General features: G+C 69.4%; 44 protein-coding genes and 1 pseudogene. 21 read left to right on the top strand and 24 right to left on the bottom strand.

Translation table 11 applies throughout. The features are described from left to right. Positions 1-353 precede the first annotated feature (353 nt). Positions 354-1,295 carry a 3-methyl-2-oxobutanoate hydroxymethyltransferase gene (gene panB / locus QHF83_RS32605; protein WP_282421912.1) on the top strand — a complete coding sequence of 314 codons (942 nt, stop codon included), beginning with the start codon at positions 354-356 and terminating at the stop codon, positions 1,293-1,295. Between the two features lie 51 nt (positions 1,296-1,346). Here panB and QHF83_RS32600 read toward each other — a convergent pair whose 3' ends face one another. Genes QHF83_RS32600 through QHF83_RS32590 form a run of 3 tightly spaced genes read right to left on the bottom strand, consistent with a single transcriptional unit; the run spans position 1,347 to position 5,365 of the window. Next, positions 1,347-2,357: a hypothetical protein gene (locus QHF83_RS32600; protein ID WP_282421911.1), complete on the bottom strand. Its 1,011-nt coding sequence runs from the start codon at positions 2,355-2,357 to the stop codon at positions 1,347-1,349. Positions 2,358-2,399: 42 nt separating this feature from the next. After that, positions 2,400-4,433: a VWA domain-containing protein gene (locus tag QHF83_RS32595; protein WP_282421910.1), complete on the bottom strand. Its 2,034-nt coding sequence runs from the start codon at positions 4,431-4,433 to the stop codon at positions 2,400-2,402. Next, complete coding sequence (locus QHF83_RS32590) at positions 4,430-5,365, bottom strand: DUF58 domain-containing protein (protein ID WP_282421909.1); 936 nt, start codon at positions 5,363-5,365, stop codon at positions 4,430-4,432. The genes QHF83_RS32595 and QHF83_RS32590 overlap by 4 nt, the downstream gene beginning before the upstream one ends. A 66-nt stretch (positions 5,366-5,431) precedes the next feature. Between QHF83_RS32590 and QHF83_RS32585 the strand changes: the two genes are divergently transcribed. Then, a complete protein-coding gene (locus QHF83_RS32585) occupies positions 5,432-5,833 on the top strand; it encodes a hypothetical protein (protein WP_282421908.1) in 402 nt (133 codons plus the stop codon). A gap of 1 nt (position 5,834) precedes the next feature. Here QHF83_RS32585 and QHF83_RS32580 read toward each other — a convergent pair whose 3' ends face one another. Beyond that, the gene (locus QHF83_RS32580; protein ID WP_282421907.1) at positions 5,835-6,647 is read right to left on the bottom strand and encodes a hypothetical protein; all 813 of its coding nucleotides are present in this window, start codon (positions 6,645-6,647) and stop codon (positions 5,835-5,837) included. 553 nt (positions 6,648-7,200) lie between these two features. On the opposite strand from QHF83_RS32580, the gene QHF83_RS32575 reads away from it, so the two are divergent. From QHF83_RS32575 to QHF83_RS32550, 6 genes are all read left to right on the top strand, one after another. Continuing rightward, positions 7,201-7,560 carry a hypothetical protein gene (locus QHF83_RS32575; RefSeq protein ID WP_282421906.1) on the top strand — a complete coding sequence of 120 codons (360 nt, stop codon included), beginning with the start codon at positions 7,201-7,203 and terminating at the stop codon, positions 7,558-7,560. A 167-nt stretch (positions 7,561-7,727) separates the two neighbouring features. Then, entirely contained in the window at positions 7,728-9,380 is a 1,653-nt protein-coding gene (locus tag QHF83_RS32570; RefSeq protein WP_282421905.1) for an NAD(P)/FAD-dependent oxidoreductase, read from the top strand. A 55-nt stretch (positions 9,381-9,435) separates the two neighbouring features. After that, on the top strand, positions 9,436-10,038 hold the full coding sequence (locus QHF83_RS32565; RefSeq protein WP_282421904.1) for a hypothetical protein: 603 nt from the start codon (positions 9,436-9,438) through the stop codon (positions 10,036-10,038). Positions 10,039-10,046: 8 nt separating this feature from the next. After that, a complete protein-coding gene (locus QHF83_RS32560) occupies positions 10,047-10,880 on the top strand; it encodes an NAD-dependent epimerase/dehydratase family protein (protein ID WP_282421903.1) in 834 nt (277 codons plus the stop codon). Positions 10,881-10,947: 67 nt separating this feature from the next. Beyond that, positions 10,948-11,634 carry a carbonic anhydrase gene (locus QHF83_RS32555; RefSeq protein ID WP_282421902.1) on the top strand — a complete coding sequence of 229 codons (687 nt, stop codon included), beginning with the start codon at positions 10,948-10,950 and terminating at the stop codon, positions 11,632-11,634. Between the two features lie 165 nt (positions 11,635-11,799). Then, a complete protein-coding gene (locus QHF83_RS32550; RefSeq protein ID WP_282421901.1) occupies positions 11,800-13,098 on the top strand; it encodes a DUF418 domain-containing protein in 1,299 nt (432 codons plus the stop codon). A 3-nt stretch (positions 13,099-13,101) separates the two neighbouring features. On the opposite strand, the gene QHF83_RS32545 is transcribed toward QHF83_RS32550, so the two are convergent. The 3 genes from QHF83_RS32545 to lon form a co-directional block, all read right to left on the bottom strand. Further along, the gene (locus tag QHF83_RS32545) at positions 13,102-14,352 is read right to left on the bottom strand and encodes an MFS transporter (RefSeq protein WP_282421900.1); all 1,251 of its coding nucleotides are present in this window, start codon (positions 14,350-14,352) and stop codon (positions 13,102-13,104) included. Between the two features lie 202 nt (positions 14,353-14,554). Beyond that, entirely contained in the window at positions 14,555-15,448 is an 894-nt protein-coding gene (locus QHF83_RS32540; protein ID WP_282421899.1) for a hypothetical protein, read from the bottom strand. Between the two features lie 142 nt (positions 15,449-15,590). Further along, entirely contained in the window at positions 15,591-17,984 is a 2,394-nt protein-coding gene (lon, locus tag QHF83_RS32535; RefSeq protein WP_282421898.1) for an endopeptidase La, read from the bottom strand. 316 nt (positions 17,985-18,300) lie between these two features. Here lon and QHF83_RS32530 point away from each other — a divergent pair, with 316 nt between their 5' ends. The 5 genes from QHF83_RS32530 (at position 18,301) to QHF83_RS32510 (ending at position 29,190) form a co-directional block, all read left to right on the top strand. Further along, positions 18,301-22,143 (top strand): serine/threonine-protein kinase, encoded by a 3,843-nt coding sequence (locus QHF83_RS32530; RefSeq protein ID WP_282421897.1) that lies wholly within the window; start codon positions 18,301-18,303, stop codon positions 22,141-22,143. Positions 22,144-22,372: 229 nt separating this feature from the next. Then, on the top strand, positions 22,373-23,212 hold the full coding sequence (locus tag QHF83_RS32525; RefSeq protein ID WP_282421896.1) for a hypothetical protein: 840 nt from the start codon (positions 22,373-22,375) through the stop codon (positions 23,210-23,212). A gap of 185 nt (positions 23,213-23,397) precedes the next feature. After that, positions 23,398-24,234: a hypothetical protein gene (locus tag QHF83_RS32520; RefSeq protein WP_282421895.1), complete on the top strand. Its 837-nt coding sequence runs from the start codon at positions 23,398-23,400 to the stop codon at positions 24,232-24,234. A 138-nt stretch (positions 24,235-24,372) separates the two neighbouring features. Further along, a complete protein-coding gene (locus QHF83_RS32515) occupies positions 24,373-25,203 on the top strand; it encodes a hypothetical protein (protein ID WP_282421894.1) in 831 nt (276 codons plus the stop codon). A 150-nt stretch (positions 25,204-25,353) separates the two neighbouring features. After that, positions 25,354-29,190, top strand: a complete 3,837-nt coding sequence (locus tag QHF83_RS32510) for a serine/threonine-protein kinase (protein ID WP_282421893.1) — start codon at positions 25,354-25,356, stop codon at positions 29,188-29,190. A gap of 1 nt (position 29,191) precedes the next feature. Here QHF83_RS32510 and QHF83_RS32505 read toward each other — a convergent pair whose 3' ends face one another. Together QHF83_RS32505 and QHF83_RS32500 are read right to left on the bottom strand one after the other, a co-directional pair. After that, positions 29,192-29,668: a hypothetical protein gene (locus tag QHF83_RS32505; RefSeq protein WP_282421892.1), complete on the bottom strand. Its 477-nt coding sequence runs from the start codon at positions 29,666-29,668 to the stop codon at positions 29,192-29,194. 494 nt (positions 29,669-30,162) lie between these two features. Continuing rightward, positions 30,163-31,173 carry a hypothetical protein gene (locus tag QHF83_RS32500; protein ID WP_282421891.1) on the bottom strand — a complete coding sequence of 337 codons (1,011 nt, stop codon included), beginning with the start codon at positions 31,171-31,173 and terminating at the stop codon, positions 30,163-30,165. A gap of 118 nt (positions 31,174-31,291) precedes the next feature. On the opposite strand from QHF83_RS32500, the gene QHF83_RS32495 reads away from it, so the two are divergent. After that, positions 31,292-31,393, top strand: coding sequence for an RICIN domain-containing protein (locus tag QHF83_RS32495; protein WP_282421890.1), 102 nt, complete (start codon positions 31,292-31,294; stop codon positions 31,391-31,393). 705 nt (positions 31,394-32,098) lie between these two features. On the opposite strand, the gene QHF83_RS32490 is transcribed toward QHF83_RS32495, so the two are convergent. After that, a complete protein-coding gene (locus QHF83_RS32490) occupies positions 32,099-32,659 on the bottom strand; it encodes a hypothetical protein (protein ID WP_282421889.1) in 561 nt (186 codons plus the stop codon). A gap of 228 nt (positions 32,660-32,887) precedes the next feature. Between QHF83_RS32490 and QHF83_RS32485 the strand changes: the two genes are divergently transcribed. Further along, positions 32,888-33,421 carry a hypothetical protein gene (locus tag QHF83_RS32485; RefSeq protein ID WP_282421888.1) on the top strand — a complete coding sequence of 178 codons (534 nt, stop codon included), beginning with the start codon at positions 32,888-32,890 and terminating at the stop codon, positions 33,419-33,421. 389 nt (positions 33,422-33,810) lie between these two features. Then, positions 33,811-35,022 carry a hypothetical protein gene (locus QHF83_RS32480; protein ID WP_282421887.1) on the top strand — a complete coding sequence of 404 codons (1,212 nt, stop codon included), beginning with the start codon at positions 33,811-33,813 and terminating at the stop codon, positions 35,020-35,022. Between the two features lie 3 nt (positions 35,023-35,025). On the opposite strand, the gene QHF83_RS32475 is transcribed toward QHF83_RS32480, so the two are convergent. Beyond that, positions 35,026-35,838: a hypothetical protein gene (locus QHF83_RS32475; RefSeq protein WP_282421886.1), complete on the bottom strand. Its 813-nt coding sequence runs from the start codon at positions 35,836-35,838 to the stop codon at positions 35,026-35,028. Between the two features lie 252 nt (positions 35,839-36,090). On the opposite strand from QHF83_RS32475, the gene QHF83_RS32470 reads away from it, so the two are divergent. Beyond that, a complete protein-coding gene (locus QHF83_RS32470) occupies positions 36,091-37,122 on the top strand; it encodes a sigma-70 family RNA polymerase sigma factor (protein ID WP_282421885.1) in 1,032 nt (343 codons plus the stop codon). Positions 37,123-37,128: 6 nt separating this feature from the next. On the opposite strand, the gene QHF83_RS32465 is transcribed toward QHF83_RS32470, so the two are convergent. Both QHF83_RS32465 and QHF83_RS32460 read right to left on the bottom strand, forming a co-directional pair. Then, positions 37,129-37,713 (bottom strand): TetR/AcrR family transcriptional regulator, encoded by a 585-nt coding sequence (locus QHF83_RS32465; protein WP_282421884.1) that lies wholly within the window; start codon positions 37,711-37,713, stop codon positions 37,129-37,131. Positions 37,714-37,806: 93 nt separating this feature from the next. Continuing rightward, a complete protein-coding gene (locus tag QHF83_RS32460; RefSeq protein ID WP_282421883.1) occupies positions 37,807-38,202 on the bottom strand; it encodes a hypothetical protein in 396 nt (131 codons plus the stop codon). Positions 38,203-38,277: 75 nt separating this feature from the next. Between QHF83_RS32460 and QHF83_RS32455 the strand changes: the two genes are divergently transcribed. Next, positions 38,278-38,907 carry a hypothetical protein gene (locus QHF83_RS32455; RefSeq protein WP_282421882.1) on the top strand — a complete coding sequence of 210 codons (630 nt, stop codon included), beginning with the start codon at positions 38,278-38,280 and terminating at the stop codon, positions 38,905-38,907. A 12-nt stretch (positions 38,908-38,919) separates the two neighbouring features. Here the strand turns inward: QHF83_RS32455 and QHF83_RS32450 are convergent, their stop codons facing one another. The 5 genes from QHF83_RS32450 to QHF83_RS32430 all read right to left on the bottom strand — a co-directional run bounded on the left by QHF83_RS32450 (position 38,920) and on the right by QHF83_RS32430 (position 45,932). Further along, positions 38,920-39,354 (bottom strand): STAS/SEC14 domain-containing protein, encoded by a 435-nt coding sequence (locus tag QHF83_RS32450; RefSeq protein WP_282421881.1) that lies wholly within the window; start codon positions 39,352-39,354, stop codon positions 38,920-38,922. A gap of 260 nt (positions 39,355-39,614) precedes the next feature. Beyond that, positions 39,615-40,064: a hypothetical protein gene (locus QHF83_RS32445; RefSeq protein ID WP_282421880.1), complete on the bottom strand. Its 450-nt coding sequence runs from the start codon at positions 40,062-40,064 to the stop codon at positions 39,615-39,617. A gap of 113 nt (positions 40,065-40,177) precedes the next feature. Then, the gene (locus QHF83_RS32440) at positions 40,178-41,176 is read right to left on the bottom strand and encodes a hypothetical protein (RefSeq protein ID WP_282421879.1); all 999 of its coding nucleotides are present in this window, start codon (positions 41,174-41,176) and stop codon (positions 40,178-40,180) included. 10 nt (positions 41,177-41,186) lie between these two features. After that, entirely contained in the window at positions 41,187-44,000 is a 2,814-nt protein-coding gene (locus QHF83_RS32435) for a hypothetical protein (protein ID WP_282421878.1), read from the bottom strand. Between the two features lie 78 nt (positions 44,001-44,078). Continuing rightward, entirely contained in the window at positions 44,079-45,932 is a 1,854-nt protein-coding gene (locus QHF83_RS32430; protein WP_282421877.1) for a DNA mismatch repair protein, read from the bottom strand. A gap of 256 nt (positions 45,933-46,188) precedes the next feature. Between QHF83_RS32430 and QHF83_RS32425 the strand changes: the two genes are divergently transcribed. Further along, the gene (locus tag QHF83_RS32425; protein WP_282421876.1) at positions 46,189-46,662 is read left to right on the top strand and encodes a M23 family metallopeptidase; all 474 of its coding nucleotides are present in this window, start codon (positions 46,189-46,191) and stop codon (positions 46,660-46,662) included. Between the two features lie 4 nt (positions 46,663-46,666). On the opposite strand, the gene QHF83_RS32420 is transcribed toward QHF83_RS32425, so the two are convergent. From QHF83_RS32420 to QHF83_RS32400, 5 genes are all read right to left on the bottom strand, one after another. Beyond that, positions 46,667-47,260, bottom strand: coding sequence for a hypothetical protein (locus QHF83_RS32420; protein ID WP_282421875.1), 594 nt, complete (start codon positions 47,258-47,260; stop codon positions 46,667-46,669). A 10-nt stretch (positions 47,261-47,270) separates the two neighbouring features. Then, on the bottom strand, positions 47,271-48,368 hold the full coding sequence (locus QHF83_RS32415; protein ID WP_282421874.1) for a DSD1 family PLP-dependent enzyme: 1,098 nt from the start codon (positions 48,366-48,368) through the stop codon (positions 47,271-47,273). A gap of 35 nt (positions 48,369-48,403) precedes the next feature. Then, entirely contained in the window at positions 48,404-52,237 is a 3,834-nt protein-coding gene (locus QHF83_RS32410; protein WP_282421873.1) for a serine/threonine-protein kinase, read from the bottom strand. A 163-nt stretch (positions 52,238-52,400) separates the two neighbouring features. Beyond that, on the bottom strand, positions 52,401-53,909 hold the full coding sequence (locus tag QHF83_RS32405) for a hypothetical protein (protein ID WP_282421872.1): 1,509 nt from the start codon (positions 53,907-53,909) through the stop codon (positions 52,401-52,403). A 178-nt stretch (positions 53,910-54,087) separates the two neighbouring features. Further along, complete coding sequence (locus QHF83_RS32400; protein ID WP_282421871.1) at positions 54,088-54,975, bottom strand: methyltransferase; 888 nt, start codon at positions 54,973-54,975, stop codon at positions 54,088-54,090. Positions 54,976-55,253: 278 nt separating this feature from the next. On the opposite strand from QHF83_RS32400, the gene QHF83_RS32395 reads away from it, so the two are divergent. After that, positions 55,254-55,940 carry a DUF4336 domain-containing protein gene (locus QHF83_RS32395; RefSeq protein WP_282421870.1) on the top strand — a complete coding sequence of 229 codons (687 nt, stop codon included), beginning with the start codon at positions 55,254-55,256 and terminating at the stop codon, positions 55,938-55,940. Between the two features lie 19 nt (positions 55,941-55,959). Then, positions 55,960-56,646 carry a DUF4336 domain-containing protein gene (locus QHF83_RS32390; RefSeq protein ID WP_282421869.1) on the top strand — a complete coding sequence of 229 codons (687 nt, stop codon included), beginning with the start codon at positions 55,960-55,962 and terminating at the stop codon, positions 56,644-56,646. 3 nt (positions 56,647-56,649) lie between these two features. Here QHF83_RS32390 and QHF83_RS32385 read toward each other — a convergent pair. Further along, positions 56,650-57,671, bottom strand: a pseudogene (locus QHF83_RS32385) (hypothetical protein); the annotation flags it as partial.

Below are 57,671 nucleotides of genomic sequence, written 5' to 3'. Positions count from 1 at the left end.
GCCGCCGGACTGGTGCTCCGAGCCGATCACCGACCCCGACGTGAACCCCTGGGACAACGGCTTCGGGGGCGGGGACACCCGAACCCGGGCTCGCAGAGCAACGCGAGCTGCGCCGTCGGCGGCGAGGCGAGCATGCCCACGGCGCTCGGGCTCCTGGCGGCGCGATGTTGCTTTCGGTCGCGCGCCGCCGTCGTCGCCGGTGAGCTCCCGCCGCGCAGGTTTTTCCGGGCCGCCCCAGCCTACAGCCAGCGCGATTTTTTCGCGGATCGCGCGTCTTGCCGTTTCGTTCGGGGCGCCCTAGCCTCGTCTGTAGGCGTGGACCGCATCCATGCGGCCGCGACCCGGAGGAAATCATGTACGGTCCCAAAGGTCAGAGCAGCGGCGGTGGACGTCCGGCTGCGGCCCCCAAGAAGATCACCGTGCCGGACATTCGCGCGCGGAAGGCGGGCGGGCCGCCGATCGCGATGGTGACGGCCTACGACTTCACGATGGCGCGACTGCTCGACGAGGGCGGCGCGGACATGCTGCTCGTCGGCGACTCGCTCGGCATGGTCGTGCAAGGGCACCCGACGACGCTGCCCGTGACGGTCGAGGAGATCTGCTACCACGGCCGCGCCGTCGCGCGCGGGGCGCGGCGCGCGCACGTGGTCGGGGACCTACCGTTCATGAGCTTCCAGCTCTCGCCCGTGCAGGCGCTCGAGAGCGCGGGCCGCTTGATGAAGGACGGCGCATTCGAAAGCGTGAAGATCGAGGGCGGCGAGGAAGTCGCCGAGCACGTGAGCCGCATCGTCAGGGCGGGCATTCCGGTGTGCGCGCACATCGGGCTCACGCCGCAGTCGGTGCACGCGATGGGCGGCTTCAAGGTGCAGGGCAAGGGCGAGGATGCGGCGGCGCGGCTCGTCCGGGACGCGCAGGCGCTCGACGAGGCCGGCGCGTACGCGATCGTGCTCGAGGCGATCCCGCCGGACCTCGCGGAGGAGATCACGGCGGCCGTGTCGGTCCCGACGATCGGCATCGGCGCGGGCGCGGGGTGTGATGGGCAGGTGCTCGTCTGTTACGACATGCTCGGCATGTACCCGGATCTGCGCCCGCGCTTCGCGAAGCGCTTCGCCGAGGTGGGCGAGCAAATCATGGCGGCGACGCGGGCGTACGTGGAGGAGGTGCAAGCACGCACGTTCCCGGGCGCCGAGCACAGCTTCAAGCCGAACGGCCCGCGCCGCCTCCCGCCGCCGGCCGAGCCCGCGGCCGCGGCCGCGGTGCTGGAAGAGATCCCTCCGCACTGGCAGACGCATTGAGGTTTGGCGGGGGCAGGCCCGGGATCGGAGCCCGCCCCCGCGCTTTCGGCGTCAATTGCAGTTGATGCCGCAGACGAGCTCGACTTCGCCGACGCAGATGCCGTCCCAGTTCTGCTCGCAGCAATAAGGGTCGGTCTTGCAGACGGCTGCCGCGCACGGGTTGCACGTCGGATCCAGCTCCGGGCCTGACTGGCAGATCGAGTGCGCGCAGTTGCAGCTCACGCCGCACTTCATCGTGGCCGCGGCCACGCAGGCCTGGTCCCAGCCCGTCGTGCAGCACTCCGGCTGATCCATGCACACCGACGTGATGCATGGATCCGCGCCGCAGAGCATGTCCGCGAGGTGCGCGCATGCCCCGGTCCACGGCGCGCTCGACCCCATGCCGCAGCAGTTCGCGTCCTGCATGCACACCTCGTCCACGCACGGCGCGCGGCAGACGTCCGGATCGAGCGCCGCGCCCGTGCCGCAGACCGAGTGCGGGCACTCCGCGCAGGGGCCGCAATCCTCGGCGCACGAGGCGCAGTCCTCGCCGCCGTTGCACACGCCGTCGCCGCAGAAGCAGGCGCCGCAGTCGTTCGGGCACGAATCGCACGACTCGCCGTTGCATTCGCCGTTGCCGCAGCAGCCGGCGTTGCAGAGCTGATCGGCGAGCGCCACGCAGTTGCCGCCCCAGAAGTCCTGGCAACACCCGGCGCCGTTCTGCGACGCGCAGACCTGCTCGACGCAGGGATTGCAGCCCGCGTCGAGCGCATTTCCGACGGTGCAGACGGCATGCTGGCAGGTATCGCCGCCGCCGGACGACGATGAAGAGGACGACGACGAAGAGGACGCGGATGACGAGGACGACGAGGACGACGCCGCGCTGGAGCTCGACGCGCTCGACGAGGAGGACGTGCTCCCGGACGACGACGATGCGTTCATGCCGCCCATGCCGCCGCTGCCCCCGGCGCCGCCTTCACCTCCCGCGCCGGGGCTCTGCGGCGCGCCGAAGAGGTCCCTGCCGTCGGCGGTACACCCGGCCGCGGCGAGCGCGGCGATCGCGAGCAAGCAAGTGAATCGCATGTCCTCACGCCTCCGAAGCGAGAACGGCGATGCTACCCCGGTTCAGGCCGTCGTGGACGCCGAACCCTCGCGCTTTTGCCCCACCGCGCGCAGGAACAGCTCCAGCACGACGAGCCCGAGCAGCCCGAGCGCCACGTAGGGCGACGCGTCGATCGACGGCGCGACGCCGCCGAGCTCCTCGGCGCGCGCCGCGTCGATCACGCGCCGCGGGCGCAGATCGATCTCCCGCTCAGGGACCGTCGCGACGCGGATCGCGCGCTCGCCGTCGAGGCGCACCTCGTACCGACCCCGGAGCGACGCCACGGCACGGCGGCGTCCGTCCTGCTCCACGACCGGGATCGACTGTCGCGCCTCGCCCGCGCGGAGCGGCAATCGCTCGATCGACACGTCCTTGAACCCGTCGAACGTGAACGCGTCGCCGACGTCGATCTGCCGCGCCCCGCCGCGCGCCCGCGCCGTGCCCACGAAGCGGTCGAGCAGCGCGAGGAACGCCGGCCTCAGCACGAAGTCGCTCTCGTCCACGGTGAGCGGCAGCGAGAGCGCGAACACGGCGCCGCGGCCGAGCGAGCGGCGCAAGAGCAGAGGCGCGCCGTCGTCCCAGCGCGCGAGCATGTCCGCGTTCGTCGCGGCGGCAGGATCGAAGGACGCGCGCCCGTCGGGCGAGAGCTTGCCGAGGCCCTCCGCGCTCGGACCGAAGAACACCGCGCTCCCGGGATCGGCGCCCTGCGACGGGCTCGGCCCCCAGCGCACCACGCCCGGCACGAGCGGGTCGAACCCCGCCCCGAGCGGCGCCGTCGCCGCGCGTGGCCCGAACGTCAAGAGCAGCACGCCCCCGCGCTCGACCCACGCCGAAAGCGAGCGCCGGCCCTCCGGCGTGAAGCCCGGCACGTCGTCCACGATGAGCCCCGCGAACGCGGCCAGCTCGTCCGCATGATCCGGCACCGCGGGCAGCGGCCGCACCTCCGCGTCGAGGTGCATCGCCGTGAGGGCCTGCTCGATTGGCGGCGGCCCGCCCGTGGCCACGTGCGTCGAGGCCACGTCCACCACGACCGCGATCGGCAGCGCCCCGCCGGCCGGCACGACCGGCGCCTCGTCGTCCTCCAGGATCGCGTCGCCCGGCGTCAGCCCGACCGTCAGGTCCTCCGGCGCGCCGTCCGGCACGTCGAGCGCGACCTCCTCGGCGCGGACGGACGGCCCGAGCGGCGCCGACGCGAGCACCTTCCCCTCGGCCTTGAGCTCCACCGCCCGACCCGCCGAGGCCGAGATCACCCCCGCGCCCTCGCCCACCGGCCGCGCCTCGGGGCTGCACACGACCCGCGCCCGCACCTTGCCCGAGCGCAGGTCCGCGCGTGTCACCGCGCAGTCGCGGCCCGTGGCTTCGAGCTCCGGCAGCGGCACCCACAACGTCGTGTCCGACCCGCCGCCGAGGGGCGCGGCGTTCGGCGCTCCATCGGCGAGGTCGCTCAGAAGGACCACCCGCCGATCAGCGTGCGGCACGCTGCGCAGAAGCTCCCGCGCCAGCGCCAGCGCGCCATCCAGATCCGTCGCGCGATCGGACGGCTCGATCGCGTCGAGCGCGCCCGTCACGGCCGCCATGTTCGTCGTGGACGCGAGCGCCACGCGCGCCGGCGCGCCTCCGAGGACCACGGCCACCGCGTCGCCGCTGCGCAGGCCCGTGGCGAGCTCCCGCGCCGACGCGAGGGCCCGCTCGAACTTCGTCCGCTTGCCCGGCGCGGCCGTCCCGGCTTCCAGCGGCGCGCGCATGCTCAGCGAATCGTCGATCACGATCGCGAGCGCCACCGAGGCCCCGTCTTTTCGCTCCAGGCCGAGCCGCGCGCACCGCACGAACGGCGTCGCGCCGAGCACCGCGAGCATGAGCACGCTGAGCGCTCGCACCGCGAAGAGCGAGCGATCCTCCAGCATGCTCCGCCGCCGGGCCAGAGGCTTCGTCGGCGGCACGAGCTTCGCGGGCGGGAAGGGTTGCTCCTCGGCTTGCCTTCGCCGGAGCAGGTGCGCCGCGACCGGCGCGGCGACGAGCAGCGCCACGAGCAACGCGGCGATCGTGGCGAAGCTCATGCGCGCGCCTCGGCCACGGCGCGCACCACGGCGCGCACCACGTCGGCGGGGGGTTGGTCCGTCACCGACTCCACCCAGCGCCCGCCCCTCCCGGAGAGCTCCGTCGACCAGCGCTCGGCGATCCCGGCGAGCCGCTCGCGGTAGATCGCGCGCACCTCCTCGGCGTCGGTCTCCACGACCACGTCGCCCTCGCTCGCGCGGAGCCGCACGTGCCCGGAGAAGCCGAGATCCGCCTCGTTCGGATCGAGCACCCGGAGCGCCACGAGCGAGCGCCCGCCGGCCGCGAGCGCCGAGAACGCCGACAGCGCCCGCTCTGGCAGATCCACGAAATCGCTCACCAGCACGATCACCGCGCCTCGCCGCGCGCGCCGCGCCACCGGGGCGAGGGCCCGCTCCATCGCCGCCTCGTCCGTGCTCGCGTCGCCCGCGGCCGCGGCCCCTTCGAGCGCCCCGGCCACCCGATCGAACGCCTCGCGCCCGCTCGACGCCGGCAGCGGCAGCGTCCCGCGCCCGCCGAGCCACGCGAGGCCCACGGGATCCCCCGTCGACAGCGCCACGCGCGCCAGCGCCGCGGCCACGAGCGCCCCGTAGGCGAGCTTCGCGCCCGGGGCCCGGCTGCTGCGGTAGGCCATCGAGGCCGTCGCGTCCACGCAGAGCCAGAGAGCGCGATCCGTCTCCGTCTCGAACTCGCGCACCATCATCCGGTCGTGCCGCAGCAAGGCCCGCCGGTCGAAGAACCGGAGATCGTCGCCGGGCACGTAAGGCCTGTGCCCGCCGAACTCCACGCCGGGCCCTTTGCGCACGCTCCGGTGCCCGCCTGCGTAGACGCCCTCGGCCAGCGTCCGGGCCCGCAAGCGCAGCGGCGCGAGGCTACCCCAGTCGATGGGGATCCCGTCCTTTCCGGAGCGCGACGAGGGACGAAGCTCGGCCATGGGGACGGTTGAATTAGCCCAACGCGACGGGCCCGCCACGACAAAACTTGTGGCAAGGAGAGGACCGTGCGCGTGTTCTTCTGCGGCCCTTTCCGCGTGTTCCTCCTCGCCGCGTTCCTCCCGGCGTGCCGCGGCGGCGACGCCCCCGAGGCCACGCCCGCGCCCGCTCCCCCCGATACCGCACGATCTTCCGCGCCCTCGGCCGCGCCCCCGCGCCGCCCGACGATCCGCCATTACCTCGCCCGCACGGCCGAGCGATGCGAGGTTCATTCGGTCGATCGGGACGTCGTCTCCCCGGCCACGCAGACCCCTTGCCCGCAGGATTTGCAGGTCGGCGAGCGCATCCGCGTGATGGGGAAATCGTGTTTGCGGGAGGGGAGCACCGAGCGGACGCAGCCGGTGGTTTGTCCGGGGGCGCTGCTTTCGGCGGCGCGGGAGCCTCCGGGGCCGGATGGCGGGGCGCCCTGAATCAGCACCCCCCACGCAGCGCCAGGCGCAGCGGCTTCGCCACGGAGTCCGCGCCGAACAGGCGTGTTTCGATGATCGGCGAGTCGCACTCCACCAGCATGACCTGATGCACCACCGCGCCCTCGTCCGTGCGCACCACGGTGCTCTTCAGCCGCGTCGCGCGCCAGGGGACCCAGGCCTCGGCGCCGTCGTCGCAGCACACGGGGGCATAACGCAGCATGAACGGGCGCTGCAAGTCCTTGTGCGACGCCGAGAACACGCGTCCTCGGGAAAGATTGCAGCGCGGCTGCAGCGCTGCAATGGCACGCTCCCGCCTCTCTCTCTGCTCGGGCAGGCTGACCCATTTCCGCGCGAGCGCCTCGTCGAGAGCCTCTTCGGTCTTCTCGAGATCTTCCTTCGAGAACGCGGCCGTATCCTCGGCGAGCTCGACCGCGCTGGCGCGACTCTCCAGGAACGTTCTTTCCGCCATGCCCTTTGGCTGGATTTTTCGCGACGCAGCGTCCTCGGGCGAGGCGAGCTCGACGAGCTCGGTCGGACGAGACAAGCGCGCCTGATATTGCTCGGCCTGGTCCTTTCGCTCGAAGAGCCCAGCCACGACCGCGAGCCCCTTGCGCTTGGGATCGGCGAGCGGCAGATCGTCCAGCGTCGCGACGAACGGGTATCCCGTCGCGAGCTCCCCGGTCCCTCCGCTGCGGAGTGCCGCTTCGGCCGCACGGGCGTCGACGGCGACGCCGAGGAAGAGCGCATAACGCGGCGTGGTTTTCTTGCATTCCTCGTCGAGATAAACATCGAGATGGCAGAAGCCAGCCGGCAAGACATCCTCGGCGGGGATGGGGCGCAGCGCCAGCGTGACTGCTGGAGGCGGAGCGGTCGCGGCGGACGCCGGCGCGGCGCTGGTCGTAGAAGCGGGGCTCGGCAGGGTTGCTGCCCTGGGGACGACCTGCTGTCCGGCATTGGATGACGAGCACGCAGATAGGGACAAGGATGCGCACAGCACGACGGTGAATGGCAGGGCAGGTCGAGCCATGAGGAAAGGCGCTACCACGAGAGATCGGGGAGCGCAATTCTCGCGCCTTGCCACGGCTCACGAGAGCAGCTACCCACCTCGCATGCGCGCCGCTTCCGCTCTGCTGCTGCTCGCGGGTGTCTTCTCCTGCGCAATCACCCCCCCGGCCAGCGCTCCCCCGCGCTCCCGCGGGTCGGGGATCGAGCCCGCGACACGAGCATCGCCCGAGGTCCCGGCCGATGAGGTCCGCTTTCGTCTCCCGCTCCCGCCGCCGGAAACGGGCCGCCTCGCCTTCTTCGATGTCCGCCCCGACCCGCTGCACAGCTTTCCTGCCGTCGCGATCGAGAGCGCCGGACGTCCTGTGCAGACGGTCGTGCTCGACGGCCCTGACGACGAGCAAATGGGTTGGGAGGCCGTCGCGCGGGCCGGCGAGGCTTCCCGCGAGGTCATCGGCGTCCTGGACAGTCAAATCGAGTCGCCGGGCTGGGACCTGGTCATCGTTGCTTCGACCGATTCCGGCCGCACCTGGGCGCGCCGTGCGACCCTCCGCAAGGTCTACTACATGGCAACGGTGGAGTCGCTGATTGCGCGATCGCCGGATCATTTCGATCTCGTCCTCCGGCTCGACGACGACTATGGCGCAGGCGTCGCGCCCGGCCGATATGTCGCTTCGACCGAGGACCGGGGATCTTCGTGGTCTCCGTTCGTCATTGCGCGTTGATCCCCGACTTCCAGCCATGCCGCCCCTGAAGGCGAAGGCCAGGAAAGAACGCCCCGGTCACCCCGCGTCGCCACGTCCCCGCGCGATGTGTAGCTACGAATTTCTCGCGCCCCCGCAACGCCGCCTCCCCCTCCGACATCAGAACCAAGATCGAGGAGGATCTTCCGATGGAGCGCTGGGACACGATCGTCGTTGGGTCGGGCTCGGGGGGGCTCACGGCTGCGCTTGCGCTCGCGCGCGCGGGACAGCGGGTCCTCGTCCTCGAACAGCATTACTTGCCGGGCGGCTGGACGCACAGCTTCGCGCTCGAAGGGTATCGCTTCAGCCCCGGCGTCCATTACATCGGCGAGCTCGGCCCCGGCCAGTCCGCCCGCGCGCTCTACGAAGGCCTCGGCCTCGGCTCGGACCTCACGTTTCACGAGCTCGCGCCGGACGGCTTCGACCATTTCCTCCTCGGCGGCGAGCGATTCGACGTCCCGCGCGGCTTCGATCGCTACTTCGAGCGCCTCGTCTCCCGCTTCCCCCACGAGCGCAAGGGGCTCGCGCGATACTTTGATATCATCGGCCGCATTGTCGAAGGTACCCTCCGCTGCGAGGAGCTCCTCGTCTCCCCGCTCGGCGCCCTCGCGCTCCCGTTCCGCTCGAAAGACCTCTTCACGTGGGGCCTGCGCACCCAGCGCGCCCTCCTCGACGCCACCATCCGCGACCCGCTCCTCCGCGGCATCCTCGCCGCGCAATCGGGCAACCATGGTCTGCCCCCGTCGCGCGTCTCGCTCCCCCTCCACGCCCGCATGATCAACCATTACTACGACGGCGGGTATTACCCTCGTGGCGGCGCCAAGCGCATTCCGATGGCCATGATCAAGGCCCTCCGCAAGCGCGGCGGCGAGATCCGCCTTCGCGCCCGGGTCCGCCGCATCCTCGTCGAATCCGGCCGCGCGGCCGGCGTCGAGCTCGACTCGGGCGAGCGTATCGCCTCCCGCGCCGTCGTCTCCAATGCCGACCCCGCGATCACCTTCGGCAAGCTCCTCGAACCGCCGCACGGCGAGCGCGAGCGCCGCAAGACCGGCCGCATGGAATACTCCGTCGGCATCCTCAGCGTCTTCTGCGCCACCGACCTCGACCTGCCCGCGATGGGCCTCGATTCGGGCAATTACTGGTGTTATCGCACCCTCGACGTGAACGGCGTCTACGAGCGCGCCCTCCACGCGCTCCCCCACGGAATCGTCGAGGGCCTCTTCCTCACCGTCACCACCCTGAAGGACCCTGGCCACGCGCCGAAGGGCCACCATACCCTGGAGCTCTTCACGTTCGTCCCGTACGAACCCTTCGAACGCTGGGCCGGCACCGCCGCGGCGCGCCCCGAGGAATATCGCGACCTCAAGGAGCGCCTCGGCGACGCCCTGATCGCCGCGGCCGAGCGCGTGATCCCCGGGCTCGGGAAAAACCTCACCTTCCGCTCCGTGGGCACGCCCCTCACGAACGATTTTTATTGCGAGACCTACCGCGGCTCGAGTTATGGCACGGCGAAGAGCCCCCTCCAGCTCGGCCCCTTTTCCTTCCCCATTCGCTCCAGCGTCCCCGGCCTTTACAGCGTCGGCGCGAGCACGCTCAGCCATGGCGTCGCGGGCGCGGCCACCTCCGGCCTCTTCGCGGCCCGCGACATCCTCGGCGTCCGCCACATCGCAGACCTCCTCGCCCCGCCCGACGGCTCGCTCCAGATCATCCCGGCCGCCGAGCTCGCGCCCGTCTCCAGGACCCGCGCGCACGCGCCCGCCGCGACGCACGACGACGACACCGACGACGCCCTCGCTTCCTGAACGACGAAAAACCTCCTTTCCCGCGCCCACCCTTTCCGCTATCGAATGGGCGCCGATGCCCGATTCCCGCCCTACCTGGTCGCTCTTCCTCGACGTCCTCCGCGGCCCCCGCGCCGCCATGGCCGGCGTCGCGGCGCGCGCGGACGCGCGGGAAGGGCGGGCGGCGATGCTCGTGCTCGGCGCCATGCACGGGGCCTTTTCCCTTCTCCTCTTCCTTTCGGGCCATGCGCCGCGGTTTGGCCTGCCCGGACTCGGACGGGATCGGCATTACCTCGTCCAGGCCATCCTCGCCGTGCCGCTTTACCTCGTCCTCTGGCGCGTCGGCGGCGGCATCACGCATGCCATCGCGCGCCGCGCCTCCGCGCCGGGCGGGGAGGGGAGCCGGCTCAGCGCGTCGCTCGCCGTGTTCGGCGTGGCCTATGCCGTGCCGATGACGCTCCTCTTCATCGTCCCCGATATCGCCGTGTACTTCGCGTTCGGCTTTTCGGCCATCGGAAAGGCCATGCGATATTACGCGCCGCTCGCCGCGGCCGGCTGCCTCGCGCTCGGCACGATGGGTTTGTCACGGGCGCACCATCTCCGCACGCGCGCGGCCCTCCTCGCCGCGCTCGTCGGATTCGTGGCGCAGGCCCTTCTCGGCGCATTTTTCCTGCGGTAGGAGCGATCGTGGACGCCTCGGAAACACTCGTCATCCTCGGCTGTGGTTTTACGGGAACGTACGCCGCGAGGCAGGCCCTCGCCGCGGGCATCCGTGTCGTGGGCACGACCCGCTCCCCCGAGCGTGCCGCCGCCTTGTCCGAGCTCGGCGTCGACGTCCGCCTCGTGCCCCGCCTCGACGAAGTTCTCGTCTTGCCGCTCCTCCGCGAGGACACGCGCGTCCTCGTCACCTACCCGCCCGACGACGCGACCGACACCGCCCTCTTGCCCCTGCTCTCCCGCGCCGCGTCCGCGGTCTACCTCTCCTCGACCGGCGTCTATGGCAGCGCCGCGGGCCGGATCGACGAGGAGACCCCGGTGGATCCCCGTGAACCTCGCGCCGCCGCTCGCCTCCGGGCCGAGACCCTCGTGCGCGCGGCCGGCGGGATCGTCCTCCGCGCGGCGGCCATTTATGGCCCGGGTCGGGGCCTCCACGTCCGGCTCGCGCGAGGCGAACACAAGATCGCCGAAGGCGGCCACGCCGTCATCAGCCGCATCCACGTGGAGGACCTCGCGCGCCTCGCCCTCGCCGCGCTCGCGCGCGCCCCGAAAGGCGAGGTCTTCGTGGTCGCCGACGACGCGCCCGTCCCTCAGTCCGAGGTCATCGACTGGCTCTGCGCGCGGCTCGGCGTCCCGCGACCCATCGAGGTCTCGAGGGATCACCTTCCCCCGACCCTCCGGAACGACCGCCGCGTCGACGCCGGGAAGATTCGACGAGAGCTAAGGGTTTCCCTCGATTACCCGACGTACCGCGAGGGGTTCGTCGCCTGCCTTGCCGCGGAGGCCGACCCATCGACCTCGTAAGAAATTAGTTTGCGTTGCCAACTATTTCGTTGGCTCACCAATTACGTCTGGTCTATCTTCCGCGGTCATGGAAAAGTTGATCCGCGGCCTCATCGACTTTCGCAAGAACAAGCTCCCCGGCCTGGCTCCGCTCTTCAAGCAGCTCGCGGAGCGGGGGCAGAAGCCCGACGTCCTCTTCTTTGCTTGCGCCGACAGCCGTGTGGTCCCGAACCTGATGGTCTCCACCGACCCGGGGGACCTCTTCGTGGTTCGGAGCGTCGGCAACCTGGTCGCGCCGGCCACTGAGTCCGGCATCTCCGTGGGCGACGTCTCCGAGGCTTCGGCCATCGAGTTCAGCCTGGCCAAGCTCAAGATCAGGCACATCGTCGTCTGTGGCCATTCTCGCTGCGGCGCCATCGAGGCCATCCTCAACGGCCGCGAGAACTACAGCGCCTTGCCGAACCTCCGGGCCTGGCTCGCGCACGGTGAATCTGCCTTTGCGCGCCTCGTGCGCTCGCCCTTCATCAAGGACGACCTGCCGGCCGTCGACCGCCTCTCCCAGGCCAACGTCCTCCAGCAGCTCGAGCACATCGCGAGCTATGCGAACGTCCGCAAGCTCGTGGACGAGGGCGCGATCACGCTGCACGGCTGGTGGTTCGACGTCGCGACGGGCGACGTGCACGTCTACGACAGAGAGCGCGGCGGCTACATCCTGCTCGACGAGACCGAGGCCGAGCGCGTGCTGGCCGGCCAATCCGCGTTTCAGCATAGCTGACGGCCAGTCCGAGGGCCTCACGCCGGGATCAACCCGGAGAAGGAGGCCCGAGTGCGCTTTTTCGTTCACATCGCGCCCGGAGTGACTCTACATCGGTGGAGGTCCCCACCATGGCAGAGGAACAAAGCAAGGCGGAGTGACTCTACATCGGTGGAGGTCCCCACCATGGCAGAGGAACAAAGCGAGACGGAGGGCGCCCCCCCGCTCACACCCGTCGCCCCGGAGGAACGCAACCCGCTCCTCGACGTCCTTCGCGGGTTCGCCCTGCTCGGCATCATCGTGATGAACATGCCGGGCTTCAGCGTGCCCGACGGCATCAGCGCGCTCGACGAACACTACTTCCCGCGCTTGTACGACCGGGTGGCCGAGACCGTCACGTCGATCGTGTTCGCGGGCAAGGCCAACTCGATTTTCTCGTTCCTGTTCGGCCTCGGGCTGACTGTCCAGATGCAGCGCGCCGAGGCGAGCGGCGCGCGCCTCACGCCTCTCTACCTGCGACGTGTCGCCGTGCTTTTCCTCGTGGGCGCCGCGCACGCGATCTTCCTCTGGAACGGGGACGTGCTGCACACGTATGCGGTCCTCGGGCTCTTCTTGCTCGCCTTGCGCCGCGCCTCCGATCGGCTCGTCTTCGGGCTCATCGCGATCGCGTTCCTCGCGCCGACCGTGCGCAGCATGATCGGGCTCCTTCTGCAAGAAGCGCCCCCGCATCCGCTATCCTTCTGGGTCGCCATGGCGCATGAGCACATGCGGATCTACTCGACGGGGACGTATCTCGAACAAATCGGGGCGCGGCTCGCGATTTTCGCGGATGCGTACGCCATGATCCGGCTCGGCCACGGTATGATCTGGTGGTATCTCTCGGTGTTCGTCACGATGCTCCTCGGGCTCTACGCGGGCAAAAAGCGGCTGCTCGAGGACGTCGCGAGCAACCTCCCGCGGATTCGCAAGGTCCTCTGGATCTCGCTGAGCCTCGGAATCGCCGCGTCGGTGGGTTTTTCTCTGCTCTTCGCGTTCCGACCCATGCCCCCGCCGGAAGGCTGGACCTGGTACGGCTTCGCCGCCGACCTGCTCTTCCGGGTGAACCGGCCCCTGCTCTGCATCGCTTACATCGCAGCGATCGCGCTCCTGCTCCAGACCGACCGCGGCAAGCGCGTGCTCCTCGTGCTCGCGAGCCCGGGGCGCATGCCGCTCACGAATTACCTGACGCAGAGCCTTATCGCGACCACGCTCTTTTATAGTTACGGATTCGGCTGGTACGGCAAAGTCGGCCCGCTCCTCGGGACCGGGATCGCGGTGGCGATCTTCGCCGTGCAGGTCGTCTGGAGCCGATTCTGGCTCGCGCGTTTCCGCTATGGCCCGCTCGAATGGCTGTGGCGCGCCGCGACGTACGGCAAGCTGCCGCCGATGCGGCTCGCGCAGGTCCCCGCGCCCGAGCTCGTCGACGTCCGAGCCCCGGCTTCGTGACGATCAACCCGCAGCGCCGCCCGGCAGCTCCGTCGGGTCAGGGTCGCCTGCGTCTTTTGGGTCCCGCCGCCGCCGCGCCGCCGGATCGTCGTACATGAAGATCACGGTGAACAGCACGAACGCGGCCCACATCGCCACGTGGTGGTAGAGCATCGCGACCCCGCCGAGGCGCTGGAAAATCTGGCTCGCGACGAGCGGGCCCGAGAGGATGCCCGCCGCGTAGAACATGTTGTAAATCGAGTTTGCCCGGCTGTAATCGCGCGGCTCGACGATGACGCCCGTGAGCGCGAGCGCGACCGGCGACATCGACGCGAACGACCCGCCCGTCCCGAAGACGATGGCGAGCATGAGCCAATAGTTGTCGGCGTAGATGAAGCCCGCCACGCAGCAGAGCCCGATGAACGAGAGCACGCGGACCGCGCGCAGGTGCCCCACGCGGTCCGCGACCCGGCCCGCCACGTTCGAGAAGATCATCATGCCGAGGCAAAACAGCCCCGGCAGCACGATCGTGCGGTTCTCGGGAATCCCCTTCGACTCGATGAGGTAAAGCGGCAGGAAAATCACCACGGCCGCCTGAAAGTAGCCGTACGAGAACGAGGCGAAGCACGAGGTCTTGATGCGCCACAGGATCGTGGCGGCCGAGAGCTCCGAGCCCTTTTCGCCCTCCGTCTCCTCATCCGCGCTCGCGCCCTCGACCGGCGGCGCCGGCGGCATCTTCAGGGCCACGTAAAGGCCGGCGCCGAGCGCGAACAGGGCGGCCACGCCGAACGAGACGGTCGCAGGAACGAACCGATCCATGCCCGTCGCCATGAGCGGACCGGCCACGTATCCGCTCGCGAGCCATATCGCATAAAGGGTCGTGAGGTACGCCTTGTGCTCCTTCCGGGCTTGCGCGAGCAGCACCGTCTCGGAGCTGACCCATATGCCGATCGTGAACAGGCCGTCGACGAAGCGCACGGCCGCGACCTGGGCGAAGGTCTTCGCGAACGGGAAGGCGGCGAGGCAGCCCGCGTACCCGAGGAGCGACGCGGCTAGGACTCGTTCGGCCGAAAACCGGCGAATGATCGCCCCGACCGGGAGCGCGAAGGCCACGAGCCCCCCGCCGAAGAAGAGGGCCAGAAAGCCGATCGAATCCTTCGAGTACCCCAGCCGGTTCAGGTGCACCGCCGTGAGCCCGATCGAGATGCCGCACGCAATCCCGAACGGTAACGTGGTCGCATAGAGACGGCGGAGCTGGGGGGTGACAGGACTCACGCACGGCCTCTACCATGGCGACCGCGCGTGGGCTATGTGCCTCTGCTGCGAACGATTTTTCTCATCGGCCGCCGCGTCGCAGCATGAAAGCCCGCCTGCCGGAGCTCGATCCAGCGAGCCGCGCTTTTTGTGTTGACACGAAGAGCCCGCGCGCGAGCCGCGAGCGGGCGAGCCCGGCGGGCGTCAATCGGTGGTATCGAAATCAATACCCGTCGCAGGCGCCGGGCACGAGCTCGGTCTTGTGGATGACCTCGCCGTTGAAACGACAGATCTTGCTGATCTGCGGGTCCGGATTGAGCAGGCATTTCTGGAGCGCATCCTGGCAGGAGACGTCGGGCATGAACCCCCCGCCGCCTTGATCCTCGGAGCAGAATCGGAACGTATAAGACCCGACGCCGTCGTTGCCCGCGCACGGATCCGCTCCCTCCGGCTCGTCGTCGCATTCGAGCACGCTCTCGGCCACGTGGCTCGTCTGCGTGTAGCCCTGCTCGACGGCACACGTCGAGTCGGCCTGGAGGTCGTCGTGCAGCGTGAAATGCGTGGCCTGATAGCAGCCGTGGAACGAGGTCAGCGCGCGCCCCGTCAGATCCTCGACCGCCGCGACGAGCGCCTGCGTATCGCTGCCGCCCTCGGCGTGCGGCCATGCATAGGCATATGCGCCGAGCGAGCCGTCCGGGCCGTCATGGGTCTCGACCGCCACGCCCGCGGGCACGTCGGCCGTTTGAGCGTGATAGCCGTTCAGGATCACCTTTTCGAGCGTGACGCCTTCGGCCGCGGTGACGGTCCAGTGCACCGGCTCGTACGACGAGAGGACCAGGATCGAGCTCGATTGCCGCTCGACGTGCACCGACGCGGCGCCGGGCGGGTGCACGTCGCCGCCGTGATTGCCGTGCGACTCGTAGATGCCGATGAGGTGCAGCTCCGCGCCGCAGACGGGGGGCGGGCTCACGACGCCGCCGGGATCACCCGGACCACCCGGGCCAGGCTGGCCGTCCTCGCCGCCCCCGATCACGACCGCTCCTTTGCAACCCAAAAGACCGAGCGTGCCCGTGAGAAACAGACCCGCGAGCGTGCGCCCGAAATACGATAAGGTCATTGCCATTCCTCCGCGCGAAAGCCGATGCGGCGGGGGAACGTAGCACATATGGAATGGCTGGAGAAGTATCGACGCGCCGCCTGCCTGCATTTTGGCAGATATCCGCCTACACCTGCTGCGGCGCGTCGATCCTCGTCGATCCTCAATGAACCGCGCGAACTTCGCCGGACGTCTCCGCGTCGCTGCCGAGCGGGACGGTCTCTTCGTCGGCCGGCCGATCTTCCAGCGCTGCGTGGATCACCTGGCTCATGTCCTCGGCGAACACGAACGTCAGCGAGCTACGCACCTCCTCCGGCACCTCCTCGACGTCGCGCGCGTTCTTTTGCGGCAGGATCACCCGCTTGATGCCGGCCCGATGCGCGGCCATCACCTTCGCTTTGATCCCGCCGACGGGGAGCACGCGCCCGCGCAGCGTGCATTCGCCGGTCATCGCCGTATCGCTGCGCACCCGCCGCGACGAGAGCAGCGACGTCAGCGCTGTGAACATCGTCACGCCCGCGCTCGGCCCGTCCTTGGGCACGGCGCCCGCGGGCACGTGGATGTGCAGGTCCTCCTCTTCGAGCTTCGACGCATCCACGCCGAGCTCCGCCGCGTGGCTCTTCACGTACGAGAGCGCCGCCTTCGCCGATTCCTTCATCACGTCGCCGAGCTGCCCCGTGATTTCCACGCGACCTCGGCCCGGCATCCGGCTCGTCTCGATGAACAGAATGTCGCCGCCCACCGGCGTCCATGCCATGCCCGTCGCCACGCCCGCCGACGCCGTCCGCTCCGCCACCTCCGCGAAAAACTTCACCTTGCCGAGGTATTTTCCGAGATCGCTCTCCTCCACGTGCAGGTTCGGTTTTTCGTCCTTCGCCCGCGCCACCTCCAGAGAAAGCGCGCGGCAAAGCTTCTTGATTTCCCGTTCGAGCTGACGAACGCCCGCCTCCCGCGTGTAATCGCGCACGATGGCCCGGAGCGCGTCGTCCGTGATCGTCAACGTGCCCTCGGGGATCCCGTGCGCCGCGAGCTGCTTCGGGATCAGATGCCGGCGCGCGATCTGCGCCTTCTCGTCCGGCGTGTATCCGGGGACCTCGATGATCTCCAATCGGTCGCGGAGCGGCGCCGACAGCGTGCCGAGGTCGTTCGCCGTGCAGACGAAGAGCGCCTCGGACAGGTCGAACGGCAGCTCCAGGTAATGGTCCTGGAACGTCTTGTTTTGCTCCGGATCCAAGACCTCGAGCAGCGCCGCCTCGGGATTGCCCGCCCAGCCCACCGCGAGTTTGTCGATCTCGTCGAGCAGGACGACCGGGTTCTTCACCTTCGCCTTCTTCATCCCGTGGATGATCCGGCCCGGGAGCGCCGCCACGTACGTGCGCCGGTGCCCGCGGATCTCCGCCTCGTCGCGCACGCCGCCGAGCGCGATTCGCACGAACGGCCGGCCCGTCGCGTCCGCGATCGATTGCCCGATCGAGGTCTTGCCGACCCCGGGCGGACCCGCGAGGCAGAGAATGCTGCCCTTCGCCGTGCCCATCAATTTCAGCACCGCGATGTGCTCCAGGATCCGGCGCTTCACGTCGCCGAGACCGTAATGGTCCTCGTCGAGCTTCTTGCCGACCGCGTCGATATCGTCTTTCGCATCGGCGCGCTCGGTCCACGGCAGCTCCGCGATCCAGTCGAGGTACGTCCGGATCACGTTGTATTCGGCCTGCTGCGGCGAGAGCGCTTCGAGCCGCTTGAGCTCGCGATCGGCGACGGCGCGCGCTTCCTCGGGCAGATTCGCTTTCTCCAGCCGCTCGCGCAGCTTGCCCGTCTCGTCGTCCGAGCCCTCCTCGCCGAGCTCTTTCTTGATGGCCCGGAGCTGCTCGCGCAGGATCGCCTCGCGCTGGTGATTGCCGATCTCGCGCCGCACGTCCTGCTCGATCTTGCGCTTCACCTCGGAGAGCGATTTCTGCTCGATGACGAAGCCCGCGACGATACGCAGCCGCTCGACCACGTCGAGCGCTTCGAGCACCCGCATGTCCTTGTCCGACGTGAGCCCGAGCAGCGCCGAGACCCGATCCGCGAACAGGCCCGGATCCTCCTCGGCGAGCGACGGCTCGATCGAATTCTCGATTCCGCGGCCGAGCTCGCGCACCTGATCGAAGAGCGCGCGGGCGAAGAGCTTGGCCTCCTCGCTCGATTCGCTCGTCTCCGCGGCGACCTCGCCTTCCGCGAGCCAGAACGGATCCCGACGCACGATTCGACCGAGGTGCATGCGGCCCACGCCCTCGATGACGAGCTTCATGTCCCCGCTCGGCAGCCTGCCCGTCTCCACCACCCGGGCGAACGTCCCGAGGCGATAGAGATCCGACTCGGCCGGATCCCCGAGGTTGCGGTCTTTCTGGGTGAGGACGCCGATCACGTCCCCCTTGCTCAGCGTGCGGACGAGCGCTACCGAACGCTCGCGGCCGATGGGCAGAGCGATCACCGCGCCGGGAAAGAGCACCCCGTTGCGGAGCGGAAGCACCGGAAATGGAGAAGAGGGCGCGCGGGCCCCGTCGCGGAGGGTCGTCATCGTGGGACTCCTTGGGACTTCAGGAAAGAGCGCCTCGCCACGGTCGGCGTCGCCGGTCCGGTGGCGCGAGGCGTGAACGAACCATAAATCCGTTCACTGCTCCGTCAACGGGGGGACGTGCGGACGTGCGAAAGGGTGACGGGACGGTACGGGAGGCTCGTGGGGGCCCTTCCGCCCAGGGCCGCCACGCGCGTGACGTTCGTCATGACCGCGTAGAGAAGATGATCCGCGCCCCGGCGACGCGTATGCTGGTAACGGTGCGGGCAAACGGGACCTCGACGTCGTCGGACCACGCTCTTCGTAAACCGCCTTCGGGATGAGAGTCGGGCAGGTCGTCGCGCAGAGATTCCGCATCGACGCCCAGGTCGGGGGCGGCGGCATGGGGCAGGTCTATCGCGCCTTCGATCGCTCCACGGGCGAGGTCGTGGCCGCGAAGTTCCTGAACGACACGTCGCCCGAGACCGTGGCGCGCTTCGAGCGGGAAGGCCGGGCCCTCGCGCGGCTCTCGCACCCCGGCATCGTCCGCTACGTGGCGTACGACGTGATGCCGGACGGGCAGCCATTCCTGGTGATGGAGTGGCTCGAGGGCGAGGATCTCGCGCAAAGGCTCGCGCGCACGCACCTCACGGTCCCCGAGACGATCACGCTCGCGACGCGCGTGGCCGAGGCGCTCGGCGCCGCGCACGCGCAGGGCATCGTCCACCGCGACCTCAAGCCCGGCAATGTCTTCCTCGTTGGTGGTCGAATCGACGCGCCGAAGATCCTCGATTTCGGCATCGCGTTTTTCGGCGGCAGCGCCCGCATCACCGCGACCGGCACGATGATGGGCACGCCGAGCTACATCGCGCCCGAGCAGGCGCGCAGCGGCGGCGTGGTCGACGCCTCGGCCGACGTGTTCTCCCTCGGATGTCTGCTCTTCGAGTGCCTCTCGGGCCGGCCGCCGTTCCAGGGGGATCACTTCGTCGCGGTGCTCGCGAAGGTCATCTTCGAGGAGGCGCCGCGGCTCCTCGAGCTCGGCGTCGCCGTGCCCCCGTGGCTCGACGAGCTCGTCGCGCGCATGCTCTCGAAGGAGCCCACGCGGCGGCCGCGCGACGGCACCGCGCTCGCCCGCGCCCTCGAAGCCGAGATGATCGACGACGACGGCCTCGACGACGTGCCGCCGCGGTCGCTCGGCAAGCGCGAGCGGCGCTTCCTCGGCGTCGTGCTGCTCGGCCCGCCCGCGTCCGCGCCGCCCATCACCTCGACCTCCAAGACGCTCGCGGTCTCCACGCCCGACACGATGCGCTCGGTGGTCACGCGGTTCGGCGCGCACCTCGAGCTGCTCGCCGACGGCACGGCCGTCGTGATCCTCGACCACACGAGCGTGCCCACGGACATCGCCGCGCAGGTCGCCCGGTGCGCGCTCGCGCTGCGCGAGTTTTTTCCGGGGGTACCCATCGCCGTGACCACCGGCTGGTGCGAGCTCGGTCGTGGCCTGCCGGTCGGCGAGGCGATCGAGCGGGCGCTCTGGCTCCTGCACATGGAGGGACCCGTCCCCGGGCCGCGCGTCGCGATCGACGAGACCACCGCGGGCCTGCTCGACAGCCGCTTCGATTTCGTCGAGCTCGCGCCCGGCGGCTGCGAGCTCAGGGGCGAGCGCGTCTCGGCCGAGGCCTTCCGCCCGCTGCTCGGCAAGCTCACACCGTGCGTGGGGCGTGAGCACGAGCTCGCCTTGCTCGAACAGAGCTTCGCGACCGCCGAGAGCGAACCCGCGGCGCTCGCCGTGGTGGTCACGGGATCCGCTGGCATCGGCAAATCGCGCCTCGTGCACGAGTTCATCGAGCGTCGCAAGCGCGCGGCCGCGCCCGTCGAGATCCTGTGGGGCCGTGGGGATTTGCAGCGGGCTGGCTCCACGTTCGGCCTGCTCGCCGACGTGCTCTGGCGCGCGGCCGAGGTGAAGGGCGGCGAGCCCATCGAGGTGCGGCGTGATCGCCTCGCCGCGTTCGTCGCGCGGCACGTCCCCGAGCGCGACCTGCGCCGCGTGACCGAGTTCCTCGGCGAGCTCTCGGGCATCCCTTTCCCCGACGAGGACAGCCTCCCGCTCCGCGCCGCGCGCCAGGATCCGGAGCTCTGCGGCGAGCAGATACGACGCGCATTTCGTGATTTCCTGCGCGCTCTTTGCGCCGAGGGGCCCGCGCTCATCGTCGTCGAGGACGTGCACTGGGGCGATCGCGCCTCCGTCTCCGCGCTCGAAGCGGCGCTGCGCGAGCTCGCGGACGAACCCATCTTCCTCATGGCGACCGCGCGCCCCGAGGTCGAGCAAGTCTTTCCGCAGCTCTGGGTCGAGTGTGGCCGCCAGGAGATCCGGCTGAAGCCCCTCTCCGTGAAGGCGAGCGCCCGGCTCGCGCGCAAGGTGCTCGGCGACGCGGTGGCCACGCCTCTCATCGAGCGGCTCGTGGCCCTCTCCGAGGGGCACCCGTTTTTCCTGGAAGAGCTCGTCCGGGCCGCGTCCGAGGGCTCGCTCGGCGAATCCTTGCCCGAGACGATCGTGGCCATGGTGCAGACGCGCCTCGAGCGGCTCGAGCCTCGCGCGCGTCGGGCTTTGCGCGCGGCGAGCATCCTCGGCGAGGTCTTCTGGCGCGGCGCCGTCGTGCACATGGTCGGCGAGGGCGGCCCGGGCTGCGATTCGCTCGCCGCGCTCGTCTCCGGCGAGATTTGCCTCAAGCATCGCGAGAGCCGTTTTCCCAGGGACGAGGAGTACGCCTTCCGCCACGCGCTCCTGCGCGAGGGCGCGTATGCGCTGCTCACGGACGACGATCGGGAGCTCGGCCATAGGCTCGCCGGCGAATGGCTCGAGCGGGCGGGCGAGACCGATCCATTGATCCTCGCGAACCACTTCGAGCGCGGCGGCCTGCTCGATCGGGCGGGCACCATGTACATCCGCAGCGCCGAACAGGCGAGCGCGCGGCGCAATTACCAGGATGCCGAGCGTTACTTCGCCCGCGCCGACGAGCTGCTCTCGGGTTTGCCCGCGGTCGCGCGGCGCACGCGTGGCCTCGCGCGGTTCCGGCGTGGCCAGCACGAGGACGCCGTCACCGAGCTCGCGGCCGCGCGGGCCCAGGCCGAGGCGGCGGGGGATCTCCTCTTGCAGGTCGAGCTCTTGCTCGACGAGGCCATCGTCTTCGACTGGATGGGCGACGTGAAGCGCGCCGAGGAGCTGGTCCTCGTCGCGAAGGCGCGTTACGTCGAGGACACCTCGCCGCTCGTCGACGCGCGCCTCTTGCTCGGGCTCGGGCGCTCCTCGCATCGCGCCGACCGCAAGGAAGAAGCGGCGCGGGACCTCCTCGCGGCGGCGGAGAGAGCGGCAAAGCTCGGGGAAGAGGGCTACGAGACGCGGACGATCGCGCTCCTCTTGCTCGGGTTCATCCTGCCGGGCCTCGGTCGGCTCGACGAGGCGGCCGCGGTGCTCGACGAGGTCATTCATGGCTGCGAGGTCCGCGCCGACCTCCTCCACCTCGGCGCTGCGCTCGCCAACCGAGGCCTCGTCCGGGCTTGCCGCGGCGATCGGGCCGGCCTCATCGCCGATTACGAGCAAACCATCGCGATCGGGCGGGAGATCGGGCAGACGGCGATCGAGCTCGTTGGGTATTACAACCTCGGTGAATATCTTTACCTAATGGACGAGCTTCCGGCCGCCGAGCCATACATTCGGTCGGCCGCGGCCTTGTTCCGGCGGCCGAACATCGGGGCGCACCCGGCGATTGTCCAGTTGCTCGAGGCCCGTGTCGCCGTGTACCGCGGCGACGAGGCGGGCGCGGCGGCGATCGTCGCGGCTGTTCGGAAGGAGCAGGCCGAGGCGCGGGCCCAGGGGGCCGACATTCTGGCGCCTTCCGAGGAAGTCCTCTGCTGCATGGTCGAGCTTGCCACGACCGACGCGTCGGCCGAGCGCTGGGACGAGCTCGAAGAGCGTTCGGCGCGGTGCTCGGTGGGACAGGAGCGCATCGAGGTCCTCGAAGCGCGGGCGCTCACGGCGCTGCGCCGGGGCCGGCGTGTCGATGCTGTGCGGCGGCTCGAGGCTGCGCTCGACGTGGCCTCGCGGGTCGCGACCGTGATGACGCCGCGGCTCCGGCGTGAACTCGCTGCGGCGAAGAGTGACGGCGAGCGACCTTTCGTTTCGTAAGGGCCGCATCAGGTTTTTACTGTATGCAATGCGTCGCGATCGTGCGCCGACGCACCCTTCTTATTTGGCGCCGCGCGGCGCTTGCGCATGTTGAGCAATTTCGGCGCAGTGGTTCGTGCCATTTTTCTGCTTGCTTCGTTCTTGGAATGCATCTAGACATAATGGAATGTCCGGAAACTCTGCGTCATTCGGCTCCGTTGGTTTTTTTCTGCAGGAGCGGAGGTCAATCATGCGTGTTCTCGGTCGAGGGGCTCAGCTCGTGGTTTTGGCGGCGGCTCTTGGAGGGTGCATCGCGGACGTGGGTCCGGAGGGGGAGGAGGCGGTCGGCGAAGCGGAGAGCGCGTTCATCAAGAACAATGCGCTCAACTTGAATGCGCTCAACCTGAACGCGCTCAACTTGAACGCGCTCAACTTGAATGCGCTCAACCTGAATGCGCTCGACCCGAGTTCATTCTCGGCGATCCGGGATCCCGGGGCGAACGGCGACCTCGCCCGTGAGTTCGTCAAGTACGCCGTGAGCTGCGCGCTCGAGGCGGGCCAGACGTTCGCGTTTGCCTGGACCGACGCGCAGGGCGTCGAGCATCCCGAGAGCTACCCTGGCGTCCTCGGGCTCGCGCCGTATTGGCACTCGGGCCCGCTCGACCTGACGGGCCAGCGCATGGTGAGCGCCTGCCTGGCCGGGCTCACGAACTACTACGGCACGCACGTGACGATCTCGATGCGGGCTCCCGAGGCCCCATTGAAGGTCGTCGACCCGGCCGAGCTCACGAACTACCCGAACATCGAGGGCGCGTTCTGGGGCAACCTCTGGGGCGACTCGCCCTACATCCACGCCTGTTACAACGCCGAGACGATCGCGAACTCCCGCGCCCATTCCCGTGACTGCGCCGCGGGCCACCTGAACCCCGACAACTCCGTCGAGGAGTGCGGCATCATCGATATCGTGGGTCCGTGCAGCGACGTCTGCGAGCCGGTGAACGACGAGACGGGCGCGTACCCCTCGTGCATCGTTCACCCGGGGCAGGATCCCACCATGACCGAGCACATCATCACGACCGCGCTGCCCTGAACGGGCCCATTCCCACCGGGTCCGTCCCGCACACGCCCTCCTCCGCGCGACCGGCGCGATGCTCGGCCGCGCAACGCGTTGCGCTCCTACCTCATCCAAGCACGAACCCGTCGGCGATCCGACCCACGCGTGTTTTTCCGTGTGTCGTTCACGCGCTGACGGACGTCCACAATGAGGAGGAATGTATGCGTATCGGGCTTTGCACCTTGGGATTGTCAGGTTTTTTCTTCTTGGGCTGCGCGGAAAACGGCCTCGATCCCTCCGAAGATACCCTTGAAATCGAAGGCGCGCTCGTGGACGGCAACAAACTGTCGTCGAACGCGCTCGCGCTCAATTCGCTGGCGCTGAACGGGATCGCCCTGAACGGGATCGCCCTCAACACGCTGGACCCGCAGTCGCTCGCGGCGATCCAGGATCCGACGGACCGGGGCGCGCGGGCCCGCGCGTTCGTCCGGTACGCCGTCGGTTGCGCCCTCACCACCTCGCAGAGCTTTTCGTTCAGCTGGACCGACGCGACGAACGTCTCGCACCACGAGACCTATCCGGGCGAGCTCGGCGTCGCTCCGACCTGGGCCACGGGGCCGCTCGACCTCAATGGCCAGCGCATGGTGAGCGCCTGCGTGGCCGCCCGCGTCAATTATTACGAGGTTCCGGTGCTGCTCTCGCTCCGGTCGATGGAGTATTCGCTCCGGCTCCTCTCCGGCTCCCAGGAGCTCCTCGATTTTCCGCATGTCGAGGGCGCGTTCTGGGGCAACCTCTGGGGCGCGTCACCGGCCATCCATGCCTGCTACAACAGCGCGACCGTCGCGAACTCCCGGGCGTGGCGCCGGGACTGCGCCACGGGCCATGTGCGCGACGACGGCACGATCGAGGAGTGCGGCATGATCGACGTCGTCGGCCCGTGCAGCACCGTATGTGCGTCTTTGAATGGCGGCGGCCAGTATTACCCCTTCTGCGTGGAAAAACCTTACTCCGCCGGAAACGCCAATACGAAGCTCGTGGTCACGACCTCGCTGCCCTGATCCCCGTTTCGACCGGGACACCTCCCCGCCCACGGCGCACGACCGAACCGCGCAACGCACCATAGCCAGAGCTCATCGGAGCCGGTTACCCCCGCGGACGAACCGCCCCGGGGAGAATTCCGTTCCCTGGAGGTGCACATGCGAGCTTGGTCGTGGTTGCTGGCGTTCTTGCTCCTCACTTTTGGTTGCACCGCTTACATCGACGAGACTTCCGATGACGTCGCGGAGGCGGAGGTCGCGCTGGTGCAGGGAAACCACCTGTCCTCGAACGCGCTCGCGCTCAATTCGCTCGCGCTGAACGGGATCGCCCTGAACGGGATCGCGCTGAATACCCTCGACCCGAGGGCCCTCGCGGCGATCGAGGCCCCGGGATCCAATGGCGCGCTCGCCCGCATGTTCCTCAAGTATGCGGTCGGCTGCGCCTTCACCACCTCGCAGCGTTTTTCCTTCGCCTGGACCGACGCGTCGGACGTGGTCCACGACGAGACGTATTGGGGCGAGCTCGGCGTCGCGCCCGGCTGGGCCACGGGGCCGCTGAATACACAAGGTCAGTACATGGTGAGCGCCTGCCTGGCGGCCCGCGTCAATTATTACGAGGTGCCCGTCGCCATTTCGATGCGCTCGCTCACCGAGCCCTTGAAGACGCTCACCAACTGCCCCGAGCTCGCCGCGTATCCGGACGTCGAGGGCGCGTTCTGGGGCAACCTCTGGGCGCCCACGCCGTTCCTTCACGCCTGCTACAACAGCAATACGGTATCGAACTCCCGCGCCTGGAAGCGCGATTGCGCCGTGGGGCACCTCGTCGCCGGCGGAGGCGTCGAGGAGTGCGGGATGATCGACATCGTCGGCCCCTGCTCCTCGGTGTGCCAGACCTTGAACGGCGCGGGTCAATATTATCCGTCCTGCACCGAAAGGCCCGGCCAGAGCTCGACGACCACGAAGTTCGTACTTACCACTGGATTGCCCTGATACCACCCCGAAAGTGCAGTCTTCCTTCCCACGCCTTCCTCCGTTCCAGGCGGGCTCCACGCCATTACATTCGACCCGGTCGGATATCGATTGTCGTTTCCTTTCCGATGGTCCCTGGACGCCGGAAATCCTAGGGTTACGCTTCCCCTCGTGCGGCCGGGAGAAGTGCTCGGTGGGCGCTTCCGCGTCGAGGCGCGTGTCAATGCAGGGGGCATGGGCGAAATCTTTCGCGCCACCGACCTCGTGACCGGTCACGTCGTCGCCGCGAAGATCCTCGTCGCCGTTTCTCCCGAGAGCCTCTCGCGCTTCCGCCGCGAGGCGCAGATCCTGGAGCGCCTCTCGCACCCCGGTATCGTCCGCTACGTCGCCTACGACACGTCCTCGGCGTCGAGCCCGCTGCTCGTGATGGAATGGCTCGAAGGGGAGGACCTCGGGCGCAGGCTCGCCCGCGGGCCGCTCTCGCTCCGCGAGACCGTCACGCTCGGCCAGCGCCTCGCCGAGGCCCTCTCCGTCGCGCACGACGCCGGCGTCGTGCACCGCGATCTCAAGCCGCAGAACGTCTTCCTCGTGAACGGATCCGTCGCCGAGCCACGTATCCTCGACTTCGGCATCGCGCATTGCGGCGAGGCCTCGCGCATCACGCAGACCGGCACCGTCATTGGCACGCCGAGCTACATGGCGCCCGAGCAGGTCCGCAGCGGCAGCATCGTGAAGGCGAGCGCCGACGTCTTCTCGCTCGGATGCCTGATGTTCGAGTGCATCACCGGCGCGACGCCTTTCCGCGCCGATCACACGATCGCCGTCCTCGCGAAGATCATCTTCGAGGACGCGCCGCGCCTCGGCGAGCGCGCGCCCACCGTGCCCTCGTGGCTCGACGGCCTCGTCGCCCGCATGCTCGCCAAGGACCCGCTCGGCAGGCCGCAAGACGGCGCCGCCGTGGCGCTCGCGCTCTCCGCCGAGCAGGAGCTCGAGCCCCCGAGCTCGGAGGCCCCACGCTCCTCCGCGCCCCGATCGACGCTCGGCGAGGGCGAGCGGAGGTTCCTCGGCGTCGTGCTCCGCGGCCGCCGCGACGCCGCGCGCTGCACGTTCGGCCCGACGACCACGCTGGCCTGCAAGTCGCCCACCGACGACCTCGGCGCGATCGCCGAGCGCTTCGGCGGCCACCTCGAGGTCTTCGCGGACGGCACCGCGGCCGTGGTGATCGATCGGACGCGCGTGCCTACCGACGTCGCGGCCCACGTCGCCCGCTGCGCGCTCGCCCTCTGGGAGCGCGCGCCCGGGGCCGCCATGGCCGTCGCCGCGGGCTTCGGCGAGCGCGCGCGTGGCGTGCCCGTCGGCGAGGCCATCGACCGCGCCGCGCGGCTCCTCCACGCGCGGGGCGGCGAGGCCCGCATCGCCCTCGACGAGACCACGGCGGGCCTGCTCGACGCGCGCTTCGACGTCGCGACCCTCGAAGGCGGCGGCTTCGCGCTCCTCGGCGAGCGCGCGAGCTTCGAGGTCTCGCGGCCCCTGCTCGGCAAGGCCACGCCTTGTGTCGGCCGTGAGCACGAGCTCGGCCTCTTCGACCTCACCTTCGGCGCTTGCAAGAACGAGCCGGCCGCGCGCGTCGTCGTCGTCTCCGGCCCCGCGGGCATCGGCAAATCGCGCCTGCTCCACGAGTTCGTCGAGCGCCAGCGGGCCGCGGCCGCGCCCGCCGAGATCTGGTTCGGCCGCGGCGACCCCTTGCGCGTCGCTTCGAGCTTCGGCCTGCTCGCCGAGGTCCTGCGCGGCGCCTCGGGCATCCGCGGCGGCGAGCCCCTCGCGCGCCGCCGCGAGCTGCTCTACGCCCGCGTCGCGCGCCGCGTCCCCGAGCGGGATCGCCGCCGCGTCGCGAGCTTCCTCGGCGAGCTCGCGGGCGTGCCTTTCCCCGACGACGACGACTTGCCGCTCCGCGCCGCGCGGCAGGACCCCGAGCTCTGCGGCGAGCAAATGCAGCGCGCCCTGCGCGATTTCTTGCGCGCCGAGTGCGCGGACAAACCCTTGGTCCTCCTCCTCGAAGATGTGCACTGGGGCGACCGCGCCTCGCTGCTCGCGCTCGACGCCGCGCTCGAGGGCCTCGCGTTCGAGCCGATCTTCCTCCTCGCCTCGGCGCGCCCCGAGATCGACGAGCTCTTCCCCGGCCTCTGGTCGAGCCGCGGCCGGCAGGACGTCCGCCTGAGGACGCTCTCGCCGCGGGCGTGCGTGCGCCTCGTCCGCCACGCGCTCGGCGAGCTTCGCTCCGGGCTCGAAGAGCGCCTCGTCGCGTCCTCCGAGGGGCACCCGTTTTTCCTGGAAGAGCTCATTCGCGCCGAGGCCGAGGGGCGCGGTGGCATCCCGCCCGGGACGGTCGTGGCCATGGTGCAATCACGCCTCGAACGACTGGAGCCGAGCGCGCGCCGCACCTTGCGCGCCGCGAGCATCCTCGGCGAGGTCTTCTGGCGTGACGCGGTCGCGCGCCTCGCGGGCGCCGACGACGAATCCGTCGCGCGTGACCTCGCGGCCCTCGTCTCGCACGAAATCGTCACGCGCCAGCGCGAGAGCCGCATTCCCGGCGAACCCCAGTATGCGTTCCGGCAGGCGCTCTGGCGCGAGGGCGCGTATGCAATGCTCACGGACGAGGATCGCGCGCTCGGCCATCACCTCGCGGCCGAATGGCTGGAGGAAAAGGGCGAGGCCGACGCGCTCGTCCTGGCGGAGCATTTCGAGCGCGGCGGCGCCTCGGCGCGGGCGGCCTCGTTTTACCTGGCCTCGGCCGAGCAATCGGCGGCTCGCAAGGACGACCTCGACGCCGAGCGATGTTATGGCAAGGCCGAGGCGCTCTGGGGCGAGCTTCCGACGCGCGCGCAGCGCGGCCGCGGCCTCTCGCGTTTTCGCCTCGGCCGTTTTCACGACGCGCTCACCGAGCTCGCGCGGGCGCGCGAGGGCGCGGCGCGGCGCGGGGAGGCGTCGCTCATCGTGGAGCTTTACCTCGACGAGGCCATGGTGCTCGACTGGATGGGCGAATATCGCGAGGCCGAGCGCCGCGTGCTCGCCGCGCGTCTCGAGGATCAGGCCCTCCCTTCGCGCTCGCCGCTCCTCGAAGCGCGCCTCTTGCTCGGCGTCGGCCGCTCGGCATTACGGGCCGAGCGCGAGGAGGAGGCCGCGGAGGAGCTCTCGCGCGCGGCCGAGCTCGCGAGCCGCCTCGGCGACGAGGGATACGAGACCTATATGATCGCGCATCTCCTCCTCACCTACCTCCTGCCCTTGCTCGGCCGGGTGGACGAGGCCGCGGCATTGCTCGACGAGGTCATTCGCCGCTGCGAGGAGCGCGGCGACCTTTTGCACCTCGGCGCCGCGTGGAACACCCGCGCGATGGTCCGGGCCATTCGTGGCGATCGCGAGGGCATGATCCGGGATTTCGAGCGCACGAGCGAGCTCGGACGCGAGCTCGCCCAGCCGACGATGGAGCTCGCGGGTCATTACAACCTCGCCGAGCACCTGTACTGGATGGACGACGTCGAGGCCGCCGAGCCCATGATCCGCGCGGCGCTGTCCGTCGCGGCGCGGCGCGCCGGCTGCGTGCGTCCGGCCATGCTCGCCCTGCTCGACGCGCGCATCGCCCTCCTTCGCGGCGATGCGCGGACGGCGCGCGCCATTGCCTCGGCATTGCGCGGGGGCGCGGCCGAGATGTCGCCCTCGGAGGACGTGCTTTGCGCGATGATCGAGCTCGCGACGGGGGAAGCCGACGGCTCTCTCGACATCGAATCGGCGTGGGAGGCGCTCGAAGCCCGCTCGGCCCGCGCGAGCGTGGGGCAGGAGCACATCGAGGTCCTGGAGGCGCGGGCGCTGCATGCGTCTCGCCTCGGCCAGCGCGAGCGGGCGATGCGCCAGCTCGACAAGGCCATCGCGGCGGCGTCGCGGATCCCGAATGTGATGAGCGAGCGATTGCGGCGGAGGCGGGACGAGCTCGGGTGCCTCGGCGCGGCTTGAGTCAGCCCTCTTGCTTTGGCTCCTTGGCTCTTTCTTTCGTGGCTGCGGCCTTGTTGGCCGGCCCATACTGGTAGTCCATCAATGGCGCGAGAGGACCGAGCACCTCGGCCCCATTCTGCACGCGGTCTGCCCTGCGCTTGGCCTGGGCGGCGTTCTCGGCGAGGATCGTGGCGATCTCGTGCCGCGTCGTCTGGCGCGTCTCGTGGAGCAGCTCCGTGAGCTTCTGCGAGGCGGGCAGGAGCTCGCCGAGCCGCTGATCTCTCGCGAAAGCAGCGGCGAGCCGATCCTTGTCTTTCTCGTTGAGCCCTGCGCGGTCGGCGTCGTCGGGCTTCAGGCCGAGGACATTCTTGACGGCGGCCTCGAATCCGTCGCGTAGCTTCGTGAGCTTTTGAATCTGCTCCGGCGTGATGTCCGTGACCTTGATATCGCTCGCGTCGATGATGAGATCGCCCACCTCGGGGTGCTTCGGATCGCCCATGACCGCCTCCCTATTCTTTCTGTCCTGCGGCGCTCGGCCGCTTGGGGTAGATGAACGCACAACGCTGGCGGACGTTCAGACCTTCCAAGCCGAGGGCGGCATCCTCGGAGGCTCGGGCGAGATGCCTGGGGAGGGCTTTCGGAGCCGTCGCGAGGAGGGCCCGTGATTCCGCGTCTGGGCGGCTTGGGCGGGTGGGGCGGCGGATGGCCCTGGAGGGCATCGGGATAGCCTTGGAGGGTCGGCCGAGGGGCCTGGGGACCCGGGAGACATGCTCCAGGGCCATGGGCGAGCCCTGGAGGCCGTGGGGATAGCCTTGGAGGGTCGTCGCCGACCGCTGGAGGGTATTGCGGTGGCGTGGGGGCCCTGGGCGATGGGCTCCACGGATGCGTGGATGCTCTTCGGGGGTGGGCCGGTGGGCTTTGGGGGTCGGGGTTTGGGTCGGGGATAGTTGGCCCGGTGGCGGGGCGGGCGATCGAAACGAGCCCGTGAACCGGTCAGCTGAATCCGTTGTCGTAGCGAGGCCCCTCGAGGAAGCGGGCCTCCGGCGGATTCGTCCATCGCGCGATGCGCGCGGCGTGCTCCTCGGCCGTGAGGGGCGTGAGCGGAGGGAGTGGCACGAGGGGCGAGCCGGCGTGTAGCCGCACCGAGGGCCTCCGCGCGATGAGCCGCTGCCCCGCTTCGGGGAGCCAGACGGTCGCGGGCGCGACAACGCGGACCTCGACGAGGTTCGGGAAGCGCTCGGTGGATTCGAGCGCCGCCCAGGCCGCGGGGTCCTTGTCGTCGCTCATGCAGATGGAGACGTAGGGCACCGGCCGGTCGATGGCGCGGATGAGCGCGGGCGTCGCCTGCAGCTGGCGCACGGGCGGGAGCAGCGCGACAGGGCCGGAGAAGATCACGCTCTCGACGGTGGACCAGGCGGGGTGGCCGACGAGGGGATCGCCGGGCGCGGCGTTCCACTCCACTTCGACCGGAAGGCCTCGGTGGAAGGTACGCGCGCGGCGGAAGGGGCGGTGCACACGCTCGTCGGCGAGGAGCTTCTCGTGACGCTCGGGCGGCTTCGGAACGACGGGGGGCGCCCAGTCCGTCACGCTGGAGGGCCAGCCGCAGAGCGCGTCTGGGTCGCCGACGTCGAGCTTCCGGTCGTCTTCGTCGAAGTCGAGGCCGTCGCAGGGGTCGAAGATCGACTCGGCGCGCGTGGCGAGGCGAGCGGAGTAGCCCTTCGCGGCGAACGTGTCGAACCAGCCGATGCAAGCGATGAGCTCGGCCCGGGTGGACTCGAAGCGGTGGGTGTTGAAGACGAGCACGCGCTGGCGGTCGAGGAGCTTGCCGAGACCGCGGGGAGCGCAAGCCTTCTCGACGGCGGCGAGGAACGAGCGCAGCACGGCGTCGAGCTCCGGCGTGATGTGGGGCTTCAGCGCCTCGAGCCGTTCGCGGGCGCGGGCGGCGGCCGGGGCCGCGGGGCGGCGGAGGAGCGAGTAGGTGCTGCCATCGTGCTTCGAGCGCACGGAGGCGAAGTCTACGCTTGCGAAAGACGCCGCCCCGATGGCGTTGACACACTGCCGGCGCGAATCTTGACGCATACCGTCCAGGCTCAATTGCCCGCGCGTGAGGATGATCCAGAGCGTGGAAGGCGCGCCGGCGCAGCGCTGGCGTCTGGTGAGCACTGGCGGGGGATACGTCAACATCATCAACGACTACAACAATAAATGCCTGGACTACATGTGAATGCCAGCGATGGCCCGGCGCCTGAGGGTCGCCGAAATGGCACGCCCATTTCCGATGTGTATTTACGCTAGCGCGGGATTGTTTATAAAGTTCATCCGCCCGGCCTACCTGCCAGAGCGCCGGACGACAGCGCAGCGGCCTGCGTCGCAGCGGGCTCCATGGGCCGCGAGATCGACTTCCACGGGCGGGGGACCGATGCAGCTGAGGCAGATGACCGAACAACGCGCCCTCGCGGCCGCCTCCTTTTCAGCGAGGAAGGCCTTGGCCCGGGCGTGATGGAGCGCCACCGGAGCAAGGCGCGCGACCTGGCCGCAGGGCGGGCCACAACCGTGGTCGATGCAGCTCGGGAGACCGAAGACGGCACAGTCCGCGTCCGAAGTGCAGGCGTCGGCCTCGGCTGCCTCGCTCACCGCGGGAGGAGGAAGGGCCCGAGCAGGAGGGGGGTCCGCCTGAGGGGGAGCACCAGGGGCCGCCGTCTGGCAGCCGAGCAGGAGCAGGGCGAGGAGAAGCGTACGCATGCGCCGAGAGTCGCACGAATCGGTGGCTTGCGGCGGTAGGGGTTTCGGGTCGGGGATTGTTGGCCCGGTGGGCGCTGGCACCGGGGACTGCTGGTTCGACGAGGACGAGGAGGAGGGGGCAGGCGGAGAAGGGGGCTTCGATGCCCACCCCGGTGAGGGAGCCACGGCGGGATCTGAAGTCCAGCCTTCACCGCGGCGAAGATGATTGTGCGCCGGCACCGGGAGCGCGTGCAGCGATGGTGCGTTTACGGGGGAAGTGCGTGACGGCATCGTGCCGAGCCAGCCACTCGGTGCCGGCCAGGGCCGGGCAATGTTGCTCGACATCCGCGGGGAAGCATTCATCGAAGGCGCGATACATCGCCTCCGTGGTCTCCTCCACCAACACAAAAAAACCGGCCTTGTGCCCGCACCGGATGCTGGCTGCATCGGCATTGCGCCAGAAGGCAGCGCCCTGCATGTCGTCACAGGGGGCGCAAAACATGGGGTCGAGGCCTGTGCACTCGGCTTGCTTGGGGCAGATCGCGCGCACACAACCAGCCACGCAGGCGTCCGCGAACTCTTCGTCCACGTCGGGGCAGACTTCCCACTTCTGGCAGCCTTCGAAGACGTACCCGAGGTCATCCTCGCAGTGCTTGTACATCGGGTCGTCCTCGTCCGGGCCACGCGCCCCCAGGATGAGCGCTGCGGCGGCGGTGATGACGAGGGCGGCGAAGGCCGCACGACGTGTCTTCAGGCTCGGAGCTCTCACAAGGGCGCACATTACATCATCAGAGCCAGGATCGCGAGCCGCTTCGTTCTTCCCGATTGTCCCCACGCTGCGCCCGGCGCAGCGTCCTTCCACCGAACTGGGCCCGACCCGGAGCCGAGGGCCAGGGTGGAATCTGCGGGACGCCAACGCGCCAACGAGCACACGCTAGTGTTCGGGAACCCGGTGGTTTAGAGTCCCGGCCGCGCGAGCGACGAAGGAGATCACCACATGAAACGTCACGCCGCAGCGCTCGTCATCATCAGCGTCGCAGCCCTCCTGAATCTCGGCCTCGGCTCGCGCGCGGATGGCGGGCATGAGCCGACCCCGGAGTCTTGCAAGACGGATCTCGGGTACGCGTTCGAGTGGTGTGGGAGCCAAGTCAACTGGCCATGCAGATACACCTTCGACAGTCACGAGGCGTGTCAGGCAGGCTGCGTGAAGTATTTCTGCCCTGACCAGATCTGGTGCACAGAGCTTGATCCGATATGGTGTGAAGTCCCTTGCGAAGATCCCTTCGGCGCAACCTACTGGTACAATAAGCACATCGTCAGTGAGCGCTGCGGGCATCTGTATTTCAATGATCGCGATGGCGACGGCGACATCGATCTAGACGACCCCTGGCCCTGGTATGATTGCAGCGACGCGGAACACAAGAAACTGTGCCCTGCGTACCGTACGTGGCGGGAGGAGGTCAAGGAACGAGAGGCCCGGTGGTTGGGCGTCTCCCCCGAGGACATCTACATCGGTCCAGGAATGCGCTGACCTCCCCCTGCCGGCGTCCCCGTCCGCAGCCCCCCTCCCGGTTTGTCCCCGCCCCCCTCCCGCCCCCTCCTCCCCACCCGCCCGGGCCGGGAATGGGTTTTTCTGGGTACGTCTCCTTTTCCTCTTGCCTTTCTCCCTCTCCTCGGGCAAACCATTCCTCAGGAGGACGGGCCCACGCGTCCGCGCACCTGCGGCTCGCGAGCACCCACCCGGAAGCACCGGGAGACGGGACCGAGCAAACAGCCAAAAAAACAAATTGTGCGGACCTCGTGGGAGTGCGGTCCTCCGTTTTTTTAGACCATCGTACCTCGTTCGTCCCGGGATCCCGGGACGAACTTTTTTTGTGGATCGGGTTGCCTCGCCGGCGACGAACTTGGTAGGCTTGCGGCATGCGCAAGGCAATCGGGTTCGTGCTGGTGATCGCGGCGGGGTGGGGGGCGGCGTTTGGCGGGGCGTCCGGGTGTGGGCGTGGCTCGGACATCGGGAGCGACTGCCCGCCGGAGGTTGTCGGGACCGAGTGTTGTCCCTGCCCTTTCCCGGAGTACTGCCCAGACCCCGTCAAGAAAGGGGTGTGGACACCAAAACCCATCCCCTGGCACTGCCCGAACGCGTGTGACGGGCCGCCTCCGCTGCCGCCCAAGTGCTTCGACGGCGGTGCGGACGGCGGGATGTCGTCGCTCTGCCCGGGCGGCGGCGCATGCGCGGACGAGTCCCCGAAGGACTGGACGCTCGTGGCCTTTTTCTCGGACTGGCGCGAGCCGCCGCCGTGCCCAGACGACGCGCCGATTCTCGCGTTCGAAGGGACCCCCGCGCCTCCTCCTCTTCTTTGTGGGGAGTGTTCGTGCGACGAGCCCGAGGGGTCGTGCAGGCTGCCGCAGACGTGGACCGTCAGCTCCGCCGGCTGTGATGATCCCGGGGGCGGTGTCAAGACAAACTTCGATCCGCCGACAAACTGGGACGGCACCTGCAATCAGGACAAAGCGATCCCCTCCGCCACGCTTTGCGGCGGCGTGCCGTGCGTCCGTTCGATCACGGTTTCCACTCCCGTGATCGAGGAGCAGCCCTGCAAGGCACATACGAAAGGAGATCCCGAGCAGGAGATCCCCAAGTTCTGGAACGGTGGACCTGAGACCCCCCTCGGCCGGGTGTGTACGCGCGCCGAGCCCTGGCCGGGCTGCGCCGGGCAGAGCGGCAAGGTCTGCGGGCCGGCAAGCGCCGACTACTCCTCTTGTATCTTCCGGGAGGGCGAGCACCTCTGCCCGGAGGGGTGGACCGGGGAGCGGCACGTCCTTTACGGAGTGGTGAAGGACGAACGCGAGTGCTCGTCTTGCACGTGCGAAGCGCCGACGGGCGGGACATGCACCGTGCTGGCATCCGTCTATAGCGCACCAGCGTGCGCCCTGTTCGAGGTTGGGGGCAACGTCAGCGAGGGGATGGTCGCCCCCTGCCACGACCTCATGCCCGGCACCCAGGTCAGCGGGAAGACGGCCGAGCTCCTCAACTATACGAAGGGCACCTGCACCCCGAGTGGCGGTGACGTCGTCGGCGAACTGTCCCTTGACAAACCCGCAACCGTATGTTGTGCGGCCCCCACCTCCTGACCACTAGAAGGTAAACGCGAGCGAGGTCGAGGCGCTCAGCGCCAGTGGTAGAGGCTCCCAGGTCGGAGCGTCCTTCTCGGCCAGTCGCTGGGGGAACACGAACACGAGCCCGTCCAGATCGCTGCGCCAGAGCAGCCTGTCCCAGATCGGAACCTCGAACCCGACGCGTGGGCCGATCCCGAACATCGGGGACGTGTACGGCCTGCCAAACGCGCGGTTCGTCCCACGCCCGAGCAGGACACCCCCTGCCAAAAGCCCACACGTCATGAACCGCCCGAACCGGTAACACCCCGCCGCCGTCCCCAGGTACGTCTCCACGTCCACCGACGTGGGCCCATCCTGCGGGTTCGCGGTCATCCACGGCCATGCCACGACATCCAGCTCCACGGTCCACCGGGGCGCCACATTCCACCCCGCCGAAACCCGCGGCGCGAAGAACGGCTCGGGCGCCACGTTCAGGAAGGCCCCAACCCCCGCACCCAGGAAGAACCGCTTCGGAAGCGGAGGCGGAGGCGGCTGCGGAGGCGGCTGCGGAGGCGGAGGCGGACACGGCTGCGGCTGCGGCTGCGGCTGCGGACAGAGAGGCGGCGGCGGCGGTTCCGGCGGCTCGAACGCGCCGAGCAGCTTCGCCGCGTCGAACGCTGTCGCGTAGAGCACCTCGAAGCACTCCGTCGCCGGCTCGTAGCTGCGATGCACCTCCGCCGCGACGTCCCCCGCCTCGTCCACGATCCTCACGTCGACGAGCTTGGCCGCGTCGGGCGCGCGCTGGATGCGCACGGTGAGCGTCCGCGTGGCCGGCGGGTCGAACGTGGACACGGACACCCAGTTCGTGAGGATCGCCGTGAAGACGAGCTGCCGGTCGCAGAGGGGCAGCGCGCGATCCGCCTTGAAGTCCAGGCGATGCCGCGGGACGTCCGCATGCGCTCGCGCCTCCGGGAAGAGCGCCCCGAAGGCGAGGCACGCCGCGGCGAGGCCGCGCCGTGACCACCGCCCCGCCCCGCCCGGGACGATCGTCGAGGCCCGTGTCGATTTTTCTGAACAACAGGGCCGCTCGCGACCTTTACATGCATGAGGTCTGCTTTTGCGTGCGAGGACAACCCGATGGACGGACCGGACGAGGACACGGAAAAACCCAAGAGCGACGAGCCCCTGGCCAGGGCGTTCGAGCTCACCGTCCCGGCCTATCGAGAGCTCGTCGAGCGAATGGTGGCGCATGTGCATCGGGTCGGGCTCAGGGCGCATGTGCAGGGGATCGACGTCGTGCATGATGCATTCGTGACCGCATTGAGCAAGCCCGTCGCGGAGCGGCCGAGCATACGCGAATGGGAAGAGTTCGTCGCGTGGATGTGCAAACTCGCTCAATACGCGGCCATGACGAACCTCAAGCCCAGTCGCCGGCGAACGTACGATTTTCTCGCGCCGCTGGGCGACCTCGACGAGCAGATCGCCCAACCGCGGGACGACGAGCACGACGCCGCGGTGCGAATGGCCTATCACGCGCTACCGGCCAAGATGCGCGATATCGTCGGCGCGCGCGCGGTCGAAGGAAAATCCATACGGGAGATCGCCGCCGAGACGAATCTGCCCCCGACCACCGTCTTTGCCCGCTATTATCGTGGCATCGATCTCCTGCGCGCGAGGCTCGAATTCGCCGAAGAGGCGCCAGCGCGTGGTATCGTGCGGAGCGTCATCGCCCTCCCGTTCCTGCTTCTCGTCATGGCCGCGCGCGTGGCACGGGCGGCCATCACCTCCGCCTTCGGGCCGGCCCGCACGTCCTTCGCGCGCTCCCCGATGCGCGTCATGGGCAGCGTCGCCGTGGGCGTCGCGCTGGGCGTGTGGCCCTCCGGGGGGACACCCCAGGCCATGCCGGGCACGACCACGGCAAGCCAAGCCACCCGCGCCGGCGTCGTCCGGCGGGACGAGCCGCGAAGCATGGCCACGATCCAGCGCAGCGACGCACGCACGGAGGACGGCGCACGGCATAGAATCCCCAGAAGGCCTCCGCCGACGCCGCCCCGGCGTGACCATGCAAGGCCCTTCGATTGGATGGCCGCGAATGCCACGAAGCGCGGCGAGGCGAGCGTTACGGGCGCGGAGTAACTTCGTTCACCGCCGCGCGACCACGCCCCGCAAGACGATCGCATGCATCGCCGCGTGCAATCGCCCCACCTCGTCCCGTTCTTCCATGAAGATCCACGGCGGCGTGAAGCTCTTGTAAGCCCGGAGCACTGCCCGCGCTGCGAGATCCGCGTCGGCCACGTCGAGCTCGCCGGCCTCCGTTCCTCGCCGGAGCAGGTCCGCGAAGAGGCCCCGTTCTTCCTGGTAAAACCGCTCGGACGCGCTCTTCACGGCGGGGCTCCCGCAGTGGAAGAAGTCACACGCGTGCGCGCCGCCGTCCGCCTGCGTGAAATACGCTCGCAGCCGCGCGTCGAGCGCGCCCACGAGCCGCTCGCCGAACGAGCGCCCGTCCGCCACCGCCGCCGCACGCATCGCTTCGAGCACGACCTCGTACCGCGAGCGCGACAGCTCCTCGACGATCGCCTCCTTCGACGGGAATTCGAGGTACACCGTACCCACGCCGACGCCTGCTTCCCGCGCCACGTCCGCCACCGTGGTTTTTTGCGGCCCGTAATGCCGGAGCAAGCGATCGGCGGCCTGGAGAATCTGCTCGCGGCGCGCGGTGTCGTTCATGAAGCTTCCCTCGAACCGTGAACGAGTTTGCCACAGGTTCACGATCAAGGGATCCCCCCATCGTCACGGCCGTGCTCGGTCCGTGCGTCCGGGTCACTCGGTGGGCGCGGTGCGCGGGGCCATCGGGCCGGGCGAGGTGCGGGGCGTGGCGCGCATTTCCACGCGGATCGCGCCGAACTTCGTCGCGTCGGTCGGGGCCGTCGCCGCGGGGGCCTGGGCCGCGGCCGTGGTCGTGCCCGTGGGCTTCGGGGCCGCCGAGGAGGCGGGATCGGGGGGCAGGTCGGCGGCGGACATGGCGGGCACGGGCAGCGGGCCGAGGTCGACCTTGGGCGGGCTCGCGGGCACGACGTCCACCGGCTTCGGGGCCGCGAGCGGCTCGGTCGAGGCGGCGGGGGAGGCCGAAGGCGCGCTCTCTTCGCAGCCGAGGGCGAAGGACGCGAGCCCGAGGGCGAGCGCGGCGACGGCGAGCGACGTCTGCGTGTGAGTCATGCGTTCCGGCTTAACAGAACGGCGGCGCGGCGTCACCGGCGCGCGGTTTGCAGCCCCGGTCGGCGGGAGAGAGCCATGGTGCGTGGGGCACTTTGTGGGGCATTGCTCCTGCTCGGCGGGTGCGTGGTCGTCATGCGGGAGAGCACGCCACCCGCGCCCCTGCCACTCGTCCGCCAGATTCAGCAAGACGCGCTGCGGGTGTCTCCGCCGCCCGACATGTACGTCGCCCCCGAGCGCCTGGCCGAGCGCCTCGCGGACTTCAGCATCGCCCTGCGTCGCACCGAGCTCGGCGGGATGCCGCCGGGCGACGCGGACATGAACCTTCTGCTCCGGCTCTTCGCGCTCACCCTCGAAGAACTGCCCGCCGGCGAGCGGGTGGGGACGAGCCTCGCCGCCGCAGAGATGCAGGAGGCGGCCGTGGCCATGCGGGCGCCGGAGCTCGGCCTGCCGGGTTCGCCGCCTCGGCGCCAGGTCTTCGTGCATGGCCTCTCCGTCGGCGCGGAGACGCTGCTCGCGCTCGCGTACGGCCCCTACGGCGGCGTGAGTCAGGACCTCGCCGACCGGACGGCCGAGCTCGAATCGAGCTACGCGATGGCGATGGAGCGGCCGCAGCCGATGCGGTACGAGGTGGCGCTCGAGGTGATGCGGCGCGCGCAGCTCGTGCTGAAGGCGATCGAGGAGATCGTGAGCATGCCGGCGCCCTGAAAGGCCGCTCGTTCAGCGGGGATGGGCCGCCGCGTGTGTGGCCTCGAAGGCGCGCCGCTGGGCGTGGAGCCACGGGAGCGCGGTCGCGTGGTCGTCGAAGAATGCATAAGGAAACGATAACTTCGGCGAGAGCACCTTCGTCGCGCGCATGACCATTTCGGCGACCACGCGCAGGGCGAAATTGGCGCTCACGAAGGCGAGGGCGTCGTATGCCGGCACGACGCGGGGCCCCAGGATCCGCACGCGCCGGGGCACCGTCGTCACGGCCGACAGGTCCGCCAGCGTGAAAAGCCGTCCCTCCTGTTCCTTCACGGTCTGGAGCACATCGGTGATGGCAATGACGTCCTCGATGACGATATCCGGCTTGAACTCGACGACGACCATGTCGGGCGTCACGAATCTGACGCAATGGTCACCGAATCGGAGGACCGTGGGTAGGGAGGGCATGGAAAGCTACTTGTATCGCGCCGAGCCTCGATCCTTCAAGCGGCGACGCGCGGCTGTGAATGAAGCCAGGCGAGCGCTTGCACCTCGAGGGGAAGCGCGAACTCCAGGACGAGCAGATCGCACGAAGGTCGCGACGGGTGGGCCGAAGAGGATACGTTCCGTCGATTCGTCTTTCATGGGCATGAGGAGCGATCGGCGCCGAAGTCGGTAGGTTACCACGAGGGCATGCGCTTTCGGCGCGCCTCCCGCATGGTTTGCGTTTAGAGGGACCCTTTGGGCGGGTCGTTCGCGCGGCGCGGGACGGAGGGGGCGGCGCGGAGCCAGGTGAGCGCTTCCTCCTTGCGGCCAAAAAAACCGTGGGGATACACGGGTACGTCGGGCCGGAGGATTCGCACGGCGGCGATGATCATGTCGATGGCGACGCGCACGCCGAACCGCGCGCCGACGAAGGCCAGGGCCGCGGTCGTGCTCTCGGTGTTGCGGGTGCGGATCGACTCCCGCACGCCTCGGGGCACGTTCGTCACCTGGGTGATGTCCATCAGCACTTTGAGCGGGCCTCGTCGGGACCCGGTTTGCCACATCAAGTCGAGGATGCGGCCCGCCTGGCTCCCATCGAGGGGAGAGCCGAAATCGACCAGGAGCATGTTGGGCGGCAGGATGGTCACGAGATGCGGGCCCACGGCAATGCGTTCCGGCGAATCGTCTTCCATGCGCAGAACGAACCGTACCAGCGTTCTTCGCGGCGTCTAGCGCCCTCTCACGCGCGGTGATTCCGCAAAGGATACACGATTGCCAGGGGAGACCACGCGCGTGAATGACGTGCTCAAAGCGTCCCCTTGAACGTGAAACCACCCACGATGTAAGGCACCGTGGCGGCGACTTCCTGCCCCGTCCGATAAGGGTTCCGGATCCACCAGCTCACGTTCAGAAAGATGCCGGGCGCATTGAAACGTTTGGGCCCATTGTGCTCGGGGAACTGCCAGCCGACGAGCGGTCCCGCGAACTCGATCGGCGTGATCTGCTCGGCCCGCGCCTCCTCCCCGGCGACGAGCTCGGCCGGGAGAAACGTGTGATACACCCCGTGCCGCGCGCCGGCCATGAGGCCGAACGAGGTCACGAAGAGGAGATCCGTCTCGTTCGAGACCATCCAGCCGTCGTCCTTCGCGAGCATGCCGAGCGGGAGATCGAAATAGAATCGGTCGCCGGGCGTGATCGTGAAATCGGTATGAATGAACTGCGTGTCCGACACGAGCAGGAACGGCCCGCCCTTGGCCTGCAAGATCACGTCGGCCGTGAAGATGCCCCCGGTCGTCGGATAGGCGAGCCCCTGCTTTCCGCGCTCGACCTGCCGCACGTCGCCGAAATCCTCGGAGACGTGCTTGAACGATTGCAGCGTGTCGTACGTCCCGAAGAGGGCCATTCCCTCGTAGGCGAACAGGAATTGCAAGAATGCGAGCGGCTGCACGTCGAGGCGCAGCCCTCCGCGGATGTACGCCGGCGTGATCGTGGTGACCGCGTGGATGCCGATGTACGTGCGCTGGAGGAGGATGTTCTCCTGCGGGCCGAGCAGCGGGCGCTGGTAGCCGATGCGGAAGAACGTCGAGAGCCCGAGCGGATTGTAACGCACCGCGGTCGTGCTCCGGTAGACGAACCCTTTGTGCACGTACGGTTGTTCGTCCTTGGGCGCTCCCTCTTTCGGCGCAGGATCGTTCGGGGCCGGATCTTTCGGCGGATCGGCTGCAAAAACGGGGGGCGCGAAGAGGAGCGCCCCCGAGAGGATCCACGCCCGCGCGCGGCTGCGCGGGCCGGTCTTCGGAAACATGAGGCCGACGTTACACGATCGGCGCGCCCGGCACTACGCGAGCGGCGTCGCCCGCGTCGAGCTCGCCTTTCGAGGGGCTCGCCGCGGACTCGATGATCGAGCGGAGCGTGGGCATCACCTTCGTTCCGCCGAGCACCTCGGAGAGGATCGTGCCGACGTCTTTGCCCTTGAAGAGGCTCACGAGGTTCATGTTCCCCGCGACCTCGGTCAAGAGCAGCTTGTCGCCGAGCCCGACCATGGCCTCGACGAGCTGCTTCTGCACGGCCTGGCGCTCGGCCACCGTCGCGCTCGATTGCACCTCGATGAGCTTGATTTCGAGCTCGCGCAGCCGCGCCGCGTAGGCGAGCTCGACCTCGTGCATGATCCGCTGCGCCTCGGCGCGCGCCTCCGCGTCCTTGCGGAAGCCGTCGAGCAGCGCCGCCTTCTCCTCGTTCTCCCGTGTGAGCCGGGCCTTTTGCGCGTCGGCCTCGCGCGCGTCCGCGAGCGATTGCCGCTCCTTGTGCACGGACTCGTCCTCGCGCGCCTTCGCGAGCGCCGCCTCGTGCGCGAGCTTGCGCGAGAGCTCCTCGAGCTTCGCGGCGCGCACCCGCGCCTCGGCCAAAAGCTCCTGTGTTTGCCGCTCGACCTCGGCGCGGAGCTTCGCCGACGCGAGGGCCTCCTGCGCTTTTCGATCGCCGATCGCGAGCGTCACGCTCTCGGTCTGCACCTTCTGCATGAGCGCGGCGACCTCGCGGTCCTCGATCTCCGCGCCGAGCACCTCGACCTCGGAGAGCAGCGTGCCGTTCTCCGTGAAGAGCCGCCCGGGCCGCGCGCCGTCCTTGCGCTCGCCGAGCAGCGTGTCGCGAAACGCCGCGGGGAGCTCGGGCCAGAGCGTGGAGAGCGACATCGCGCGGCACTTGCCGCGCACGATCGAGCGGAGGCGATCCACGATGAACTGGATGTAATTCTCGTGGTTGAACCATTTGTCTTTATGGTCCGGGAGGAACTCGACCGAATACGAGACGCGTACCGAGATCTTGACGAAATCGGCCGTCTCCACGGTGATCTTGTCGGAGATGCGATTGCCCACGGTGCGCAAGAAGCAGGTGCGGAGCGGCTCCTCGTCGCTCTTCGGCGTGCCCGTCGAGAGCGAGAGCGAGGTGAGCGACTCCTCGTAGCCGAGCAGCGTCACACACGGCCCCTCCACCACGCGGCGCGAATTCGCGCTCGTCACGAGCACGGCCGTGTTGTTCGGCACCAGGATCGAGAGCGCCCAGGGCGTGGTGATCGCCCTTTGGGTCTCCTTGTGCGGTTCGTTCGAGGCAATCCACAGGTTCCAGTCGTCCGCGGGCACCGTGCGCGTGACCTGCACCTCCTTGCGAGGATCGACGAGGTACGATTGTTTGCCGCGCACGAGGCGCACCTCCCCGGTCGCGAGGTCCCGCACGTAAATGCCGCTCTTCTGGTCGATGCCGATCGCCTCGATGAAGACGCGGCTATGGTCGTTGCCCACGACGGCCTGGCCGGTCTCGGGCGAGAGGCACTCGATTTCGTTGAAGGGGACGAAGAACGTCGAGACGCCCGTGAGCAAGAGCTCGTCGCCGGGGAAATATTCGTCCTTCGTGAGCTCGAAGCCGCGGGGCACTTTGGCGGCGAGGTCCGCTCGCTTGATCGGCGCGATGACGCGCAGCCAGAGCGCGCGCTGCGGCAAGAGCTCGTACGCGTCGTAGACACGATTGCGCGAGCCGAGCGTCATGAACGTGTCGTACGGCCCGGGGAAGACACGCGCGGGGCCGACCTTGATCTCGCGCTTGCCGTCGGCGTCGACGATCACGCAATACTCTTTTTCGCCGAGCACGACCGCGCGGCGAATGAGGCGCGCCTGCCGCGCCTCGGCTTCGAGCGCGCGACGAACCGCGGACGAAGCGAGCAGATCCTGCACCGCCGCGGCGCCGATCTTGGCCTCGGGCGCGGCGGCCGCGGGCGCGGGCGCGGGCTGCGGCGAGGGCGCGGTGGGCGCCGCCTTGCGTCCGCGCATGCGCGCCGATTGATCGATGAACTGGTTCGGCACCTTGCTGCGCGCCTGGCCCCGGAACGCGGGCGCCTCGTCGTCGGCCGCGTATTCCTCCATCGCGGCCGTCTCCTCGCCGCTCTGCGCGAGCACCTGCCGCGCGATCGCCGCGCTGATGGCCGCGCCGCTGTCGTCGATCGAGGTATCCGGCACGATGTCCACGCCCGTCGGCGGGATGTAGAACTGCGTGTCGAGCCCACGAATCACGATGAGCTGCCCGCGCTTGAGCGCCGTGGGCTCCACGGCGCCCACCGTGGTCGTCGGCTGCTCGTCGAGGTTCTCCGCCGTGGCGCGCGTGATCGCCGCGGATCGCGCCGTCACCTCGTAGTAAGGCGCATTCTTGTCGACCTCGCCGTACACCTTGACGACGAGGTACTGATTCGAGGCGAGCTCGTGCGCGTCGCGCACGTCGGCGCGCTGGCCGGGGCGCAGGTAGAAGCTGCACGGGCCCGGGATCATCGAGCGCGTGCCATTCCGGAGCGGGCGCGATTCGTTGCGGCCATTCTTGAAGCGGCCGTTCGGGCCGCTGTCACTCTCGAGGAGCGGATTGAAGAGGACCGCGTACTGGTTGTCCCCGAGCTCCACCATGCTCTGCGGTTTGCCCGTGGTGTCCTCGCGGAAACCGCCCAATCCGTCATCGATGACGACCCGATCGGCCGCGGTCGGCGAGACCATCGTGGGCCCGACGTGCAAGGTGACCTCGCCCTTGTCGTCGTCCTGAACCCACAGGAATTGCCGCTCGGTGACGGGTATCTTTCGGCTGGTCCGTTCCATGTCCCCTGCTCTTCCTCCCGAAGGCCAAAGCCAGCGCCTCAGGGGAACACGGATCGTGCCAGCCGAAAAGGGCCGCGATTACCGCCGCGTCGCGCGGAGCCTGCGCCGTTCCGGAGCGGAGGCGCTCTTTTCCGGAGCGATCGGGCGGGCGACACGTCGGCTCGAAGGCAGCGGCCGCTCTCCCAGGCTCTCGGCGCGCTTTTTCTTGGCGATGAGCTCCGCGAGCTCGTCGCGCGTGACGCCGAGCCGCGCCGCCGTTTTGTGCGCGAGCGAGGTCTTGGCGACCCCCGGCCGGAAGCCGTACGTGGGGCGCTCGTTTTCGTCGAGATCGACTTGCAAAAATTCGAGGTGCGGGACAGGCGGCTCCTCTTCGAGGTGCGTGGCCAGCGTGAGGAGGTGTGTGGTCAAGAAGACCGGCGATTTCAGCTCGGGGAGGAGCGAGATCACGAGCCGCGCGATCTCTTCGCCCTCGGAGGGGTTCGTCCCGGAGCAGAGCTCGTCGAGCAGCACGAGCGAGCCGAATCCGAGCTCCTCGAAGAGGCGGCGGATCCGGAGCAGCTCCATGCCGAGCTGCCCCTCGGGCTGATCGCTGCGCGCCTCCTCGATGAGCGAGACGAACATGCCGCCGAGCTGCGGCAAGACCGCGCGCTCGGCCGTGACGAAGAGCCCCGCCTGGCCGAGGAGCTGCGCGAGGCCGATCGACTGGAGCAGCCGCGTCTTGCCGCCCGAGTTCGGCCCCGTGACGATGACGACGGCGTCGCCGTGCGCCGTTCCGAGGTTCGAGGGGACGGGCTTTCCTTTGCCAGCGAGCAGCAGCGGATTGTAGAGGCGATCGATGCTGAGCCCGGCCTCGCCGGGGGGCACGAGTTCGGCGAGGCAAACGGGCAAACCCTTGTCCCGCGCGAGGTCCGCGAGCCCGAGGCCGGCGAGGTAAAACTCCATGTCGCCGAGGAGCTGGACGAGGAGCGCGACGGGGCGCTCGAGGCCGCTGAAGACGTCGTCGAGCAGGCGCTCGGTGACCTCGCCGGGGGTGACGCGATACCCGCGCAAGAAGAGGCGGAGGCGCGAGAAGAAGCGGGCGATCGCGGAGGTGTGGAGGGGGTTGTCCTGGTTCTCGCGGATGCGGACGATCTGGAAGGTGCGCAAGGTGCCGTCGACGCCGACGCGGACCCGGAGGTCGACGGTGCCGAGGTGCCGCTCGTGATCGAGGAGGGCTTCGAGGCGCTCGTACGCCTCGCTCTCCTTCACGGCGAGGCCGAACGCGCGGATGCGCGCGACGCCGGAGCTCGCGCCGTCGAAAGCGCCGGCGAGGTCCTCGACGACCTCCTGCACGGACCGGAGGATCTCGAGGCGCCTGTGGGTATCGGCGCCACGGCGGGATCCGCCCTCGGAGCAGAAGGCCGCGCGCAAGGCGACGAGGCGCTGGTAGACGCGCTCGAAATCGCGGCGAAGCTCGGGCTTTCCCGAGAGTTCGGCGAGGATGCGCTGGCGGAAGGCGACGACGCGGAGGTCGCTCGGCGGCTCGGAGATGGCGCGGAGGAGGTAGGGGAGGCAAGGCATGACGGCCCGGCCGCCGATGCGGATGCGCAGGGCGCGCGTGACGAGGTCTTCGAGGAAGATGTCCCGCTCGAAGTCCTTGCGATCCCACGTCGAGGACGGGAGCGCGGCCGTCGCGAGGACACGCTCGAAGGCGTCGAGGGAGATGCCGAGCGCGAAGGCGAAGGCGAAGGTCTGGTGCAGCTCGTCGAGGTCGACGCGGACTTCGGCCTCGTCACAGAGGAGGTCGGGGACAGGGACGGCGTCCGCGGCAGGAAGGGCCTTCGAGGTCATCGCGAGGGAGAGGGATGGTACCTCGGAGACGCTTCCGCGATCGATGTTGTCACGAAACGTGTCCGTCGCCCGATGATCCACCCGAAGCGCCATGACCGACATGAAGATCACCTCCGCTCGGGTGCTTGGAACCTTCGCGCTCGTTTTGTTCCCGGCTTGCCTTCCTTTGGGAGCAGGTTCCGGCGCGGAGTCTGGTGATGGTGGGGGGCTTCGAACGGTCCGACCTGAGATTTCCTCCGCCTCCTACACCCCCCGCGGGCTCGCCTCCACCGCGGACGTTGTCTCCGAGACGTTTTTGGGACCCGTTCCTGACGAACCGGCGGCGCCGGTTTGGCCGACAGGGGAGAGGTCGAGCCAGTTGCCGAGTGGGCTCTACAACCCGATGCCCGAGGGCGTCATCGCCGGGTACCGGGCCGACACCGGGCTCGACGTGATGGGCATCAAAAAACCCGTGTACGCGATTGCCTCGGGGTACGTCGATTACGCCGAGGCTGGGCACACGCTCTGGACCGGGCCGCGCGATACGCCGTATTGCGTACGCATCGAGCTCGATACCCCGATCTCCTACGGAAACCGCAAGATCACGCACATCTATTACGCGCACCTCTCCGAGCTCGCCCACGTGCAGCCGGAGGGCACGAAGCCGCGGACGCGGATCGAGGGGGGCGACCGGATCGGGACGTCCGGCGTGGCGAACGGGAGCTGGCATTTGCACCTCGGCTTCCTGCTGGACGGCGAGGTGGAGCAATATTGGGGGACGTTCCTCTTCGAGGACGAGATCCGGAAGGTGATGGGCGATTATCGAAAAGGAGCGCGCCTGCCGAAGGAGTGAATCGTCAGTAATAAAACGCGACGATCCCTTCGCCCTTCCTCGCCGCATCGCGGACCCAGCTCTGTGTGGCCACGATCGCGTCGCGCACGTAGTCCGTCTCCGTGCTGATCTCGATCTCCCCGAAACGCTTGTTCCCTGCCACGACCTGCTCCGGGCTCCAGTATCCGTGGCACGGGAAATCGTCGGGGGGCGGGAACGTGCAGAGCGCCTTGCTCGTGTAGAGATCCCGGAAGGGCAAGACCTCGTCGAGCCCCGACTTCTTCCAGTCCTCCTCGACGGCCTCCATGAAGGACCACCGGATCGAGGAAAACGCATTGTTGACGAGATATCGGCCGAAGTGCTCGACGATCCGCTCGTAGGCATACGCATACATGAAGCCGTGCCCCTTCTCGGGGACCGTGCCCATGATCAAGGCCTTCACCGCGTCGAACGGCGTCGGCGCGCCGCCCGCGATCTCGGTTTCGAACCAGTCCGCCTGCCGGGCCAGATCCGCCTTGAACCGGCCGCAGATCTGCCGCCGCAGCTTGTCGTCGCCGCTGCCGAAGACGGGCTTCAGTTTGTCGAACTTGACCGCGTACGCCATCACGCTGTAGCTCACTGGTTTCCTCCTACCGGATGCGGCCGCGCGCCGCGATCGGCAAAACCTCGACGAGGCGGTCGTCCTCGATGACGTGATAATGGTCGTGCAGGTTGATCGTCGTATCGCAATGGCTCGGCACGAGCAGGACCTTGTCGCCGACCCGCAAATCGCTTCCCTCGCCGACGAATTCGATCCGGCCGTGCTCGTCCCCCGCGAACGTATACTGCGCGCCCTCGATGCCCCGCACCCGCGGCGGGCCGCTGTCGCTCGAGAGCGCCTTCATCCCCGCATCCACGATCACGTCCGTCGTCCGCGTCCGGCTCACGACCGTGGTGAGGACGAACAGCGCTTGCTCGAATCCCACACCCTGCACCGTGCCGTAATGGTCGTCCATCACCACGTACGAGCCAGGCTGGATCTCGGTGATGCCCGTGGCCTCGAGGGCGAACGTCGACGTGCCGGTGCCGCCCGTCGAGACGATGTCGAGGGGAAAACCCGCGCCGCGGACGAGGTCCGCCGTGTCCGTGAGCTTTTTCATCGAGGCGCGCCAGAGCCGCTCGCGCTCGTCGCGGCTCTGCACGTGCTGCAAATGCCCCTCGTACCCCTGGAGACCGACGAGCACGAGGCCCGGCATCGTCGCCACCTGCCGCGCGAGCGCGAGCGCCGGCTCGCCCGGTAAAACCCCCGTGCGCCGCTGCCCCACGTCCACGTCGACGAGCGCCGGGATCTTCAGACCGGCCCGCGTCGCCGCGTCGGAGATCGCCCGCGCCGCGCCCGCGTCGTCCACGACCGTGAGGACCAAGCCGTGCCGCGAGAGCGCGATCAGCCGCTCGATCTTCGTGCGCCCGACGATCGGCGTCGACACGAGCACCTCGGGGATCCCCGCGCGGATCATCACCTCGGCCTCGCCGAGCTTCGCCGCCGTCACGCCGATCGCGCCCGCCGCCATCTGCTTGTGCGCGAGCAGGGGGCATTTGTGGGTCTTCACGTGAGGGCGAAGGCGCACCGAGCCATGGACGAGCCGATCGGCCATCGCGCGGATGTTCCGCTCGGCCGCCGCGATGTCCAGGATGAGCGCGGGCGTGTCGAGCTCCCCGAGCGCCTGGCCTCTCGTCCATTCGAGCATGGTTCGTCCTCCTCCGTGCCGTTTTCGATCCCGAGCTACACCCCCATGTGCGCCGAGAGATCGAGGGTTCGCCTGTGTTCGGGGACGAGCTCGATGAAGCTCCGTCGATGCGCCGGCCGTGTGAGCAGGGCCGCGCGCTCCTCGATGCGCCGCTTCGCGATGGAGAGCGCGCGCCGCGCGCCCTCGGTGTCGCCCGTCGCCGCGAGCGACTCGGCGAACGCGAGGCGCACGAGCCCTTCACCCTCCTCGGCCGCGCCGCCGCGCGCCGCGAGCGCGCTGATCGCCTTCTCCGCCATGTGCAGGGCTTCCAGCGTGCGACCTCGCAGAAGCTCGACCATCGCGAGCACGCCTTGCGCATACGCGTGGAGGGGCATACCCGCGAGCGCGTCCGCGGCCGCGCACGCCTCGGCGTCGGCGATGTCGAGCTTGCGCGCGTAGAGCGCGGCGATCGCGAGGTAGATCCGCGCGCCGGCTTCGAGCCTGCGGTTTCTCTGGAGGAGGGCGTCACGGATGCTGCGCGAGAGGAGCGTCTGGGCCTCGTCGAGCCGGCCCGTGTGCGCCAGGGAGAAGCCGAGGTTCTGCTGGGCCGCGCTCACGATTTGCGAGAGTCCCTGCGCCTCGCCCGCTTCGAGCGCGGCGCGCGCGGCGAACTCGGCCTCGACGTAGGCGCCGATCGCGTTGAGCAGCGCGGCCTGGTTGCTCCGATGGAGCGCGACGCTGCGCACGTCGCCGATCTCCGTGAAGGCCTGGATGACCTGCTCCACCGCGGCGACCGCCCCGGCCGCGTCCCCCATCGTGTGCGCCCGCAGCGTGTCGGCCTCGTGCAGGCGCGCGCGTGTGGACGGCTCGCGCCGCGCCTCCTCGTGCCCCGCCGCGAGCTCGTGCAGCGACTCGGCGAGCTCGTGCCTCCCGAGCACGTAGAACGCGGCGGCGACGCGCGCGCAGGCGGCGATCTGCGTCGGCCTCGGCGAGGTCCGCGGTGTGGAGACGACCTCGGAGAGCGCTGCCGCCACGGGCTCGAGCGTGCCCGGATCGCCGAGCGTCGTCGCGCACGAGGTGACCAGGCTCGCGGCCACGCACCACGCGTCGGTGCCGCGCGGCAGGACCGTGAACGCGTGCTCCGCTTTTCGCATCGCCTCGACGTTCTCGCCGCGCCATCGATGCGCCTCGGCCTGGATCACCAGCAGGCGGCCGAGATCATCGCCGAGCGCGCCGCAGTTGATGCCGCGCTCGGCAGAGGAGAGGGCCTTGCCGAGGTCCCCGCCGAGGAGCGCTTGCTCGGCCGCGCGCGAGAAGTACGTGATCGCCTTGTCGAGCTGACCGGCGCGGAAGAGGTGCTCGGCGAGGCGCATCGAATCGGGCTCTCCGGCCGCCGTGAGCCGGCGCGCCGCGAGCTTGTGCCCGAGCACGCGGTCCTCGTCGGTGAGCATCGCGTACGCCGCCTCGCGCACGTAGGCGTGCCGGAACGAGTACATCTCCACGAGGTTTTCGTGCCGCGTGAGGCTCACCTCGCGGAGCTCCAAGAGCTCGCGCGCGCAGAGCTCGCCGAAGAGCTCGGCCACGTCGCGCGTCTCCTCGCCGAGCAGCGCCGCCACGTCGCCCTCCGTGAACACGTCGCCGTAGACGCTCGCCGCGCGGAGGGCCCGCCGCGCGCGCGGATCGAGCTCTTCGAGCGTGCCTTGCACCATGGCGATCACGCTCTCCGGCAGCGCCTGATCGCGGCCGCGCGCGGCCGCGCGCACGAGCTCCTCCAGGAAAAACGCGTTCCCGCCCGCGCGCTCCACGATCTGCGTGATCACCGTGCTCTTCGCCCGTGGCCCGAGCGCCGCGCGCGCGAGCCTCTGGCTGTCGCCGTCCGCGAGCGGCGCGAGCGAGATCGTGAGCGGCCCGCGCGCGGCCCAGAGATCCGGGAACGTCCGCGCGAGCTCGGGCCGGCCGAGCGCGAGCACCACGAGCGGCAAGCGTTGCGCGAGCGCCGCGTCGACGAGGTTCAAGCTCGGAAGGTCCCCGAAATGCAGGTCTTCGAGCACGAGCAGCAGCGTGCCGGCGCGGCACTCGGCGACCACGAGCTCCTCGAACGATCGGCGGATCCGGTCGCCGAGGAGCGTCGCGCTTCGCCGCGCCGCGAGGAGGGCCGGGCGGCCCTCGGCCTCGAAGGGCAAACCCGCGGCCTCGCCCAGGAACTCCGCCACGGACGCGGCGCGGATCGGATCGAGGTAGCGGCCGATGCGCGCCCGGAGCTTGCGCCGCGCGACCTCGAGCGGCTCGCCCGCCATCACGTTCGCCGCCCTCCGCAGCGCCCGCGCGAGCAAACCGAACGACGAGCCCGCCGCGATCGGATCCCCCTGGCCGATCCAGATCTCCACCGGCCGACCTCGCTCGCCGAGCCAGCGCAAGAGCTCGTGCCGGAGGCGTGATTTGCCGATGCCTGCCTCGCCCGTGACGATCATCGCCCGCGGCGCCCGCTCCCGCTCGGCCTCCTCGAAGATGCGCTGGATCGCGGAGAACTCCATGTCGCGGCCGACGCACGGCATGGGCTTGCCGAGCAGCGTCCGCGCGGGCTCGCCGACGTCACGCTCGCCGAGCAGGAAGAGGCCTTGCTCGTCGCCGCTCACGTCGAAGCGCGCGCCGAGCAGGCCCGCGGTCACGTCGTCGACCGCGATCGCGTCGCGCGGCGCGCGCGAGAGCATGGGCAAAAAGGGCTCGATCGTCGAAGGCGCCGGCGCCTCGCCCGCGCTCTCCGCCGCGACGATCGCCGCGCGCTCGCCGTCGACGCGATCGGCGAACGCGAGCGCGCATTTCGCGGCCCGCGAGGCCTCGTCCGTCGCGGCGCCCGAGCCGTGGAACGTCACGAGCAGGTGCCCGTCGAGCAGCTCGTCGACCGCGCCGCCGAACCCCGCGGCGACCTCCGCGAGCGAGGTTTTTCCCTCGGAACCCGCGCCCGGCCCTTCCGGCAGCCGCACGATGAGCACGCAGCGGACGCGCCTCTCGTGCGCCCCGAGCGCGCCGCCCGGCAGCGACGTGGCGGAGGTCGTGGTCTCGTCGAGGTCCGCTTCGAGCGCCCGCTCGATCTCCAGCGCGAGCGCGCCCGCGTTCGCCGGCCGCTCGGCGGGCGCGCGCGCGAGCATCCGCGCGAGCAGCGCTTCGAGCCACGGAGGCGCGTCGGGCCGCATCGTGCGTAGCCTCGGCGCGTCCTCGACGACCACACGCACGAGGTACGCGAGCGCGTCGCCGCCCTCGAAGAGCCGTTTGCCCGTGAGCGCGTGGAGCATCAGGCAACCGAGGGCGAACACGTCGGCGCGCGCGTCGAGGTTCTGCGCCCCGCGCGCCTGCTCCGGCGCCATGTACCCCATCGACCCGAGGAGCACGCCCTTCTGCGTCAGCTCCTTGGCGGCCCCGCCGAGCCGCGCGATGCCGAAATCGATGAGCTTCGGCCGCTCGAGATCGCCCTCGAGCAGCATCACGTTCCCGGGCTTCAGATCGCGGTGCACGATCCCGCGCTCGTGCGCGACCGCGAGCGCCTCCGCGAGGCGACGGAGCAGCCGCACGGCGCCGTCGATCGGCAGGGTTTGCCTCTGGATGCGCCGGTCGAGGCTCTGCCCCGAGGCCCACTCCATCGCGATGTAGGGGAAGCTCTCCTCGCGGCCGTGCGCGACGTACCGCACGATCCCGGGATGCTGGAGGGCGGCCATGATCTCCGCCTCGCGCTCGAAGCGCTCGACGTTCGCGGCTTCCTCTTCGAGCAGGACCTTGAGGGCGACGACCTCGCCCGTCGTGCGGTCCGTCGCGCGAAACACGCGGGCCATGCCGCCTTGGCCGACGACGCCTTCGACGACGAACCGTCCGTCGACAACCTGGCCCGGAAGCATGGGGCGCCAAGTATCCGCGCAAAGTTCGGCGCGGTCCATCCCCACGAAAGGGATGGGTATTCGCGGCGCGTCGAATTCTTGCTGGAGCGTCCGGGACGCCCCCCCGACCCCGCGTGTCGCGAGGTCCGGGAGGGCAGGGCGGGGGAGGGTGCGTCCTGTAAAACTACGGATTGGCGGGCGGCGCGACGTGCATGCCGCAACGGTAGAACGTGCTCGCGACCTCGGCGTCCTGCGAGGACGCCTCGATCTTGACCTTCAGGCTGGTGACGCCGGCCGGGATGTTCACGTCCTGGAGGAAGAGGTCCTTCGTCTCGCTCTCCGTGCCGATGCCGCCGGTGATCGGCATGTCGTTCGCGCCGAGCACCGAGACCTTGAGCCCACGCAGGCCCGAGCCCGAGCGCTGGCCGCCGCAGGCGACGCTGATCGTGGCCGAGCCGGCGGGCACGTCGACGGAGTAGTAATCGATGTCCGTCGGGGCCGCGTCGAGGTCGCCGTCGACGAAGTAGCTCGTCGTCGTGCCGTTCGGCGTGGCCTTCAGCGCCTCGGGCATGTCGATGGCGTCGTTCGGCCCGGCCTCGAGCGGGTTCGAGCCCGTGCCGCCGTGGTTCACGAAGTAGAAATCGTTCTCCCCGGCCGTCGATCCGGTCTTGCGCGTCATGAAGAACAGGTAATCGGTCCCGAGCTCGCAAGGCACGGCGATCTGCGAGGGCGTCGCGGCCGCCGTCACGTCGACCTGCGCGATCTTCTTCGTGGGATCCGCGGCCGTCGTCACGTACGCGATCACGCCGGACGTGGCCGTCGAGCCGCTGCCCGCGGTGCCGCCCGCATAGAAGTCGAAGTTGCAGACAGGGCGATCGCCCATGACCGTCACGGCGTCCGCCGGGACGTTGAACTTCCAGATGTCGACGTCCGTCGCGCTGCTGTAGCCGCCCCACTGGAGCGAGAGGTAATAGTTGCCGCTCTGCGGGTTCTTCGAATACTCGACGGCCGTGGCCTGTTCGGCCGCGTCGTTCGGCTCCGTCTCGGCCGCGATGCTCTCGAGCGACGCGTCGAGGATGCCCGCGCCGACCGCGTAGTCGTACGTGGTGATGTCGGCCGAGGGCGCGCAACCCGGCGCCCCGCCGACCCACACGTTGCATTCGGTGACCCGCATGCAGTACTCGTCGTCGTCCGACGCCGGGAGGATCGTGTAGAGCGCGCTGTCGTTGCTCGAACGCGGGTACGGATCGTCGTTCTCCGCGATCTGCACCCATTGTCCGCCCTGCTTCTTGTAAAGCGTGAGGACGAGATCCGGGTACGTGTTGTCGAATTCGTCCTGCGGGGGCTTCGCGTCCGTCGAGATGAGAATGGCTTGGCCCTTCGCGCCCTTGAACTTGTAGAAGTCCTCGTCCGCATCGATCGGATCGAGGGTGTCCTGCAAACCGGGATCGTCGAGGAACAACTCGGCCGCGGTATCGCAACTGATGTTCGAGTCGGCAGTCGAGCCGCCCGAGCCCGATTGCGCGACGCTCGACGAGCTCGAGCTCGACTGCGAAGCGCCGCCGGCGCCGCCCTGGCCGCCCTCGCCGCCGCCGCCGGTGGGGTCCGAACCACCACCACTGCAACCCGCGCCGGCCGCGAGGACGGAAAGCCCGGAAGAAATGATGAGCCCAAGCAAAACGTTCCTGCGCATGAGACCTCCACGAAAGGTCCTGGGCGCGAGGGCTTGTCGCCGCGCCGCGCCGTGGACCGAAGAAGAACGATTCTTACTGCCCTCGGCCGGACGCATCAAGGGCGAAAAACCGCTCTCGACGCCTGCTGCTTCCGCTCGGGGTTCGATTTTCTTGCTGTAAGTCGCGACCGATAATTTCTTAACGCTCGACGGGCATTCCCATCGCCCGGCGCACCTCGTCGAACGCGGCCGTGAAGCGTCCATCCTTGCCACGTAACACGAGCGGCGGCTCGATTTCCGGGGCGCGAGCCGCGGCAGGGCGGCGCATCACATATACCGAAAACAGTGGGTCCTTGCCTTCGCGCGGGACGACGTCGCGGTAGCGCTCGAGCACGAGTCCGGCGCCTGCGGCCGCGGCCTCGACACGCGGGCGCTGGCGCGAGGCGGCGCAGCCCACGAACGGCGCGCCCTCGGCGAGCAGGCGCGCCGCTGCGAGCGCGTAATCCTCCACGCCGCCGCGCCATTCGAAGCGGCACGGGCCGCATTGCACTTTGCTCGACTCGATCCCCGTCCCCTTCGGCAGATACGGCGGCGTGCCCGTCACGAGATCCGCGCCTTCGAGGCCCTTGGTCGTCGCCGCCTCGCGCAAGTCGCCGAAACGCACGGCGCATCGATCGTCGACGCCGTTCCAGGCGAGCGAGCGCCGCGCGAGGCCAAAGCTCACGTCCTGCGCCTCGACGCCCGTCACGCGCGCCTCGGAGAAGGCCCACGCGACGAAAAGGAGGACGGTGCCGATGCCGCAGCCGAGGTCGACGGCGCGGCGCGGCGGCGCGTGGCGGAGCTCTTCAATCGCGTACCAGGCCGTGACGAGGTCGTCGGCCGACCAGCGGTGGCCGTCGACGCGCTGGAGAATGCGGAAATCGCCGGCCAGGTAGCAGAGGTCCTCGCCGGGGCCGGGCCAGACGTCCTCGCGATCGGGCGTCCGCGGCTGCGGGCCCGGAGCGATCCAGCCGGCGGGGCGGCGCGCGGGGCGCACGATCCCCGAGGCCTTCGGGGCGAGCTGGTCCGAGTCGGATGCAGGCAGCATGGGGGCCCTTGTCTACCACGAGGGAGCGGGGCGGCGCCATTCCAACGTGGCAGAAATGATCGACCGGAGACGGACCCGAATGGGTTCGTCGATGCTGCGGAGGGTCTCGGAGCGGGGAACGAGGGGTGATATTCTCCCGCTTCGCCATGAAAACCTCTTCGATTCCTCCGGCGCGCCTTGGCCTCGAGAACGACAATCCCGCCGCGCCCTGCTATCGTGGTCCGAACGCGCGCATGTTCATGGCCGTCGTGAACGGGTGATCAAAAGGGAAAACCACCATGGCCGAGCTCGTTTCCCTCGCCGAAGATCTCTGGGCCGCGGAGCACCCGGTGAAGATGCCCGGCGGCGTCCGGATGGATACGCGGATGACCGTGGTGCGCCTGCCCGGTGAAAAGCTCTGGGTGCATTCACCCATTCCGATCGACGATTCGCTCGCCGCCGAGCTCACGAAGCTCGGAAAGGTCTCCTACCTCGTCGCGCCGAACCTGTATCACAACCTCTTCCTCGGCCGGGCGTCGGAGCGTTTCCCCGAGGCGCGGGTCTTCGCGCCGCCGGGGCTCGGGGAGAAAATTCCTTCGCTCCGCATCGACGAGGTGCTCTCCGCGGATACGCCCGCCGCGTGGGCCGACGTCTTCGCGCAGCGCCTCGTCGAGGGCGCGCCGCAGATGCAGGAGGTGGTGTTCCTTCACCGCCCGAGCAAGACGCTCGTCGTCTCGGATCTCCTGTTCAACATCGAGCGGCCCGAAGGACTCGCGACGAAGGTCGTGCTCACGATGATGGGCACGCGCGGCAAGCTCGCGCGGAGCCGGATGTGGAGCCTCATCACGAAGGACAAGGCCGCGTGGAGGGCGTCGGTGCGCGAGGTGGTCGCGCTCGATTTCGATCGGCTGATCATGGCGCACGGCGAGGTCGTCGCCTCGGGCGCGAAGGCCCGCGTGAACGAGGCCCTCGGCCCGTTCGTTTGAGCCCCAAGGAGACCATCGCATGACCGAGCTCGTATCCCTCGCCGAAGATCTCTGGGCCGCGGAGCACCCTCTGCGGTTCGCCGGCTTTGTCCGGATGAACGCGCGGATGACCGTGGCGCGCCTCCCGGGTGGTGAGCTCTGGGTGCATTCGCCCATTCCGATCGACGATTCGCTCGCCGCCGTGCTCGCGAAGCTCGGGCGCGTCGCGTACCTCGTCGCGCCGAACCGGTTTCACAACCTGTTCATCGGCGCCGCGTCGGCGCGTTTCCCGGAGGCGCGTGTCTTCAGCGCGCCGCGGGTCCAGGAGAAGATCCCCTCGGTCCGCATCGACGAGGTGTTATCCGAAGGGCCGCCCGCCGCGTGGGGCGGCGCCTTCGATCTGCGGCTCGTCGAGGGCGTCCCGATGGTGTCGGAGGTGGTGTTCCTGCACCACGCGAGCCGGACGCTCATCGTCTCCGACATCCTGTTCAACATCGAGAAGCCCGAGGGCCTCGTATCGAAGCTCGTCTACACGGCGCTCGGCACGAACGGAAAGCTCGCGATGGGCCGGGAGTGGCCGCTGATCGCGAAGGACCGCGCGTCGCTGCGCGCGTCGCTGCGCGCGGTGGCCGGGCTCGATTTCGATCGGCTGATCATGGCGCACGGCGAGGTCGTCGCCTCGGGCGCGAAAGACCGGGTGCAAGCGGCGCTGTCGCCCTATTTCTGAGCCTCAGCGCGTCTCGCCGATCGTGCCGACCTGGAAGGGCCGCTTGCCCTTGGGCCAGCGGAGCTTCAGGAATTTCTCGCCGCCCTCGAACGTGATCTTCGCGCGGAGATCCGTGCCTTCGACGTAAGGCACGAGCAGCTTGCCCACGCCTTCCTCGGCGCTCGCTTTCGTCTGGGTTTGCCTGCGCCCCTTCTCGATGTCGAGGCCGGTGATCTTCACCTTGCCCTCGCAGCGCATCCAGAACCAGCTCCCGAGGACCTTCGTCTTGCACCCGACCGCGCCCGAGCCCGTCACGAGTACCTCTTTTTCGGCGGCGAACGCCTCGTCCGCGGGCGCGGCGGAGATTCCCTCGACGTCGGGCAGGATCTTCGCGTCTTCCTCGGCCTGCGCCTTCGCGGCGGCCTCGGCCTTGGCGGCGGCTTCGGCCTTGGCGGCGGCGGCCATTTCCTCGCAGCGCGCGGTGTCGCGCGCCTCGAACGACGGCCACGCGCCGCCATTGAAGAGCCGATCTTCGAGGCCACTCGCGCTTTCCGGCAGCTCGACGGTGAAGGTCTCGTCTTTGATCCATTCGGGGTGCTCGAAAGGCCGGTACGTGAAGGCGGGCTTGGCCTTCGTCCCCGGGCGGAGCGAGATGACCACGGCGTCCGACGACCCGAGATCCGCGGCGGAAAGCTCGTCATCGGTCGCCATGCTGCCGCCGCCGGGGAGCGCGCGATCGTACCGACCGAGGTGCTTGTTGTTTTCGCGTCGACCGTTCTGCGGGCAGCCGATCATCACCCACTCGCGGACCTCGATCATCTTGCAAGCCTCGACGAGATCCCCTTCGTCGTGGCCCTCCCAGCCGAGCTTCGCGATCGGCGCCTGGCACCATTCGATGGGCGTGGGGCGCGACGAGCGGACGATGTTCTTGGGCTTTTCGGGCGCGGCCGCCGCGGTCGTCTCCGGCGCGGGCGCGGGCGCGGTCTCGCTCGGCGCGGCAGCGCTCGGCGCGGGCGCGGCGGCGGGCGCGGCGCTCGCGGCTTCGG

This window comes from Polyangium sp. 15x6 (assembly GCF_029960785.1).
Lineage (GTDB): Bacteria > Myxococcota_A > Polyangia > Polyangiales > Polyangiaceae > Polyangium.
This window is presented reverse-complemented; position numbering and strand designations above follow the sequence as displayed.

Coding starts and splice junctions, on each gene's coding strand:
- QHF83_RS32525 (WP_282421896.1), top strand. CDS start 22,373: ATGCGTGTTCTCGGTCGAGGGGCTCAGCTCGTGGTTTTGGCGGCGGCT.
- QHF83_RS32390 (WP_282421869.1), top strand. CDS start 55,960: ATGACCGAGCTCGTATCCCTCGCCGAAGATCTCTGGGCCGCGGAGCAC.
- QHF83_RS32595 (WP_282421910.1), bottom strand. CDS start 4,433: ATGAGCTTCGCCACGATCGCCGCGTTGCTCGTGGCGCTGCTCGTCGCC.
- QHF83_RS32455 (WP_282421882.1), top strand. CDS start 38,278: ATGGTGCGTGGGGCACTTTGTGGGGCATTGCTCCTGCTCGGCGGGTGC.
- QHF83_RS32505 (WP_282421892.1), bottom strand. CDS start 29,668: ATGGGCGATCCGAAGCACCCCGAGGTGGGCGATCTCATCATCGACGCG.
- panB (WP_282421912.1), top strand. CDS start 354: ATGTACGGTCCCAAAGGTCAGAGCAGCGGCGGTGGACGTCCGGCTGCG.
- QHF83_RS32600 (WP_282421911.1), bottom strand. CDS start 2,357: ATGCGATTCACTTGCTTGCTCGCGATCGCCGCGCTCGCCGCGGCCGGG.
- QHF83_RS32465 (WP_282421884.1), bottom strand. CDS start 37,713: ATGAACGACACCGCGCGCCGCGAGCAGATTCTCCAGGCCGCCGATCGC.
- QHF83_RS32480 (WP_282421887.1), top strand. CDS start 33,811: ATGCGCAAGGCAATCGGGTTCGTGCTGGTGATCGCGGCGGGGTGGGGG.
- QHF83_RS32530 (WP_282421897.1), top strand. CDS start 18,301: ATGAGAGTCGGGCAGGTCGTCGCGCAGAGATTCCGCATCGACGCCCAG.
- QHF83_RS32410 (WP_282421873.1), bottom strand. CDS start 52,237: ATGCTTCCGGGCCAGGTTGTCGACGGACGGTTCGTCGTCGAAGGCGTC.
- lon (WP_282421898.1), bottom strand. CDS start 17,984: ATGACGACCCTCCGCGACGGGGCCCGCGCGCCCTCTTCTCCATTTCCG.
- QHF83_RS32590 (WP_282421909.1), bottom strand. CDS start 5,365: ATGGCCGAGCTTCGTCCCTCGTCGCGCTCCGGAAAGGACGGGATCCCC.
- QHF83_RS32540 (WP_282421899.1), bottom strand. CDS start 15,448: ATGACCTTATCGTATTTCGGGCGCACGCTCGCGGGTCTGTTTCTCACG.
- QHF83_RS32570 (WP_282421905.1), top strand. CDS start 7,728: ATGGAGCGCTGGGACACGATCGTCGTTGGGTCGGGCTCGGGGGGGCTC.
- QHF83_RS32440 (WP_282421879.1), bottom strand. CDS start 41,176: ATGTTTCCGAAGACCGGCCCGCGCAGCCGCGCGCGGGCGTGGATCCTC.
- QHF83_RS32395 (WP_282421870.1), top strand. CDS start 55,254: ATGGCCGAGCTCGTTTCCCTCGCCGAAGATCTCTGGGCCGCGGAGCAC.
- QHF83_RS32555 (WP_282421902.1), top strand. CDS start 10,948: ATGGAAAAGTTGATCCGCGGCCTCATCGACTTTCGCAAGAACAAGCTC.
- QHF83_RS32550 (WP_282421901.1), top strand. CDS start 11,800: ATGGCAGAGGAACAAAGCGAGACGGAGGGCGCCCCCCCGCTCACACCC.
- QHF83_RS32435 (WP_282421878.1), bottom strand. CDS start 44,000: ATGGAACGGACCAGCCGAAAGATACCCGTCACCGAGCGGCAATTCCTG.
- QHF83_RS32400 (WP_282421871.1), bottom strand. CDS start 54,975: ATGCTGCCTGCATCCGACTCGGACCAGCTCGCCCCGAAGGCCTCGGGG.
- QHF83_RS32565 (WP_282421904.1), top strand. CDS start 9,436: ATGCCCGATTCCCGCCCTACCTGGTCGCTCTTCCTCGACGTCCTCCGC.
- QHF83_RS32415 (WP_282421874.1), bottom strand. CDS start 48,368: ATGCTCGAATGGACGAGAGGCCAGGCGCTCGGGGAGCTCGACACGCCC.
- QHF83_RS32445 (WP_282421880.1), bottom strand. CDS start 40,064: ATGGAAGACGATTCGCCGGAACGCATTGCCGTGGGCCCGCATCTCGTG.
- QHF83_RS32470 (WP_282421885.1), top strand. CDS start 36,091: ATGAGGTCTGCTTTTGCGTGCGAGGACAACCCGATGGACGGACCGGAC.
- QHF83_RS32460 (WP_282421883.1), bottom strand. CDS start 38,202: ATGACTCACACGCAGACGTCGCTCGCCGTCGCCGCGCTCGCCCTCGGG.
- QHF83_RS32405 (WP_282421872.1), bottom strand. CDS start 53,909: ATGCGCAGGAACGTTTTGCTTGGGCTCATCATTTCTTCCGGGCTTTCC.
- QHF83_RS32520 (WP_282421895.1), top strand. CDS start 23,398: ATGCGTATCGGGCTTTGCACCTTGGGATTGTCAGGTTTTTTCTTCTTG.
- QHF83_RS32430 (WP_282421877.1), bottom strand. CDS start 45,932: ATGTCGGTCATGGCGCTTCGGGTGGATCATCGGGCGACGGACACGTTT.
- QHF83_RS32515 (WP_282421894.1), top strand. CDS start 24,373: ATGCGAGCTTGGTCGTGGTTGCTGGCGTTCTTGCTCCTCACTTTTGGT.
- QHF83_RS32485 (WP_282421888.1), top strand. CDS start 32,888: ATGAAACGTCACGCCGCAGCGCTCGTCATCATCAGCGTCGCAGCCCTC.
- QHF83_RS32450 (WP_282421881.1), bottom strand. CDS start 39,354: ATGCCCTCCCTACCCACGGTCCTCCGATTCGGTGACCATTGCGTCAGA.